This window comes from Aromatoleum anaerobium (assembly GCF_012910705.2).
Taxonomy (GTDB): Bacteria; Pseudomonadota; Gammaproteobacteria; order Burkholderiales; family Rhodocyclaceae; genus Aromatoleum; species Aromatoleum anaerobium.
This window is the reverse complement of record NZ_WTVG02000038.1, coordinates 167,570-225,240: the sequence shown is the minus strand read 5'-3', so window position 1 is coordinate 225,240 and position 57,671 is coordinate 167,570. Positions and strand designations below refer to the sequence as shown.

Genomic DNA, 57,671 nt, shown 5'->3' with positions numbered 1-57,671 from the left:
ACTTTCTCGATCGCGCGCAACAGCACGTCCACCGGTTCTTCCTTCCTGACGACTCCGCGTGCGCCGGCCAGCACCGCGCGGCGATGCACATCGAGATCGCGTGCGCCGGTGAGCACCAGGATGCGGGCGTTGATGGTCCGTTGCAGGTTGGCCAGCGAGGTGCTGGAGTCGAGGCCGCCCAGGTCGAGATCGAGCACGATCACGTCGGCCTCGCGGCTTTCGGGCGACGAGAGCAGCTCTGCCATGCTGGTGGCGCTGCCGACCAGGCGCATGCGGCCGGCAGCGCTGTCGATCAGCCGCTCGAGCCCCCACAGCGTGGCGCGGTGGTCATCCACGAGGAATACGCGGATCGGACTTTCGGTGGTTACTACCATGATTCGTCCCTGCTCATGAAGTCTTGGGGATGGAGATGATTAGATCAGTGAAACCGGGTCGCTGAAGGTCGACTTCTGCACATCCGTACAGAGATCGCGCGCGTTCCACGATCGCGCGCGGCACGAACGGTGCGGGTGGAGCCGCCGCCTCGCCGTGCGCGTTGCTGATTCGCAGAACATACGTGTCGGCCTGCACGCCGAGTTCGATATCGGCACGCACGGCGTTGGTGTGCCGGCGGATGTTGGTGAGCGCTTCGCTGACGATGGGGAAGATCGCGCTGGCGAGCTTGCGGCTGATCGGCAGATCGTCCGGACAGCTCACCGACACGGCAATGCCGAAAAGCTCGGAAAAGCGTTTGGCCTGCCGGCGCAGCGCGAGACCGATGGTGTCGTCGGCCCCGCTCGCGCTGCTGCGCATGCCGGTCACCAGTTCGCGCAGTTCATGTAGTTCGGATATCGCGACGTCCTTCAGGGCGAGGATGTCGCCGTGCAGCGGATTGTCATGGGCGGTCTTGCGTGCCAGCGCCTCGATCCCATACTTGAGCCCCAGGTAGGGCTGGATTGCGGTGTCATGGAGATCGCGGCCGATGCGGGCGCGTTCGGCCGCCATCGCGGCTTCGGTCAGTCGCTCCAGCAGGCCCGCGTTTTCGATGACCGGTGCGAGCTGCTCCATCACCCCGTACAGAAGGTCGGCGTCGCGGGCGCGGTAGCGCCGGTGCCGCGACTCGAGCAGCAGCCGGCAGGGGTGCGGCGCACGGCGGCAAATCGGCATCGCGATTATCGACTGTGCGTCAAGCAGTTCGGCGAGGTGTTCGGCGGCGGGCCGTGCTGCGCTGCTCGGCGATTTGGTTTCGAGGTGGAAGCCGCTGTGATAACGGAGCGGAAAGCGGCCGAACAGGTGCCCGAGATGATGCACGACAGCGACGTCGGACGGCAGGCGGCCCAGCGACTCGACCAGGCTGGCGTGCAGCTCGCCCGATAATTCGCTGACTTTGCCGCTGGCGTTGCAATGAAACAGCCGCGGCTCGCTGTCGGGGAGCCACAGCAGAATCAAGCCCAGATCGGCTTCGAAATGGCGCGTGAGCGCGCGCAGCATCGTCTCCGCGACCCGCTGCACGCCCAGGCGCGGGTCCACCTGCCCGAGCAGGCGATCGGCGACCGTCAGCTGCTCGTTCATCTGCACGCCGGCTCGCGCGAGGCCGGCCACCAGCGGGCCGAGCACGAGGACCGACAGCGGCTGCAGCATCGCGCCCTGCCACGGGAGGTTGCCGTACCGGTCGTGGAGGATCAGCTGGGCTGCCGCGACCGCCGCGGCGAACAGCGAAACCAGCAGGCCGGAAACGAAGCCGAAGCTCAGCGACGCGAACAGAACCGGAAAGAGCAGCAGCAGGATGAACAGGCTGCTTTGCGCCTCGGCGAGCCAGGCGAAGAGCAGGATCCAGGCCGCATCGACCCACGGCGTGAGGCGCGGCAGAATCGGGCGACTGCCGCGGGTTTCCGCCCAGCACAACCAACTGGCATACGCGGCATAGCCGAGGACCGCGAGCGCGGCCGGCGTGCGTCCCGCGCCCGAGAGCGAGATGGCTTCCGTTTCGGCAACGATCGCCACGAGAACGCGAATGTTCGCCAGAATCCGCCGAAGCTCGGGGTTCAGGTGCAGGCCGACGTTCCCAACGCCAGGCGGGAGCGTCGCCGCCGAGGTGGCGTTGCTGTTGTCCATCGTTGGAGTTCTCCCTTCGGTCGGTGGCGCTTTGCGCGCATCTGTCAGGAGCAATTGCCCCTCTGCCGAATGTCAGGATATTAAGACATCCGGTCGTTGCATATCCTTACAAATACCACAATTGGGCAGCGAGCCTGTGTTTGGGGAATCCCCGCCGGCAGCGCGCGTCAAATTGGCTGGGGCCGCGAGACGGCCGGGAGACGATGATGAATGCCACGCGTACCGAAACCGATTCGATGGGACCTGTCGAAGTGGCGGCGGACCGTTACTGGGGAGCCCAGACCGAACGCTCGGTGGCGCATTTCCCGATCGGTACCGAGCGCTTCCGCTGGGGACGGGCGATGATCCGTGCGCTGGGCATCCTGAAGAAGGCGGCGGCCCGGGCGAATGCGGAACTCGGCGAGTTGGCCCCGGAAGTCGCGGTGCTGATCGAGCGCGCCGCGGACGAGGTCATCGACGGCACGCTCGACGCACACTTCCCGCTGGTCGTGTTCCAGACCGGTTCCGGTACGCAGTCGAACATGAACGCGAACGAGGTCATCGCGAACCGCGCGATCGAGCTGGCCGGCGGCGAGCTGGGTTCAAAGCGCCCGGTGCATCCGAACGACCACGTGAACCGCGGCCAGTCGTCGAACGACACTTTTCCCACCGCGATGCATATCGCGGCGGTCGAGCAGCTGCACGATCGCCTGCTGCCGGCGGTGGCGCGGCTGCGCGGCACGCTCGCCGACAAGGCGAAGGAGTTCAGCGACGTCGTCAAGACCGGACGCACGCACCTGCAGGATGCGACGCCGATCACGCTCGGGCAGGAGATCGGGGCGTGGGTCGCACAGATCGATTTCGGCATCGCGGCAGTCGGGGGCGCGCTGCCGGGGCTGTACGACCTGGCGATCGGCGGCACCGCAGTCGGCACCGGGCTCAACGCGCATCCGCGCTTCGGCGACCGCGCGGCGGCGGAGATCGCCGCGCTCACCGGCCGCCCGTTCCGCAGTGCGCCGGACCGCTTCTTCGCGCTGGCTGCGCACGACGCGCTGGTACAGGCGTCGGCGGCGATGCGCACGCTCGCCGGCGGTCTGATGAAGATGGCGAACGACGTGCGCTGGCTCGCGAGCGGGCCGCGCTGCGGCATCGGCGAACTGACGATCCCCGAGAACGAGCCGGGGTCGTCGATCATGCCGGGCAAGGTCAACCCGACGCAGTGCGAGGCGCTGACGATGGTGTGCGTGCAGGTGTTCGGCAACGACGCGGCGGTCGCCTTCGCCGGCACGCAGGGGAACTTCCAGCTGAATGTCTACAAGCCGGTGATGGCGCACAACGTGCTGGAGAGCATCGCGCTGCTCGCCGACAGCTGTGACGCGTTCGAGGCGCACTGCGCGCGCGGCCTGCTGCCGAACCTGCCGCGCATCCGCGAGAATCTCGAAAAGAACCTGATGCTGGTGACGGCGCTGAACCGCCAGATCGGTTACGACCGTGCCGCCGAGATCGCGAAGAAGGCGCACCAGGGAGGCCTGTCGCTGCGCGAGGCGGCGCTCGCGTCGGGCTACGTCGGCGCCGAGGAGTTCGATCTGTGGGTCGACCCGGAGGCGATGACGCGGCCGGGTGCCTGATACCCCTTGTTCGGGGCTCAGGCGACCTTGTTGCGGGCTTTCGCGATCCGTGCGAGGGCCGCGCGCCCGCTGTCGATATGAGCGCGCATCAGCAGTTCCGCCCGCTGCGCATCGCGTTCAGCGAGCGCGGCGAGGATGCTGCGGTGCTCGGCAAGCGATTGTTCGAGCCGGCCTTCGCTGAACAGCGAATGGTGGCGCGACAACTTGATGACCTTGCGCAAGTCCTCGATGACCTGCAGCAGCCAGCGATTGTCGGTGATCTTCTGCAGCGCCTGGTGGAAAGCCTGGTTGGCTTCGAAATAACCGTCGATGTCACCGCTGCCGGCGGCTTTTTCCAGTTTTTCGTGGATTTTCCGCAGCCGTTCGAGGTCGGCGTCCGTCGCCTTGCGGGCGGTGATATGCGCGCACTGACCTTCGAGCAGCGCCATGACGCTGAATATCTCATCGAGATCGCGCTCCGAAATCTCGGTCACGTAGCAGCCGCGGCGCGGCTTGAGCGTGACGAGTCCCTCGGACGCGAGCACTTTCAGCGCCTCGCGCAGCGGGGTGCGCGAGATGCCGTAGTCGTCGGCCAACGCCTGCTCGTCGATCCACGTGCCGGGCGCGAGATCATGCGAGTAAATGCGCTGGCGCAGCCGCTCGGCGACCTCCTGGTAGAGGGCGAGCGGGGCGATGCGGGTGGCGGTCATTGGCGTTTCACTGCTCAGGGTTGTCGCGTTCCGGAGACGACGTTTCCGGAGTTGCATTCATAATTATGGATAAAGTATTATTCGCCGGTCGGCACAAGTCAACTTCCGGTGCGCGGCGTAGGATGGGAGTGCCACGGGTTCGGCAACGCGCCGAGCCCGGGCGAAGGAAGGGAGAGCGCTACGCCGCAAACAGGAGCGTCGACGGCCGCCTGCGGCATTGGTCCGCGGGCGGTCTCGTCGTCGCCGGCATCGTTGTTCAGCCGGTTCAGCCGGGTTTCGACCCGGTTCGTGTTTCACCGAATATCGCACGGCCGCCCTTGGTGGCCCTGAATCAGAGAGGGTTTTGTCATGTCGAACGCCAAGATGCCGGCCTACCCCGAGCCGGATTTGGATGCCTGGAAGAAGGCCGCGGCGAAGCACGCGCCCGACGGCGACATCGAAAAGCTGAACTGGATCACCCCCGAGGGGATCGCGGTGAAGCCGCTGTATACGAAGGCCGACATCGCCGACCTGCCGCACACCGACACGCTGCCGGGCTTCGAGCCTTTCCTGCGCGGGCCGCAGCCGACGATGTACGCGGTCAAGCCGTGGACGATCCGCCAGTACGCGGGCTTCTCGACCGCCGAGGAATCCAACGCGTTCTACCGCAAGGCGCTTGCCGCGGGCGGCCAAGGGGTGTCGGTCGCGTTCGATCTGGCGACGCACCGCGGCTACGACTCCGACCATCCGCGCGTGACCGGCGACGTCGGCAAGGCCGGGGTCGCGATCGACTCGGTCGAAGACATGAAGATCCTCTTCGACAGCATCCCGCTCGACAAGGTGTCGGTGTCGATGACGATGAACGGCGCGGTGCTGCCGATCCTCGCCGGCTACATCGTCGCCGCCGAAGAGCAGGGCGTCAGCCAGGACAAGCTCTCCGGGACCATCCAGAACGACATCCTCAAGGAGTTCATGGTCCGCAACACCTATATCTACCCGCCGACGCCGTCGATGAAGATCATCGCCGACATCTTCGGCTACACCGCGCAGCACATGCCGAAGTTCAACTCGATCTCGATCTCCGGCTATCACATCCAGGAAGCGGGCGCGAACCAAGCGATCGAACTGGCGTTCACGCTCGCCGACGGTCTGGAATACGTGCGCACCGGCATCAACAGCGGCATGGACGTCGATGCGTTCGCCGGCCGGCTGTCGTTCTTCTGGGCGGTCGGGATGAACTTCTATCTCGAAGTCGCGAAGATGCGCGCCGCGCGCCTGCTGTGGTGGCGGATCATGAAGGGCTTCAACCCGAAGAGCGCGAAGTCGATGATGCTGCGCACGCACTCGCAGACTTCGGGCTGGTCGCTGACCGAGCAGGACCCGTACAACAACGTCGTGCGCACGACGATCGAGGCGATGGCGGCGGTGTTCGGCGGCACGCAGTCGCTGCACACGAACGCGCTCGACGAAGCGATCGCGCTGCCGACCGAGTTCTCGGCACGCATCGCGCGCAACACGCAGATCATCATCCAGGAAGAAACGCACATCTGTAACGTCGTCGACCCGTGGGCGGGCTCCTACATGATGGAGAAGCTGACCCAGGACATGGCCGACACCGCGTGGAGCCTGATCGAGGAGATCGAGGCGATGGGCGGCATGACGAAAGCCGTCGAGTCGGGCTGGGCGAAGATGAAAGTCGAGGAATGTGCCGCCGAGAAGCAGGCGCGCATCGACTCGGGCAAGGACGTCATCGTCGGCGTGAACAAGTACAAGCTCGCGAAGGAAGACGCGATCGAGATCCTCGACATCGACAACCACGCGGTGCGCGATTCTCAGATCGCGCGGCTGAAGCAGATCCGCGCGACGCGCGACGCGGCCGCCGTGAAAGCCGCGCTCGACGCGCTGACCGCGTGCGCGGAAGCCGGGCAGAACGGCAGCCGCGAAGGCAACCTGCTCGACCTCGCGGTGAAGGCGGTGCGCGTGCGTGCGACGGTCGGCGAAGTGTCCGACGCGCTGGAGAAGGTGTTCGGCCGCTACCGCGCGAACCCGCAGGCGGTGTCCGGCGTGTATGGCGCCGTCGTCGAGAACGACGCCGACTGGAAGGCGCTGAAAGCCGACATCGAGGCCTTCGTCGCCGAGGAAGGCCGCCGCCCGCGCATCATGATCGCGAAGCTCGGCCAGGACGGCCACGACCGCGGCGCGAAAGTCGTCGCGTCGGCGTTCGCCGACCTCGGCTTCGACATCGACATCGGCCCGCTCTTCCAGACGCCGGAAGAGGCGGCGCGCCACGCGGTCGAGAACGACGTGCATGCGATCGGCTGCTCGAGCCTCGCCGCCGGCCACAAGACGCTGGTGCCGGAGATCATCGACGGGCTGAAGAAGCTCGGCGCCGACGACATCGTCGTCTTCGTCGGCGGCGTGATCCCGGCGCAGGACTACGACGGGCTGTACGCGGCCGGCGCGAAGGGGATCTTCGGGCCCGGCACGCCGATCCAGACTGCGGCGCGCGAAGTGCTGAAGCAGATCCGCGCGGCGCGCGTCAAGGCGTGATTACGGGCGTAGGGCGGAAAAGCGTAGCGCCTTCCGCCAGCGGTATGACATGCGGCGAAAGGCGCCTTCGGCTTTTCCGCCCTACGAGAGTTACGAGAGTTACGAGAGCTACGAGAGCTACGAGAGCTGTTGCCCCGGCGGAACCGTCCCGCGAAGTGATGCACCGGATGTATCGATGCCGATGAACAAATCCGAACGCCTGCCGGAATCCAGGGCCGATTTCGTGCCCGAGCTCGACGCCGCCGACCGCGCCTTGGTCGACGGCGTGCTGGCCGGCCAACTGCGCCCGCTGGCGAAGACGATCACGCTGATCGAGTCGTCGCGCGAGGACCACCAGGCGCGCGCGCACAAGGTCATGGAGGCGCTGCTGCCGGCGAGCGGCAATGCGCTGCGCGTCGGCATCTCCGGCGTGCCCGGCGTCGGCAAGTCGACGTTCATCGAGGCGCTCGGGCTGTACCTCATCGAACAGGGGCATCGCGTCGCGGTGCTCGCGGTCGATCCGTCGTCGTCGGTGACCGGCGGCTCGATCCTCGGCGACAAGACGCGCATGGAGCTGCTGTCGCAGCGCACCGAAGCGTATATCCGTCCGAGCCCGTCGGCCGGTTCGCTCGGCGGGGTCGCGGCGAAGACGCGCGAGACGATGCTCGTGTGCGAGGCGGCGGGCTTCGACGTGATCATCGTCGAGACGGTCGGCGTCGGCCAGTCGGAGACCGCGGTCGCCGGCATGACCGACATCTTCTGCCTGCTGCAGCTGCCCAACGCCGGCGACGACCTGCAGGCGATCAAGAAGGGGATCATGGAGATCGCCGACCTGATCGTCATCAACAAGGCCGACATCGATCCGCGCGCGGCGCAGCTCGCGAAGTCGCAGATGAAAAGCGCGCTGATGATGTTCCGTCACGCGTCGCCGCACTGGACGCCGCCGGTGCTGACGCTGTCGGCGCTGCAGAAGGACGGCGTCGCCGGGTTCTGGGACGAAGTGAAGCGCTACCGGGACACGCTGGTGCCGACCGGAGAGTTCGACGCGAAGCGCCGGCACCAGGCGCTGGCGTGGATGTGGGAAATGATCGACAGCGGGCTGCGCAGCCGCTTTCGCGACCACCCGCGAGTGCGCGCCGACCTCGCGCCGCTGCAGGCCGCAGTCGAGCAGGGCACGACGACGCCGGCGGCCGCGGCGGCCAGGCTGCTGGGATATCTGAGCTGAGTTGAACTGACCTGAGCTGAACTGACCTGAGCTGGACCGATTTCGACTGCCGTCATGCTTCGCGCGGCGGCAGGACTCACAAGGAGGTTTTTCAATGCACGACATCATCCGCCAGCTGGACGAAAAGCGCGCGGCAGCCCGTCTCGGCGGCGGCCAGAAGCGCATCGACGCCCAGCACGCGAAGGGCAAGCTCACCGCGCGCGAGCGCATCGAGCTGCTGCTCGACGAGGACAGCTTCGAAGAGTGGGACATGTTCAAGGAGCACCGCTGCACGGACTTCGGCATGGGCGCCGAAGCCGTGCCGGGCGACGGCGTCGTGACCGGCTACGGCACTGTCAATGGCCGGCTGGTGTTCGTCTTCTCGCAGGACTTCACGGTGTTCGGCGGCTCGCTGTCGGAGACCCATGCGCAGAAGATCTGCAAGGTCATGGACCACGCGATGAAGGTCGGCGCGCCGGTGATCGGGCTCAATGACTCGGGCGGCGCGCGCATCCAGGAAGGTGTCGATTCGCTGGGCGGCTACGCCGATGTGTTCCAGCGCAACGTCATGGCCTCCGGCGTCGTGCCGCAGATCTCGTTGATCATGGGGCCATGCGCCGGCGGCGCGGTGTATTCGCCGGCGATGACCGACTTCATTTTCATGGTCAAGGATTCGTCGTACATGTTCGTCACCGGCCCTGAAGTGGTGAAGACCGTCACGCACGAGGAAGTGACCGCCGAGGAGCTCGGCGGCGCGGTGACGCACACGACGAAGAGCGGCGTTGCCGACCTCGCCTTCGAGGACGACGTCGATGCGCTCGCCGGCTTGCGTCGCTTCATCGACTTCCTGCCGCTGTCGAACCGCGAAAAGCCGCCGGTCAGGCCGACCGCGGACCCGGCCGACCGCCTCGACGAGTCGCTCGACACGCTCGTGCCGGCGAACGCGAACCAGCCGTACGACATGAAGGAGCTGATCGCGAAGGTCGTCGACGAGGGCGACTTCTTCGAACTGCAGCCCGACTACGCGAAGAACATCCTGATCGGCTTCGGCCGCATGGAAGGCCAGACAGTCGGCATCGTCGCGAACCAGCCGCTGGTGCTCGCCGGTTGCCTCGACATCAAGAGCTCGATCAAGGCGGCGCGCTTCGTGCGCTTCTGCGACGCGTTCAACATCCCGGTGGTGACTTTCGTCGATGTCCCCGGCTTCATGCCCGGCACCAGCCAGGAGTACGGCGGCATCATCAAGCATGGCGCGAAGCTGCTGTACGCGTACGCTGAATGCACCGTGCCGAAGATCACCCTGATCACGCGCAAGGCCTACGGCGGTGCCTACGACGTCATGAGCTCGAAGCACCTGCGCGGCGACGTGAACCTCGCGTGGCCGACCGCCGAGATTGCGGTGATGGGGCCGAAGGGCGCGGTCGAGATCATTTTCCGCGAAGAAAAGAACGACCCGACGAAAATCTCCGCGCGCGAAGCCGAGTACAAGGAGAAGTTCGCCAACCCGTTCGTCGCGGCGCACCGCGGCTTCATCGATGACGTCATCATGCCGCACAACACGCGCAAGCGGATCTGCCGCTCGCTGGCGATGCTGCGCGACAAGCAGCTCGACAATCCGTGGCGCAAGCACGGCAACATCCCGCTCTGAGCGTCGGGGAGGACTTCAAAACATGTTTAAGAAAATACTCATTGCAAACCGCGGTGAAATCGCCTGCCGCATCATCAAGACCGCCCATAAGATGGGCATCAGGACGGTCGCGGTATATTCCGAGGCCGACCGCGACTCACTGTTCGTCGAGATGGCCGACGAAGGCGTTTGCATCGGGCCGGCGGCGTCGAAAGAGTCGTACCTGGTCATCGACAAGATCATCGCCGCGTGCAAGAAGACCGGCGCCGAAGCGGTGCATCCGGGTTACGGCTTCCTGTCCGAGAACGCGGAGTTTTCGCGCCGGCTGGAGGAAGAAGGCATCGTCTTCATCGGTCCGAAGCACTACTCGGTCGGCCAGATGGGCGACAAGATCGCCTCGAAGAAGCTGGCGAAGGAAGCGAAGGTCAACACGATTCCGGGCTACGCCGACGCGATCGACACCGCCGAGCAGGCGGTCGAGATCGCCAAAGCCATCGGCTATCCGGTGATGATCAAGGCCTCGGCCGGCGGCGGCGGCAAGGGTTTGCGCGTCGCGTTCAACGACCAGGAGTGCTTCGAGGGCTTCACGTCCTGCCGCAACGAAGCCAGGACGGCGTTTGGCGACGACCGCATCCTGATCGAGAAATACGTGCTCGAGCCGCGCCACATCGAGATCCAGGTGCTCGGCGACGCGCACGGCAACGTCGTGTACCTGCACGAGCGCGAGTGCTCGATCCAGCGCCGTCACCAGAAAGTCATCGAAGAGGCACCGAGCCCGTTCCTCGACCCCGCGACGCGCAAGGCCATGGGCGAGCAGGCGGTCGCGCTGGCGAAGGCGGTGAACTACCAGTCGGCGGGCACGGTGGAATTCGTCGTCGGCGCCGACAGGTCGTTCTACTTCTTGGAGATGAACACCCGCCTGCAGGTCGAGCACCCGGTCACCGAGATGATCACCGGGCTCGATCTGGTCGAGCAGATGATCCGCGTCGCCGCCGGCGAGAAACTTTCGTTCAGCCAGGAAGACATCCCGCTCAAGGGCTGGGCGATGGAGTGCCGCATCAACGCCGAAGACCCGTTCCGCGGCTTCCTGCCGTCGACCGGGCGGCTCGTGAAATTCCAGCCGCCGGCGGGCGTAGACGGCCAGGTGCGCGTCGATACCGGCGTCTACGAAGGCGGCGAGATCTCGATGTTCTACGACTCGATGATTGCGAAGCTCATCACGCACGGTGCGAACCGCGACCAGGCGATCGAGCGGATGCGCGACGCGCTGAACGCGTTCGTGATCCGTGGCATCAGTTCGAACATCCCGTTCCAGGCCGCGCTGATGCAGCATCCGCGCTTCGTCTCGGGCAACTTCAACACCGGCTTCATTGCCGAGGAGTACCCGAAGGGTTTCGACGCATCGATGGTGCCGCACGACGACCCGGCGCTGTTCATCGCGGCCGCCGCCGCGCTGCACCGTCGCTTTGAAGACCGCGATGCGCAGATCTCGGGCCAGATGCCCGGGCACGAGCGCGTCGTCGGCGACAAATACACGGTGATGCGCGGCGACGAACGCAGCCTCGTGACGGTCGTGCCGGCGCCCGGCGGTTACGACGTGAAGCTCGGCGGCGAGACGTTCGCCGTGCGCACCGACTGGAAGTTCGGCGACACGCTGATGAACGGCACGCTCAACGGCAAGCCTTTCACGATCCAGGTCGCCCGCACCGGCCTGCGCTATCGTCTGTCGCACAACGGCACGCAGGCGGTGCTGCTGGTGATGAGCGCGCGCTGGGCGGAGCTGCAGGCGCTGATGCCGACCAAGGTGCCGCCTGATCTGTCGCGCTTCCTGCTGTCGCCGATGCCGGGCCTGCTGCGCGAGATCGCGGTACGCGAAGGTCAGGAGGTCAAGGCGGGCGAGAAGCTTGCGGTCATCGAGGCAATGAAGATGGAGAACGTCCTCAAGGCCGAGCAGGACGGCAAGGTCAAGAAGATCGTTGCGACCGCCGGCGCCAGCCTCGCGGTCGACGAGGTGATCGTCGAGTTCGAGTAACACCGGTTCCGTTGCGATAGCCCGGCCGCGCAGTCATCCTGCGTGGCCGGCCTGGGAAATGGGCTCACGAAAGTGAGCCCATTTCCTTTTCCTCCTTTTCCTTTCTCCCGTTTCGGCCTCCCGGCCAAACCCCTCCCGCTGGGGTGATCAGGATCGATGCGGCCGGAGGCATGATCCCCAAGGCGATTCCTTGGCAGCACGCGGCGCACAGTCGTGGCGACCACGGTCGCATCTCAATATTTGCACAAATATAAATTGTGAGATAGTATGGCTGTGCTTCACGAACGCCTGCTGCGTGCCGGCGTTCGTTCCTGAACGGCAGCGGGTCGCTTCACTTCTTCGCGACGTCCTGTACCGCCGCCACAAGACCAACGTTCGACGGACCGTGCATCACCCTTGATCGCCTTCGCGCGGGGGCTGCGCGTGCCGATCCGGAACGAGATCAGGAGACATCCATGACTGCCCAAGTCCAGTCCCTTACCCGCCCGATCAGTTTCAACGCCGCGCGCTTCGACCCGGTGCCGTTCAAGGTCTGCACGCAACACGACCTCGACCAGATCGCGCCGCTGGCGAAGCTCTCGGAGGCGCAGCGCTTCGAGATGAAGGTCGTGTCGTCGGTGCTGCCGTTCCGCGTCAACCAGTACGTCATCGACGAACTGATCGACTGGCGCAACATCCCCGCCGACCCGATGTTCCAGCTGACGTTCCCGCAGCGCGGCATGCTCGCGCCGGAACATTTCGACCGCATCGCCACCTTGCTCAGGCACGGCGCGGACAAGAAGGATGTCGACGCCGCGATCGACGCGGTGCGCCACGAGCTGAACCCGCATCCCGCCGACCAGATGGAAATGAACATGCCGCGCGACGAGCACGGCAAGCGCCTCGACGGCATCCAGCACAAGTACCGCGAGACGGTGCTGTTCTTCCCGAGCCAGGGGCAGACCTGCCACAGCTATTGCACCTTCTGCTTCCGCTGGGCGCAGTTCGTCGGCGACAAGGAGCTGCGCATCGCGTCGTCCGAGGCCGAGACGCTGCACGGCTATCTGCGCCATCACCGCGAAGTCACCGACCTTTTGTTCACCGGCGGCGACCCGATGGTGATGAAAACGCGCCACCTGCGGGACTACCTCGAGCCGCTGCTCAAGCCGGAATTCGACCACATCCAGACGATTCGCATCGGCACCAAGGCGCTGACGTTCTGGCCGCACCGCTTCCTCGGCGCCGATGACGCCGACGAGCTGATCGCGCTGCTCGAACGCGTCACGGAGGCGGGCAAGCACGTCGCGCTGATGACGCATTTCAACCACTGGAAGGAACTCGACACCGAGGCGGTGCAGGCCGCGGTGCGACGGCTGCGCGCTGCCGGCGTCGTGATCCGCGGGCAGGGGCCGCTGGTCGCCCACATCAACGACGATCCCGGCGTGTGGGCGCGGCTGTGGAAGACGCAGGTGCGGCTCGGCATCGTGCCGTACTACATGTTCGTCGAGCGCGACACCGGCGCGCGCAACTACTTCGAAGTGCCGCTCGTGCGCGCCTGGGAGATCTACCGCGAGGCGATGCAGCAGGTATCGGGCCTCGGGCGCACCGCGCGCGGCCCGAGCATGAGCGCGAGCCCCGGCAAGGTCGAGATCCAGGGCGTGACGGAAGTCGCCGGCGAGAAGGTCTTCGTGCTGCGTTTCATCCAGGGGCGCAATCCGGACTGGGTGCAGCGGCCGTTCTTCGCGAAGTTCGACGCGCAGGCGACGTGGCTCGACCACCTGAAGCCGGCGTTCGGCGACGAAAAGTGGTTCTGGGAGGACGAGTACGCGGCGATCCGCGACGACAAGCTGTCGGCCGCCTGCTGAAGGCTGCCTGCGTCGCGGGTCGTACATTCGCCGGCGTTCGGGTCAAACCGAAGGCCGGCGCCGTCTCGTCAAAGCGACGATCCTGCCGGTCAGCCCGCAAGGCGCGCGAATGCGTCGACGACTTCCGGCGGCGCCTGCACCAGTTCGACGAGCACGCCTTCGCCGCCGATCGGGAATTCGTCATTGCCTTTCGGATGCAGGAAAGTGATGTCGAAGCCCGCCGCGCCGCGGCGGATGCCGCCGGGCGCGAACCGCACGCCCTGCGCCGTGAGCCACTCGACCGCGACCGGCAGATCATCGACCCACAGGCCGACGTGGTTGAGCGGCGTCGCGTGCACCGCGGGCTTCTTTTCGGCATCGAGCGGCTGCATCAGGTCGACTTCGACCTTGAACGGCCCCTTGCCCATTGCGCAGATGTCCTCGTCGACGTTCTCGCGCTCGCTGACGAAGTTGCCGGTGACTTCCAGCCCGAGCATGTCCACCCACAGCGTTTTGAGCCGCTCCTTGCTCGGGCCGCCGATGGCGATCTGCTGGATGCCGAGGATCTTGAACGGGCGGTGGGTCATTTGGGGAATCTCCTGAATTCTGCGGTGAAGGGAAACCAAGGGCGGAATTGTAGCGAACGGACGAGCGCGGTGCATGAGCCCCGTACCGGGCCGTCCGGTCCCGCACCGCCGTCCGGCTCCCCCATGTCACGGCCGGGACTCGCTCGCTGCGCGCCGCAGCCGCAGCGATTCCCCGCGTTCGACGAGATAGCGCGCCGGCGGCTTGCCGAGCACTTTCTTGAACATCGTGATGAAGGCGCTGACGGATTCGTAGCCCAGATCCTGCGCGACCACCTGCACCGTCATCCCCGCCGACAGGCGCTGCAGCGCGATGATGATGTGGAGCTGCTGGCGCCAGCGGCCGAAGGTCATACCGGTCTCGCCGACGATCAGGCGCGCCAGCGTGCGCTCGCCGATCGACACGCGCCGTGCCCATTCGGCCATCGTGCTGCGGTCGGACGGATCGTTCATCAGCGCGTCGGCGATGCGGCGCAGGCGCGGCTCGGCCGTGATCGGCAGATGGAGCTGTTCGGCCGGCATCTGCACGAGCTCGTCGAGCAGCACCGCGACGAGGCGGCCGGTCGGGCCGTCGGTCGAATAGCTCCGGGGCAGTTCGGCGAGGCGCTGGATCAGCTCCCGCAGCAGCGGGCTCACCGACAGCGTGCAGCAGCCTGCCGGCAACGCCGCCGCATCGGGCTCGACGAACAGCAGGCAGATGCGGCCATTCAGCGACACCCGGTTGGTGTGCGGCATGCCGCCCGGGATCCACACCGCGCCGTGCGGTGGCACGATCCACAGGCCGGAAGGCACTTCGCACGTCACCGAGCCGCGCGCCGCCAGGACGAGCTGCCCCTTGCGGTGCCGGTGCACCGGCAGCTCGCGGCTGTTGTCGCGGATGTCAACGGTCAGCGCCACGGCCGGGCTGTACAGCTCGTCCGGGTCGAAGCGTGCCAGGCTGTCAAGGAGGTCGGACATGAAGGGAAAGCTCGTGTGGAGGCAGGATCAAGATATTAACCGTCAAGATATCGAGATTCAGATAACCGGCCACCCTCTAGAATCGAATCCATCTCCCCTTCTTCCACGGTGGATTCGCATGAAGCCGCACACCTCCGTCACGCCGCCCGCCGCCCAGGGCCTCCTCATCGTCGGCATCCTGCTGATCGCCGCGAACCTGCGCGCGCCGGTCACCGGCGTCGGCACGGTGCTCGCCGATATCCAGCGCAGCTTCGGTTTCAACGCCACGCAGGCCGGCGTGCTGGCGACGCTGCCGCTGCTCGCGTTCGCGCTCGTCTCGCCGCTCGCCGCCGGCCTCGCGCGCCGGCACGGGCTCGAACGCACGCTGTTCGGGGCGCTGCTGTTGCTGACGACGGGCATCGTCGTCCGCTCGTCCGGCACCGCGTGGGGGCTGTTTGGCGGCACGGTGATACTGGGCAGCGCGATCGCGCTGTGCAATGTCCTGCTGCCGAGCCTGCTGAAGCGGGACTTCGCCGCGAAGGTCTCGACGATGACGTCGCTTTACGCGGTAACGATGAGCGTGAGCGCCGCCTTGTGTTCGGCGGTGATGATTCCGCTGGCCGGCCTGTCGTCGTACGGCTGGACTTTCGCGCTGGGAATCTGGGCCGTTCTTGCCGCGTTCGGTGCGGCGGCGTGGCTGCCGCAGCTGCGCAGCGCGACGCGCCCCGCGCTGCAGGCCGCGGCGTCGCCAGCCATCCCGATATGGCGCTCGCCGCTGGCGTGGCAGGTGACGGCCTTCATGGGGCTCAATTCGTTCGTCTACTACGTCGTCATCAGCTGGCTGCCCGCGATCCTGCAGCACAACGGCTATTCCGCGGCGTCCGCCGGCTCGCTGCACGGGCTGCTGCAGCTCGCCACGGTGGTCCCCGGCGTGCTCGCGGTGCCGCTGATCCATCGCCTGACCGATCAGCGCGCCGCCGCGTTCCTGAGTGCGAGCCTCGCCGTGGTCGGCCTCGCCGGTTTCATCGCGCTGCCGGGCTGGAGCGTCGTGTGGTGCATCGTCTATGGCTTCGGCAGCAGCGCCTGCCTGATCCTCGCGCTGACCTTCATGAGCCTGCGTGCGGGCAGCGTGCACCAGGCAGCGGCGCTGTCGGGCATGGCGCAGGCGGTGGGCTACCTGCTCGCCGCGGTCGGCCCGACCCTCGTCGGCGCGCTCTACGACACCTTCGGCGGCTGGTCCGCCGCGCTGCTGCTGTGCGCGACGATATCCGCAATCCAGGCCGTGTTCGGACTGTACGCCGGCCGCCCGACGCAGATCGGCGCGCTGTCGCCGGGGGCGGTGGAGCCGGCGCCGGAACTGGCGGTGAGGCGGCGCTGATGAGGACTGCTGGTTACAGAGAATGGCTTCGCTGAGAAGAAGCCTTGATCCTTGATTTCAGGGCATCAGTTACTGACCTTATCGTAAGTATTGTCATACAAGGAGACAATACGTGCATGAAATGCAAACGGAACTCGGACGGTCGCGCGATCGACCACCACTCGCTTCAGGTGATGCGCCAACAGGCTGCCCAGTCGATGGCGCCGGGATGGCGGGAGATGAATGTAGTGGTTAAGGTCTAGCTCCGGAGCTGGGAGGTGGTCATGCGCCGTTCCCGGCGAGCATGTTCATGATCAGGCGGATCAGCACGTCCCGGTCGTCGGGGCGGGACTGGGCGACGAGGAGCGACAGGGCGGCGAGGCCGACGTCATTGATCACCGGGCTGCCGTCGGCGTCGAACAGGCGGCCGTTGCGATGCAGGAAGCCGGCGAAGAGAAAGGCGCCGATGCGCTTGTTGCCGTCGGTAAAGGGGTGATTCTTGACAATGAAATACAGCAGGTGGGCGGCGCGCGACTCCAGCGTGGGGTAGGCCGGTTCGCCGAAGGCGGTCTGGTCCAGGTTGCCGAGGAGGGCGGCGAGGCCGTCTTCGCGTTCGATGCCGAACAGCGCGCTGGCCTGCCCCTTGGCCATCAGGTCGGTCTTGAGGCTGGCGATCCCGGCACGTGCCTCGGCCACCGAAGGCAGCTCGCCGCCGGGATGGCCGCGCGGCTCGGTGAGCAGGCCCTCGTCGTAACGCTGCAGCCACAGGAAGGTCTGGGTGTAGCGCACGACGATTTCCGCCAGGCCGCGCCCGGCTTCCTGCCCCAGTTCGGGGTGGGCGAGGGTCCGGCGCACGAGCTGCAGCGCGGCTTCGAGTTCGCGGGCGTTGTGTTCCAGGCGCTGGCGATCGAGGGCGTAGCCGCGGGTGAGGTAGTCCTTGAGGACGCGGCTGGCCCATTGGCGGAACTGGGTGCCGCGCCTGGAGTTGACGCGGTAGCCCACGGACAGGATGGCATCGAGGTTGAAGAAGCGTGTCTGGTAGGTTTTCCCGTCGGAAGCAGTACGTGCAAAATTTGCACATACTGCCGCCTCGTCCAGTTCGCCTTCCCTGAACACGTTGCGCAGGTGCTTGGTGATCACCGAGCGCTCGCGTTCGAACAGTCGTGCGATCTGCTCCTGCGACAGCCAGACCGTTTCCTGCTCGATACGCACCTGGATGGATTCACCTTCGGCTTCGAAAAAGACCAACTCGTTCATCTGTGGCATTTCGTCGTGGCAGGCAGGTAGTTGAAGTTTATTTTCATGGCATTGAGAGGGTGTGCCTGCGTGACGAGGCAGTTCTTTCATGCAAGAAAACGCGTGACCTGTTGGGTTTTCTGGGACGGCTCGTCCTTGCCTGCACCCGTCGCCGTGCCGTCATTCCCATCGCACCTGCGCCGAAAAAAGATACCCGGCGCCGTACACCGTCTTGATCAGCTTCGGCTGCTGCGGATCGTCGTCGAGTTTGCGGCGCAGGCGCGAGATGCGCACGTCGATGCTGCGGTCGAACGGGTCGACGTCGCGCTCGCCGAGCAGCTGTTCGCGGCTCAGGATCTTGTTCGGCCGGCGCAGCAGCGCGAGCAGCAGCGCCGCTTCGGCAGCCGAAAGGCTGACGTCGGGTTCGCCCGGACGGGACAGCGCGAGCCGTCCGGTATCGAAGCGCCAGTTTGCGAAGACCGCGACATTGCGTTCGTCGGCACCTGGGTCGGGCGACGCGGCGCGCTGGTAGCGGCGCAGGATCGAGCGCACACGGGCGACGAGTTCGCGCGGTTCGAACGGCTTGACGAGGTAGTCGTCGGCGCCGAGTTCGAGGCCGAGGACGCGGTCGGTGACGTCGTTGCGGCCGGTGAGGATCAGCACCGCGCACGGGCTGCCGTCCTGCAGTTCGCGCACGACCTGCATGCCGTCCATGTCGGGCAGGCCGAGGTCGACGATCACCAGGTCGGGGGATACTTGTCGCGCGCGGGCGAGCAGTTCGCGACCGGTCGCGACGTGCTCGCTGCGAAAGCCGTAGCCGGCGAGTGCACCGCAGATCAGGCGGGCAATGTCCGCTTCGTCCTCGAGGACCAGGATAAGCGGCGGCACAGGCGCGTGGTCGGTCATAGGGAGGTCGGATCCTCGGTGGTGGCCGGAACATCCAGGATCGCGGCGAGGCTTGCCGCGAGCGTGTCCTGGTCGAAAGGCTTGCGCAGCACCGGTACGTCCAGTTGCGCTGTACCTGTGAGAGCGTTGTCGCTGGCGTAACCGGTGATCATCAGGATCGGCAGCCGAGGGCGCAGCGCGCGGGTACGGGTGACCAGTTCCCGGCCGCCGATCGCGCCGGGCATCACGGTGTCGGTGACGAGGACCGCGATCTCCGCGATCGACTCGATCAGGCTCCACGCTTCGACGCCGTCGGCGGCTTCGATGACGGGGTGGCCGAGTGCGGTCAGTTGCAGCCGGATGATGCGGCGTACTTCGGGTTCGTCCTCGACGAGCAGCACCGGCCCGGCGTTCTGGCGCCCGCGCAGCGCCGGCGAGGCACCTTTGGCCGGCGCCACCGTCGTCGGGGCGACGGTGCGCGGCAGCACGAACGTCACCGTCGTCCCCGAGCCGGGCGTGCTGCGGATGCGGATGTTGCCGCCCGACTGGCGCACGAAGCCATACACCATCGCCAGCCCGAGACCGCTGCCCTGGCCGAACGGTTTCGTCGTGAAGAACGGTTCGAACAGCCGCGGCAGCAGCTTCGCGTCGATGCCGCAGCCGGTGTCGGTGACGTCGATCTGCACGTAGTCCCCGGCGGGCAGCTCGATGAGCATTGCGAGGCTCTCCGGGATGTGGCGCTCGCCGATCGCGATCGTCAGCGAGCCGCCGTCCGGCATCGCGTCGCGCGCGTTGAGCGCGAGGTTCAGCAGCGCGTTCTCGAGCTGGTGGGGGTCGACAAAAGCGTGCAGCGGCATTGGCGGCAGGCGCGTCTGCAGGCGGATGTTCTCGGTCAGCGAGCGTGACAGCAGTTGCGCCATGTTGAGCACCAGCGCGCCGACCTCGACCGCGATCGGTTCAAGTCCCTGCCCGCGCGAGAAGGTCAGCAAGCGCTTGATCAGTTCCGCGCCGCGCCGCGCCGCGTGCAGCGCCGGGTCGAGGTGCTCGACCGCAGCACCGCCCGGCGGCAGCTTCGATTTCAGCTCCGACAGGTTGCCGATGATGATCGTCAGCAGGTTGTTGAAGTCGTGCGCGAGACCGCCGGTGAGCTGACCGACGGCTTCCATCTTCTGCGCCTGCACGAGCGCCGCCTGGCTCGCCTTCTGTTCGGTGATGTCGCTCGACAGCACGAAATAGCCGACCACTTCGCCCTGCGCGGATACTTCCGGCACGATGACGCTGCGGGCGTGCACGGTGCGGCCGTTGTCGAGCTTGCGCGAGTATTCGTAGCTGACGCGCTCGCCGGTCGCCGCGACCTTCAGCTGCTTGGCGACCAGCGGGTACAGCGCGGCGCCGAACACGCTCTCGATGCTGCGTCCGACGATCGCGTCCTTGGTCAGGCCGAACCATTCGGCGTAGCCGCGGTTCGCGAAATGGTAGATTTCGTCGCGATCGACGTACGCGATCAGCGCCGGGATCGAATCGATGATCAGCTTCAGCCGCTCCTCGGAGCGCCGCAGCGCGCCGGCGATCTCGTCGACTTCGGCGTGCGCCTGCGCGAGCCGCGCGTTTGCATTCTCGAGTTCGGCGGTGCGCGCCTTGACGCGCGCCTCGAGTTCGGCGTTCTGCCGCTGGATCACGTCCTCGTAGCGGCGCTGTTCGGTGATGTCGGTCCACAGCGAGACGAAGCCGAGATTCGGGATCGGCACGCCGCGGATCGCGAGGATCTTGCCGTTCGGCCGCGCCCGCTCGGCGTAGTGCGGCAGGAACGCCCGCGCGGCCGCCATGCGTTCGGCGACGAGCTGGTCGACGTCGCCTTCGCCGTATTCGCCGCGTTCGGCATTGAACCGCGCGAACTCCTCGAACGGCGTGCCAACGTGGACCATCTTCTCGGGGAAGTCGAGCAGCCGCAGCATCGCCTTGTTCCACGTCACGAGCTTCGGCGTCGCATCGAAGACGGCGATCGCCTGGTCGAGCAGGTCGAGGCCGGCGAGCAGCAGGTCGTAGCGGCGCAGCTCCTGCGACGACAGCTTCGGCGGACCGCCTTTGGCAGGCGGAGTCGGCGTGTTGCGCAACATCAGGCGTGCATCCCTCGGGGGTCGGTTGGGTTGTAGGGCTTGCCCATTCTAGTCATCTCGGTGGCCGAGCACGCGCCGACTACCTCACGGAACGCGCCGCAGCGCGTGGCGGCGCCGGAGCCTGGAGGTCCGCCCCCGCAGGCTGATTCAGCAACTGCTTCCGAAACCGCTCCGGGGAGATTCCGGTCCAGGCGACGACGGCACGATAGAACGCCGAGGGATCGGCGTAACCGAGGTCGGCGCCGATCTGCGCCACCGGCTGCGCCGTTTTCGTCAGCCGTGCGAGCGCGATGTCGCGACGCAGCGCATCCTTGATCGTGCGAAAGCTCGAGCCTTCCTCCTCGAGCCGGCGGTGCAGCGTGCGCGGTGACAGGTGCAGCCGGTCGGTGACGGCCTCGAGCGACAGGTTGTCGGGCAGGGCGTCGCGCAGCAGGTCGCGCACGCGATACACCATGTCGCGGTCGCGCCGGTAAAGCATCGTGATCTTGCCCGGCGCGCCGTCGAGGAAGGTGGCGAGCGCGGCGTCGTCGCGGCGGACTGGCAGGTCGAGCAGGTTGTCGCGCAGCCGCGCGACGAGCGTGCCGGCGTCGAAGAACGAATGTTCCGTATAGACCAGTGTGTAGTCGTCGGCGTGCGGCGGGCGGGGGTAGGGGAAATGCACCGAGTCGAGCGCGAGCTCGCGGCTGACGAGCCAGCACGAAACCGCGTGGATCAGCCGCAGCAGCCACTCGAACGCGAACACGCGGGCCGGATCGCCGCGCCGATCCGCGAGCCGGCGCGTCTCCGAAATGCGCAGTTCGGCGCGCTCGTCGCCGTCGCCGCGCCGCACGCTCACCGCAAGATCGGGCAGCACGATGCGCAGGAAGCGCGCGGCGCGATCGAGCGCGTCGCCGAGCGTCGCCGCACCGAGCATGCTGCGGCACAGGAACTCGAAGCTGCCCGAGCGCATCGGCTGCGCGAACAGGCCAAAGCCCTCGTCGTCCATCTCGCGCCCGATCAGGTTGTACAGCGCCGCGTAGCGGTCGATCGGGATGCGTCTGGCAGCGTCTGCAAGGTCCACCCCCGTCTCGGCGAGCAACGGCGCGGGATCCCGCCCCTGCCGGACCATTCCCGACAGCATTCCCGTGACGAAGCCTCGCGCAACCGTCGCGCGGCGGCTGCGAGCGGGGCGCGGCGAGGCGGCGGCAAATGCGTCACCAGCGGAACGGGCGGGCATGTTCGGACTCGTGCAGCGCAAGGCGCGAGGTTGATCGGAAGGTTGGCGGATTTTGCACGATGGACGTCCGGCCGGGCAATGGCAATCGGTCGGTCGGCCCCCTAAGATGCAGGGCATCAGCGAACATCACGTGGAAAACGACATGACCAACCTCAGCGAAGCCAGGAAGCTCGTCAACTACAAGCCGAAGAACAAAGTCCGCTTCGTGACCGCGGCGGCACTGTTCGACGGTCACGACGCGTCGATCAACATCATGCGGCGGATCCTGCAATCGACCGGCGCCGAAGTGATCCATCTCGGGCACAACCGCTCGGTCGGCGAAATTGTCAACGCGGCGCTGCAGGAAGACGTGCAGGGTATCGCGATCACGAGCTACCAGGGCGGACACGTCGAGTTCTTCAAGTACATGATCGACCTTTTGCGCGCGAACGGCGGCGAGAACATCAAGGTGTTCGGTGGCGGCGGCGGCGTGATCGTGCCGTCCGAGATCCGCGAGCTGCACGACTACGGCGTCACGCGCGTGTATTCGCCCGAAGACGGCGCGATGATGGGGCTGCAGGGCATGATCAACGACCTTGTCGAGAATTCCGATTTCGACCTCACCGCGGTTGCGCCGCAGACTGCCGACGATATCGTCAGGCAGCTCACGACGGGCGAGCGCGCGGACCGCCAGCGCGTGCTGTCGCGTGTCATCACCGCGCTCGAGAACGGCGCCTATGGCGATGACGTCAGGAAGGCGATCATCGACGCGGCGGCGAAAGTCAGGACGCCGGCGCTCGGCATCACCGGCACCGGCGGCGCGGGCAAGAGCTCGCTGACCGATGAACTCGTGCGTCGTTTCCGCCTCGACCAGGCTGACCGCCTCAAGCTCGCGATCGTGTCGATCGACCCGTCGCGCAAGCGCACCGGCGGTGCGCTGCTCGGCGACCGCATTCGCATGAACGCGATCGAGCACGTCAACATCTACATGCGCTCGCTGGCGACGCGCGACACCGGCTCGGAGATCTCCGCGGCGCTGCCCGAAGTCATCGCCGCGACGAAGCTCGTCGGCTTCGACCTCGTCATCGTCGAGACTTCCGGCATCGGCCAGGGCAACGCCGCGATCGTGCCGTACGTCGACCTGTCGCTGTACGTGATGACGCCGGAATTCGGCGCGGCGAGCCAGCTGGAGAAGATCGACATGCTCGACTTCGCCGATTTCGTCGCGATCAACAAGTTCGACCGCAAGGGCGCCGACGACGCGCTGCGCGACGTGAGGAAGCAGTACCAGAGGAACCGCGAGCTCTTCAGCCAGCCGACCGACGCGATGCCGGTGTTCGGCACGATGGCGGCGCGCTTCAACGACGACGGCGTGACCGCCTTGTACCAGGCGATGTTCCCGAAGCTCGTCGAGAAGGGCTTGAAAGCCAAGCCTGGTGTGCTGCCGGTCGTGGCGACGAAGGCGTCCTCCCACGGCCGCGCGATCGTGCCGGCCGAGCGCACGCGCTACCTCGCCGAGATCGCCGACACGGTGCGCGACTACCACAAGCACGTGCAGCAGCAGGCGCGCGTCGCGCGCGAGCGTCAGTCGCTGAAGATCGCGAAGGCGCTATTCGAGCAGTGCGGCAAGGACGCGGGTTCGCAGGTGACATTCGACGAGCTGATTAGCTGGAAGGACGGCGAGCTGACGCCCACGGCGAAGAAGCTCCTCGAGATGTGGCCGAAGACGAAGGAGCTCTACGCCGCCGACGAATACGTCGTGAAGATCCGCGACAAGGAGATCCGCACCAAGCTGACGAGCGAATCGCTGTCGGGCAGCAAGATCCGCAAGGTCGCGCTGCCCGCGTTCGACGACGACGGCGAATCGCTGAAATTCCTCATGAAGGAGAACGTGCCCGGCTCGTTCCCCTACACCGCCGGCGTGTTCGCGTTCAAGCGCGAAGGCGAGGATCCGACGCGGATGTTCGCCGGCGAGGGCGACGCGTTCCGCACCAACCGCCGCTTCAAGAAAGTCTCCGAGGGCATGCCCGCGCACCGTCTGTCGACCGCGTTCGACTCGGTGACGCTGTACGGCTGCGACCCGGACCTGCGCCCGGACATCTACGGCAAGATCGGCAACTCCGGCGTGTCGATCGCGACGCTCGACGACATGAAGGTGCTGTACGACGGCTTCGACCTCGTGGCACCTTCGACCTCGGTGTCGATGACGATCAACGGGCCGGCGCCGATCATCCTTGCGTTCTTCTTCAACACCGCGTTGGATCAGCAGGTCGCGAAGTTCCGCGCCGACAACGGCCGCGAGCCGACCGAGACCGAATTCCAGAAGATCAAGGAATGGACGCTGTCGTCGGTGCGCGGCACGGTGCAGGCGGACATCCTGAAGGAAGACCAGGGCCAGAACACCTGCATCTTCTCGACCGAGTTCGCGCTGAAGATGATGGGCGACATCCAGGAATACTTCGTCCATCACCAGGTGCAGAACTTCTACTCGGTGTCGATCTCCGGCTACCACATCGCCGAAGCCGGCGCGAACCCGATCTCGCAGCTCGCCTTCACGCTGTCGAACGGCTTCACCTACGTCGAGTCCTACCTCGCCCGCGGCATGCACATCGACGACTTCGCGCCCAACCTGTCGTTCTTCTTCTCCAACGGCATGGACCCCGAGTATTCCGTGATCGGCCGTGTCGCGCGCCGCATCTGGGCGGTGGCGATGAAGAACAAGTACGGCGCGAACGAGCGCAGCCAGAAGCTGAAGTACCACGTGCAGACTTCCGGGCGCTCGCTGCACGCGCAGGAGATGGACTTCAACGACATCCGCACGACGCTGCAGGCCTTGATCGCGATCTACGACAACTGCAACTCGCTGCACACCAACGCGTACGATGAGGCGATCACGACGCCGACCGAGGAATCGGTGCGCCGCGCGATGGCGATCCAACTCATCATCAACCGCGAGTGGGGCCTGGCGAAGAATGAGAACCCGAACCAGGGCGCCTTCATCATCGAGGAACTCACCGACCTGGTCGAAGAGGCGGTGCTGCAGGAGTTCGAGGCGATCGCGTCGCGCGGCGGCGTGCTCGGCGCGATGGAGACCGGCTACCAGCGCGGCAAGATCCAGGAGGAGTCGCTGTACTACGAGCACAAGAAGCACGACGGCTCGTACCCGATCATCGGCGTCAATACTTTCCTGAACCCGAAGGGCAGCGCGCAGCCGGAAATCGAACTGGCACGCTCGACGGAGGAAGAGAAGCAGGGGCAGTTGAAGCGCCTCGCGGACTTCCAGGCGCGCAACGCCGCCGAAGCGCCGAAGTGGCTCGCGAAGCTGCGCCAGGCCGTCATCGAGGACGGCAACGTCTTCGAGGTGCTCGTCGACGCGGTGCGCTACTGCTCGCTCGGGCAGATCACGTCGGCGCTGTACGAGGTCGGCGGTCAGTACCGGCGCAGCATGTAAGGGGGAGTTGCTTGGAGGGGGAGTTGCTCGGGCATCACGGAAACGGCGCCGCACGGAGCCGTTTTGCTGTCCGGTTGCGGCGGAGCCCTTTGCCTGACTACACTGAACGCGGGAACCGCAGGAGAAATGGCCATGGGGCACATGGAACTGATCCACAAGCTCGAATCCTTGCCGAGTGCGCAACGTACGGCGGTGATGCAATTGGTCGATGCCCTGTTCGCCGAGCGACGCCATGACGTCGGGCAGCTTGACGCTGCGATCACGGCGGCGCGGGGGTCATGGCCACGAAAAATGAGCGCTCAAGAAATCGACTCCGAAGTGAAGGCGATGCGCGACGAGTGGGACGAGCGCTGCTGATGTCCTGCGTCGTCGATACGAATCTGCTGATATATTTTCTTGCTGACGCCGTGGATGAGTCCGTTCTTCAGCGCATCGAGCAGGCATTGCGGGATCAGGCGCGCATCTCGGTGATCACCCGCATGGAGGTGCTGGGCTGGCGCGGCCACACCGACGACAGTCGCGCCCGCGCCCGGTTTCTGCTGGATCAACTCGACGAAATTGCCCTGACCTCGCCGGTCGTCGAGCGTGTCATCGAAATCCGCTCCAGTCTGGCCATCAAACTGCCCGACGCCATCATCGCTGCCAGCGCCCTGATCGAAAACCTTCCCTTGATGACCCGGAACATTGCCGACTTCAAACGGGTGCCCGGCCTTGTGCTGATGGATCCGTTCGCTGCCTGAGCTTTACGTCCGCGTCTTTTCCCCGTAGGCCAATACGAACGCCCGCATTACCTCGCACAGCAGCTTGCGCCTGTCCATCGGCCCAGGGACAGGTGAGCACGCTGAACTACAGCGCAAGCTGAAGGCGGCGACGGCCTGGTGCGAGCGCATCAACGGTCTGCCGCCGGCGAACCGGGACGGGCGAAAGTGGCATTACGCGTTGCTCGCGGAGCACGTGCTGCGTGACTGGCGCACGCAGCAGGGTGCGTTGGCGGAGCTGCTGAACTTCGCTCGTGTCAGGGGCAGCTTGTTGCCGGAGGAGCAGGGCAAGCTGACATTGTAGGTGAATGATGCCAAGGTAAAGAATCGTCCCGTCCACCGTATCTGGGCAGGCGCGATGAAGAACAAGTACGGCGCGAGCGAGCGCAGCCAGAAGATCGGCGGGCAGTACCGGCGCAGCATGTGACCCACCGTAACACCGACTCCGGCTCCCCGCATTTCAGGGCGGGGAGCCGGGGCACCGGTCTGAAGGCCGGCTCCGGGAAGTTGTTGCGAAATGGTCGATGCCGTCGCGACGCCCAGAGGTTGACCGCCGAGAGGCGCGGCACCAGACTTCGAGGCTTTATCGGCCCTCCGGATTCCAGACCATGCTTTTCGACCCGTCCAGGCCTTCGATCGTCATCGCTGGCGACAAGGGCGCATCAGGCACCTTGACTCGCAACCAGAAAACTTTCAACCGCCTGATCAAGCAGATCGAACAGAAGCGTCAACGCCTGGCGGCATGGGAAATACTCCTGCCGCGTTACCAGAAGAAGTACGCTGAAGAGCTTTTGCCCATTGAAGCCGAACTCGAAGGCCTGCAGTTGCAGATGGTGCGAAAGCTGGACCAGGCATATGGGCAGAAAGGCCTGACGCGCACCGAGCGCAAGGGCCTGGCCGAATTTATCGTCAATCTGGTGGCTCCGCTTCTCGAGAAGTCGGACGACCCGGAACTCAAGGAAATCTACAACCGGCACAGCGGGTCGGATTACGACGAGGATCTTGCGGCGGAAAAGCAGCAGCTCAAGGAAATGTTCGAGGGCATGATGGGCGTCGGGCTGGACGACGACATCGATTTCAACGACCCCGAATCCTTCCTGCGTCAGGCACATGAAAAAATGACTGAGCAGGCGCAAAAGGCGAGTGCCGAGCAGGCCTCACGCGCGGCGCGGCGCAAGAAAACGGCGAAGCAACTGGCACGCGAACAGGCGCAGGAGACCGAGGAAAAGGAGATCAGCGCCTCGATTCGCGACGTTTACCGCAAGCTCGCCAGCGCGCTGCACCCCGATCGTGAGCCGGACCTGGCCGAGCGCGAGCGCAAGAACCTGCTCATGCAGCGCGTCAATCGCGCTTATGAAAGCCGGAATCTGCTGCAGCTTCTCGAACTGCAGCTGGAGCTGGAGCACATTGACCCGGCCGAGCTGGCCCGGATGAGCGAAGATCGTCTGAAGCGCTTCAATGTGATCCTGAAGGACCAGTCGAAGGAACTCGACATGGAGATCATGGGTGTCGAACATGCGTTCGCCCTGCGCTTCCAGGTCGATCCGCGGCAACGCCTGTCTCCCGAGAGCATGTTGTCCTTGCTCGACGTTCAGATCGTGCGGAAGAAGCAGACGTTCAGGTCCATGGAAGAGGACCTTGCGAAGTTCGACGACATCAAGGAAATCAAGGCGCTGCTCAAGGATTTGAAGTCCATGCGGTTTGACGAAGGGATGATGTTCTGAGCAGGGGGGGGGGCGGCGAAGCTGCGAACTTTTCCGCCCGGCCCTGACCGACGAACCGTCAGCGAGCAATTGCCGGCGTTGTGTCGCCGGCCGCGGGGCGGAGCCGCCAGGGCGAATGCGCTTCCCATTCGATGAACTGGTCGGCCGGAATCGGCATGCCGACGAAATGGCCTTGCGCGGTGTCGCAACCGAGCGCCCGCAAACCCTCCCACAGACCTTCGCTTTCGACTCCTTCGGCCACCACGCCGAGCCCCAGGTTGTGACCCAGATCGACCGTGGAGCGGACGATGATCGCCGAGCCGGGATTCGTCAGCATGCTCATGACGAAGGACTGGTCGATCTTGAGCGCGTCGACCGGCAATTTCTGCAGGTAGCTCAGGCTGGAATAGCCGGTGCCGAAATCGTCGACAAACAGTTCGACCCCGAGCGCTTTCAGGCGCGCCATCGTGTCGAGCGCCCCCGCAGGGTCCTCCATCAGGGCGCTTTCGGTGAGTTCGAACTGGACTAGCTCGGGCGGCATCGCCCAGGTCGCGAACAGACCGACGATGCGGTCGATCAGGCGCGGGTCGCGCAAGTCCTGGGCCGAGAGATTGACCGACAGAGGACAGCGCACGCCCTGCTCGTACCAGGTGTGGCTCTGCCTGAAAGCTGTTTCGAGCACCCAGCGCGTGAGCGGCATGATCAGACCGGCCCGTTCGGCGAGCGCGATGAATTCGCCGGTCGCAACCATGCCGTGCTGCGGGTGCCGCCAGCGTACCAGGGCCTCGGCACCGCAGACCTCCCGGGATGCGATGCTCACCTTCGGCTGGCAGTACAGCAGCAACTCGTCCTGTTCGATCGCGCGGCGCAGATCGCTCATCAGCGTCAGCCGGCGCGTGCTCTCGACATCCGCCGTGCCCTGGTACAGGCCATACTTGGCAACTGTCCGCCTGGACTGCACCGCGGCAATCTTCGCGCGCCGCATCAATGCCTCGGGCGTCGTGCCGTGCCCCGGAAAGAGCACGACGCCGATATACACATGCGGGTCGATCATCAGCCCGTTGACCGCCACCGAATCGCACGCTTCACGCACGATGCGCTGGGCGAGCCGGCAGGCGGTCTCGGCGCCCGCATTGCGCAGCAGCAGCGAAAATTCATCTTCCCCGACCCGCGCAATCGACGGGAGTTCGCCGGCGAGGGTCGCAAGGCGGCGGGACATCTCGCGGAGCAACTGGTCGGCTTCCCGGTAGCCCAGCGTGTCGCTGATTTCCTGGAACAGTCCCACCTTGACCAGCAGGATCGCCAGCGACTGGTGCTGGCTGCGCGCGAACTCGATCGCGGTGCTCAGCGTCTCTTCAGCCGAGGTCCGGTTCGGCAGTGCGGTGAGCGTATCGAAGTAGGCCATGCGGCGGATCGTTTCCTCGGCCTCACGGTGGCGGGCCCGCATCCGCAGGGTCCCGATGCCGAAGGCGAGGTCGTCAGCCATCTCGCCGAGCAGCCCGACTTCCTGCTCGTCGAACGCGTCGGTCTCGGCCGCGAAGATCGTCAGGTTGCCGCCGACCTGCCCGTCGATGATCAGCGGAAAGGCGACGACCGATGCGTAGCCGCGCTCGATGGCTTCGGTGATCGCGACCGGCAGGTGGGGCGCGACCACCGTCTTGATGTCCTGCACCACAACCGGTTTGCCGGTTCGCACCGCCTGCGCGGTCGGGCCGCCTTCCCCTTCGGCCCAGGTGAAATGCGCGATGTCGAAAAAGCCGTCTTCGAATCCCCGATGAGCAACCGGGCGCAATGTCTTCCCTTCATCCTGCTCGGCAAAGCCGACCCACGCCATGCGGTAGCCGCCGAGTTCGACGATGACCTGGCACATCTCCTGCAGCAGGCTCGCTTCGTCCTCGGCCCGCAGCAGTGTCCGGTTTCCGGCGCTCAACGTGCGCAATGCACGTTCGGCATAGTTCATGATCTTCCTTTTGTACCCCGCGCCCGGAGGGACGCGCGGTCTCGCTGGATTTGATCGTGGCTGTCCTGCACGACGTGGCGATGGTTTGCCGGCGCGTTGCCCGATCGACAATAAGACCGGAGCTTTCGCAGATCGTGCCACCCTCCTGCTTTCAGGGTAGTGGCCGGAATGTTCTGGCGCAACGACGGTAGGTTGACGGGCGGACGGCGGCGCGAGACCGCTGCGGGAGGGCGCTGCGGGAGGGCGATCGGCCGGATCGCCGGCACCTGCCTTACGCCGCCGAGCGTGATTTCCACGCGCCGACCGCGACCGGCACGAGCGACAGGACGATGATCGCGACGATGACGAGCGTGAGGTTCTGCTTGATCCATGGCATGTTGCCGAACCAGTAGCCGGCGAACGTCAGCGATACGACCCATGCCAGCGCGCCGATGACGTTGAACAGCGTGAAGCGTGCATACGTCATGCTGCCGATGCCGGCGACGAACGGGGCAAAGGTGCGGAATAGCGGCAAAAAACGCGAGATGACGAGCGTCTTGCCGCCGTGCTTCTCGTAGAAAAGGTGCGTCTTCATCAGCGCCGCCTTGTTGAAGAGGCGCGAGTTCTCCCACTGGAACACCTTCGGCCCGAAGTAGCGGCCAATGGCGTAGTTGACGGTGTTGCCGAGCACCGCGGCGACGGTCAGCACGGCGATCAGCACGCCGATGTCCATGCCGCCCACCGCCGCGAGCGCGCCGGCGACGAACAGCAGCGAGTCGCCCGGCAGGAACGGCGTGACGACGAAACCCGTTTCGCTGAAGATCACCGCGAACAGGATCGCGTAGATCCATATCCCGTAAGACTGGACGAGCGCCTCGAGGTGCTTGTCGAGGTGCATGACGATGTCGATGAGGAGATTGATGATTTCCATGGGCGGGAGCGCGTGCGCCGGTCGGCGAAGCTGGGGATTTTACCCGATGGCGTGTGCCCCGCCCTACGGCGTTTCATCGCAGTTGCCCGGCGTGCCGGCACTCGAAAAACTCCCGCTCCGACAGCTTTTTCGCGGTCTCCCCTTCGTGCCGGGCATTGTCGGGGTGCCGCCGCGTCTTTGCCAGGCGCTGCGCCCTGGCCCTGTCTTCGCGAATCTGCGTGCAGCGATCCGATTCGGCTTTTCGCCGTAAATCATTTTCGACGGCCGCCTCGTGGCGCCGGGCCGCCCGCTCGTCGTCAATGCGCCTCAGTTCGACGCGACCGGTCTCGGTTCGCGAGCGCGCCCGCAGGTCGTCGAGCCGATCGTAGTCGCCCGCCGCCGGCTTCACTTCCAGCGGCGTTGACTCGGCATCGCAGGGGGTGCCGGAAAACACCGTCCCGCCGCCTTCCCGGCATTTGTAGACCTGCCCGTGCGCGGGGGGAGGGGGCGCCAGCACGGCGGCGCCGATGCAAAGCGCAAGGAGGCGGAAGGTGAATGGACGTTCCTGCACGGTCGCTCCGTTTGAGCGGCGCGTTCCGCCGGCTTCGTCCGCCAGCAGGCGCGATCGCCCTTCTGTGAAGCCCGATTCTAACGAATGGCGAAAACCATTCAGGTTATTCCATGCAGCTTTTTTTCGGACGGCGTGACGTTGTGTGCTGCCTCGCGGCGCCATTGCAATAATTGACTACATTTCCCAAACAGTTGCGCAAACATCGCTTGCGACACTACCCATCAACACGTTCCGTCCCGGTCCTCCGACCGGACCGGGACCCCGGCGCCAGCGCTGCGCCATCCCGCAAGCCTGCAGCGAACAGCAGGGTTCGGGCACATAAGCGAAAGGTATCGATCCGAAGGAGGAAGTGGGTATGTCCGAATCGACCGGGCAAGCCGTGCACTTGGCCGCGCTGGATACGTTCCCGCGGCTGCTGATGCACCACGCCAGCGTGCGGCCGAACCGGCCGGCGATGCGCGAGAAGGAATACGGCATCTGGCAAACCCATAGCTGGGCAGCCGTGGCGCAGAACGTCCGCGCGATCGCGTGCGGGCTCGCCGAACTGGGCTTCAAGCGCGGCGACCGGCTCGCGATCATCGGCGACAACCGGCCGCGGCTGTACTGGTCGGTCGCCGCGTGCCAGTGCCTCGGCGGCATCCCGGTGATGCTGTACCAGGACGCGGTCGCGCAGGAGATGATCTACGTGCTGCAGGATGCCGAGATCCAGTTCGCCGTCGTCGAGGACCAGGAGCAGGTCGACAAGATGCTCGAGATCGAGGCGGAAGTGCCGCTGCTGCGGCATGTCATCTACGATGACCCGCGCGGCATGCGGCATTACACCCAGACGCTGTTGATGGGGCTCGACGCGCTGCAGGAGATGGGGCGCATCCACGACCGCAATCACCCCGATTTCCTCGACGCCGAGATCGACAAGGGCGCTTCCGACGACATCTCGGTGATGCTGTACACGTCCGGCACGACCGGCAAGCCGAAAGGCGTGTGCCAGACGCATGGCGCGTTCATCGCCGCCGCGACCGGCGGCATGGAGTTCGACCGGCTGACCGACCGGGAGGACATCCTGTCGTACCTGCCGATGGCGTGGGTCGGCGATCACCTGTTCTCGTTCGCGCAGGCGATGGTCGCCGGTTTCACGATCAACTGCCCCGAGTCGGGCGACACGGTCATGACCGACCTGCGCGAAATCGGTCCGACCTACTATTTCGCGCCGCCGCGCGTGTTCGAGAACCTGCTCACCCAGGTGATGATCCGCATGGAGGACGCGGGCGCGGTGAAGCGCAAGCTCTTCCACCACTTCATGGACGTCGCGCGCCGCTGCGGTGCCGACATCCTCGACGGCAAGCCGGTGTCGGTGGGCGACCGCGTGCAGTACGCGCTCGGCAACTTCCTCGTGTACGGGCCGCTGAAGAACGTGCTCGGCATGAGCCGCATCCGCGTCGCCTACACCGCGGGCGCGGCGATCGGCCCGGATCTGTTCCGCTTCTACCGCTCGATCGGCGTGAACCTGAAGCAGCTCTACGGCCAGACCGAGACCTGCGCCTACGTGTGCCTGCAGCCGGATGGCCAGATCAAGCTCGATTCGGTCGGCAAGCCGGCGCCGTTCGTCGAGGTCAAGCTCGACGACAAGGGCGAGATCCTGGTCAAGGGACCGATGCTGCTGAAGGCCTACTACAAGCGCCCGGATGCGACCGCGGAATCGATCAACGCCGACGGCTATTTCATGACCGGCGACGCCGGCTTCTTCGACGAGGACGGCCACCTGAAGATCATCGACCGCGCCAAGGACGTCGGCAAGCTCAACGACGGGTCGATGTTCGCACCGAACTACATCGAGAACAAGGTGAAGTTCTTCCCGTACGTGAAGGAGGCGGTCACGTTCGGCAACGGCCGCGACTGCGTCACCGCGTTCATCAACATCGACCTCGAGGCGGTCGGCAACTGGGCCGAGAGGAAGGGCATGGCGTATTCGGGCTACACCGACCTCGCGTCGCAGCCGGCGGTGTATGAGCTGATCCGCGACTGCGTCGAGAAAGTCAATGCCGACCTCGCCGTCGATCCGAAGATGAGCGGCTCGCAGATCCGCCGCTTCCTGATCCTGCACAAGGAGCTCGACGCCGACGACGGCGAGCTGACGCGCACGCGCAAGGTGCGGCGCAATTTCATCGCGGAACGCTACGGGGTGCTGATCGAGGCGCTGTTCGACGGGCGGAAGAGCCAGCGCATCGAGACAGTCGTCAAATACGAGGATGGGCGGGAAGGCCGCATCAGCGCCGAGCTGCGCATCGAAGACGCGAAGACCTTCGCGCCGCAAGCCGCGAAGCAGGCCGCCTGAGGAGGAGCGATGATGATGAACGACCTGATTCAAGTGGCTCCCGTTGCGCAGCCGCCCGTGGCCGAGCGGCGCATCGGCGACGTGATCCTCGACCTGCAGGGCATCTCGCTGTCGTTCGGCGGCGTCAAGGCGCTGACGAACATCAGCTTCGACGTGCGCGAGCACGAGATCCGCTCGATCATCGGCCCGAACGGCGCGGGCAAGAGCTCGATGCTGAACGTCATCAACGGCGTCTATCACCCGCAGGAAGGCCGCATCATGTTCCGCGGCGAGCTGCGCCAGAAGATGGAGCCGCATGTCGCCGCCGCGCAGGGCATCGCGCGCACTTTCCAGAACATCGCGCTGTTCAAGGGCATGAGCGTGCTCGACAACATCATGACCGGGCGCAACCTGAAGATGAAATGCAACCTCTTCCAGCACGCGCTGTACTGGGGCCGCGCGCGGCAGGAGGAGATCGAGCACCGCCTGAAAGTCGAGGAAGTCATCGATTTCCTCGAGATCCAGGGCATCCGCAAGACGCCCGTCGGGCGGCTGCCGTACGGCCTGCAGAAACGCGTCGAGCTCGGCCGCGCGCTCGCCGCCGAGCCGTCGCTGCTGCTGCTCGACGAGCCGATGGCCGGCATGAACGTCGAGGAGAAACAGGACATGTGCCGCTTCATCCTCGATGTGAACGACCAGTTCGGCACGACGATCGTGCTGATCGAGCACGACATGGGGGTCGTCATGGACATCTCGGATCGCGTCGTCGTGCTCGACTACGGCAAGAAGATCGGCGACGGCGCGCCGGACGAGGTCAAGAACAATCCGGAAGTGATCGCCGCCTACCTCGGCACCTCGCATTGAGCGCGGACAAAAAAGAGATCGGGAGACAAGGATGGGATTCTTTTTCGAAGTGCTGATCGGCGGCCTGCTGTCGGGCGTGCTGTACGCGCTGGTCGCGCTCGGCTTCGTGCTGATCTACAAGGCGTCGGGGGTGTTCAACTTCGCCCAGGGCGCGATGGTGTTCTTCGCCGCGCTGACCTTCGTCGGCTTCCAGGAGGTGCTGCCGGGCTGGACCGGGCTCGACGCGGACAGCAACGTCGTGTTCTGGCTCGCGTTCGTGCTCGCGCTCGCGGCGATGATCGTGCTCGGCATCCTGACCGAGAAGGTCGTGCTGCGCCCGCTCGTGAACCAGCCGCACATCACGCTGTTCATGGCGACGATCGGCCTGACCTTCCTCATCGAGGGGATCGCGCAGGCTCTGTGGGGTGCGAACGTGCGGGGCTTGAGCCTGGGCATCGCCGACGAGCCGGTCGAATGGATCATGGAGAGCGCCGATATCCTGGTGTCGAAGTTCGATCTCTTCGCTGCCACGCTCGCCGGTGCGCTCGTCGCGTCGCTCGCGCTGTTCTTCCAATACACGAAGGTCGGCCGCGCCCTGCGGGCGGTCGCCGACGACCACCAGGCGGCGCTGTCGATCGGCATCCCGCTGCAGCACATCTGGGCGATCGTGTGGGCGGTGGCCGGTTTCGTCGCGCTCGTCGCCGGGCTGATCTGGGGCGCGCGCAGCGGCGTGCAGTTCGCGCTGACCTTCACCGCGCTGAAGGCGCTGCCGGTGCTGATCCTCGGCGGCTTCACGTCGGTGCCCGGAGCGATCGTCGGCGGGCTGATCATCGGCGCGTCGGAGAAGCTCGCCGAGGTGTACATCGGTCCGTTCGTCGGCGGCGGCATCGAAGGCTGGTTCCCGTACGTGCTCGCGCTCGGCTTCCTGCTGATCCGCCCCGAAGGGCTGTTCGGCGAGCGCCACATCGACAGAGTGTGAGCCCCCACGCTTGGGGCTAAGCCCCGGCGCCGCCCGCCTTGGGGCGGCCCGGCGGCGGGCGGGTTGCGACTAATGAAATTTGGAGACAATGCATGCTTTATCGTGAAGCGGGCCAGTTCAAGGTCAGTTACCAGGAAGATCAGCAGATCTTCCCGATCCGCCAGGACAGGGTCGGGTTCATCGCGATCCTCGGCTTCTTCTTCCTCGTCCTGCCGTTTCTCGCCAGCGAGTACTGGCTTCAGGCGATCCTCATCCCGGTGCTGATCTTCTCGCTCGCCGCGATCGGCCTGAACATCCTCACCGGCTATGCCGGCCAGCTGTCGCTCGGTTCGGCGGCGTTCATGGCGGTCGGCGCGTTCGGCGCGTACAACTTCATGCTGCGCGTCGACGGCATGCCATTCCTCGTCGCGCTGGCGATCGGCGGGCTGTGCGCGGCGCTGGTCGGCGTCGCGTTCGGCCTGCCGAGCCTGCGCATCAAGGGCTTCTACCTCGCGGTGGCGACGCTCGCGGCGCAGTTCTTCATCGTCTGGGCGCTGGTGAAGTTCCCGTGGTTCTCGAACAACTCGTCCTCGGGCGTGATTTCCGCGCAGCAGATCGAGATCCTCGGCTTCGCGTTCGATACGCCGGTGTCGAAATACCTGCTGACGCTCGGCATCGTCGCGGTGCTCGCGCTCGCCGCGAAGAACCTCGTGCGCAGCACGACCGGCCGCTCGTGGATGGCGGTGCGCGACATGGACGTGGCGGCCGAAGTCATCGGCATCCGGCCGATGTTCGCGAAGCTGTCGGCGTTCGCGGTGTCGTCGTTCTATTGCGGCGTCGCCGGCGCGCTGTACGCATACGCCTACCTCGGCACGGTCGAGCCGGAAGGCTTCAACCTCGACCTGTCGTTCAAGATCCTGTTCATGATCATCATCGGCGGTGTCGGTTCGATCATGGGCTCCTTCCTCGGCGCGGCGTTCATCGTGCTGCTGCCGATCTTCCTGAACGTCGCGATGCACTCGCTGTTCGCCGGCTCGATGCCGGCGGGGCTCGGCTCGAACCTCGAACTGATCATCTTCGGCGGCCTGATCATCTTCTTCCTGATCGTCGAGCCGCACGGACTGGCGCGGCTGTGGCAGATCGGCAAGGAAAAGCTGCGGCTGTGGCCATTCCCGCACTGAGCATCGAACCCTCGAATACCGGCCCGCAATGGGGCTTCGCCGGCCGGCGGTCAAGGTAGAACGCAGCACCATTACACACAAGAAGAGGAGGCAACATGAAACTGAAGCACACCGCACTGATCGGCGCCGCCGTCGCCGGACTGCTCGCCACCGGCTATGCCGCGGCCCAGGAACAGTTCATCGGCCTGCCGAGCTACCGCGTCGGGCCGTTCGGCTCGAACGGCGCGTCGCTGTATGGCGGCTGGATCGACTACATGGCGATGATCAACGCACGCGACGGCGGCATCAACGGCGTCAAGCTGACGTGGGAAGAGTGTGAAACCGAATACAACAACGCGCGCGGCGTCGAATGCTACGAGCGGCTGAAGACGAAGGGCGCGACCGGCAACACGGTGTTCCAGCCGCTGTCGACGGGCATCACCTACTCGGTGCTCGAGAAGGTCGCGCAGGACAAGATCCCGATGGTGACGATCGGCTACGGCCGTACCGACGCCGCCGACGGCCGCGTCTTCCCGTGGGTCTTCCCGATGATCTCGACGTACTGGACCCAGGCCTCCGCGATCATCAACTACCTCGGCACGAAGGAAGGCGGCATCGACAAGCTGAAGGGCAAGAAGATCGGCCTGCTGTACCACGACTCGGCGTACGGCAAGGAGTCGCATGCAATCCTCGACAAGCTCGCGGCGAAGCACGGCTTCACGGTCGAGAAGATCGCAGTGGCGAACCCCGGCAACGAGCAGCAGGCGCAGTGGCTGCAGATCCGCCAGATGAAGCCGGACTACGTGATCCTGTGGGGCTGGGGCGTGATGAACCCGACCGCGCTGCGCACCGCGGCCAAGACCGGTTATTCGCGCGACAAGATCGTCGGCGTGTGGTGGTCCGGCTCCGAAGAGGACACGATTCCCGCCGGCGACGCGGCAAAAGGCTACACCGCAGCGGGCTTCAACGTCGCCGGAACGAACTATCCGGTCGTGCAGGAAATCCAGAAGCACGTTTATGCGAAGAACGCCGGCAACATGGCCGACAAGGACCGCGTCGGCTCGGTGCTCTACAACCGCGGCGTGGTGCACGGCATCATCACCGTCGAGGCGATCCGCAAGGCGCAGGAAAAATACGGCAAGGGCAAGCCGGTGACGGGCGAGCAGGCGCGCTGGGGTTTCGAGAACCTGGACATCGACAACGCGCGGCTGACCCAGCTCGGCGCCGCCGGGTTCATGCCGGACCTGAAGATCACCTGCGCCGATCATGAAGGTGCGGGAAAAGTGAAGTTCCAGCAGTGGGACGGCACGAAATGGAAAGTCGTCACCGACTGGATCCAGGGCGACCAGTCCGTCGTGCGCCCGATGATCGAGGAATCGGCCGCGGCCTACGCGAAGGAAAAGGGCATCACGCCGCGCGACTGCTCGAAGGAGAGCTGAACGCAGCGGACGGCGGGCGGAGTTTATCCGCCCGTCGCCGGTTCGGGCGCCCCGGGGCGCAGACTACAACAGGCGAAGACACAGCATGCAGACGAATACAGCCGCGGCCCCTGCCGCGCCGGCAGCAGCGCAGTACCTCAGCATCAACAACGTCGAGGTCATCTACGACCACGTGATCCTCGTGCTCAAGGGCGTGTCGCTCGACGTGCCGAAAGGCCGCATCGTCGCGCTGCTCGGCGCGAACGGCGCGGGCAAATCGACGACGCTGAAGTCGATCTCGAACCTGCTCGGCGCCGAGCGCGGCGACGTGACGAAAGGCAGCATCGAATTCAAGGGCGCGCGCATCGACCGGATGACGCCGAACGACCTCGTGCGGCGCGGCGTGATCCAGGTCATGGAAGGCCGCCACTGTTTCGGCCACCTGACGATCGAAGAGAACCTGCTGACCGGCGCCTATACGCGCTCGATCTCGCGCACCGAGCTGAAGGACAGCCTCGAGAAGGTCTACCACTACTTTCCGCGGCTCAAGCAGCGGCGCACGTCGCAGGCCGGCTACACCTCCGGCGGCGAGCAGCAAATGTGCGCGATCGGCCGCGCGCTGATGGCCAAGCCCGAGATGATCCTGCTCGACGAGCCGTCGATGGGTCTCGCGCCGCAGATCGTCGAGGAGATCTTCGAGATCGTGAAGGACCTGAACGCGAAGGAGCAGGTCAGCTTCCTGCTCGCCGAGCAGAACACGATGGTCGCGCTGCGTTACGCCGACTACGGCTACATCATGGAAAACGGCCGCATCGTGATGGAAGGCGAAGCCAAGGGCCTCGCGGACAACGAGGACGTCAAGGAGTTTTACCTCGGCCTGTCGGGCGAGGGGAGGAAGAGCTTCCGCGACGTCAAGCATTACCGCCGGCGCAAGCGCTGGCTTTCCTGAGCGCGGACGGCCGAGGAGCCAGCGTGACGGCCGCGCGCCTGATCCGGCCGTCTTTCCGTACCAAGGACTTAATGATGAACTTCTACGACGCCCGAGAAACCCGTGACCCCGCCGCGCGCGAACGCGAGCTGTTCGCTCGCCTGCCGGCGCAGCTCGCCCATGCGAAGGCGAATGCCCCGGCTTTCGCGAAGCTGCTCGACGGCGTCGACGCGGACGCGGTGACGAGCCGTGAAGCGCTCGCGAAGCTGCCGGTTACCCGCAAGTCCGAACTGCTCGAACGCCAGAAGGCGGCGCGCCCGTTCGGCGGCTTCGCGACGACGCGCTGGGGCGCCGGCTGCCGCCGCGTGTTCGCGTCGCCGGGTCCGCTGTACGAGCCGGAAGGGGCGCGGCCGGACTATTACCGCATCGCGCGGGCGTTGTTCGCGGCCGGTTTCCGCGAAGGCGACCTGGTGCACAACACCTTCTCGTACCATTTCACGCCGGCCGGCTCGATGATGGAAACGGCCGCGCACGCGCTTGGCTGTACGGTGTTCCCGGCCGGCACCGGTCAGACCGAGCAGCAGCTCGCGGCGCTCGCGGACCTGCGGCCGAACGCGTATGTCGGCACGCCGTCGTTCCTGCGCATCATCCTCGATCGCGCCGATGAACTGGGCGTCGCCCACAGCTTCACGAAAGCTTTCGTCTCCGGCGAGGCCTTTCCGCCGAGCCTGCGCGAGGCGTTCGCGGCGCGCGGCATCCCGGCATTCCAGGCCTACGCGACGGCCGACGTCGGGCTGATCGCGTACGAGACGTCGGCGCGCGAAGGCCTGGTCGTCGACGAAGACGTCGTGCTCGAGATCGTCCGCCCCGGCACCGGCGACCCGATCGCGCCCGGCGAAGTCGGCGAAGTCGTCGTCACAACCTTCAACCCGGACTATCCGCTGATCCGTTTCGGCACCGGCGACCTCTCCGCGCTGTTGCCGGGGATGTCGCCGTGCGGACGCACGAACGCTCGCATCCGGGGCTGGATGGGGCGCGCCGACCAGACGACCAAAGTGAAGGGCATGTTCGTGCATCCGGGCCAGATCGCCGACGTCGTGCGGCGCCATCCCGAAGTCAGGCGCGCGCGCCTCGTCGTCGACAACCCGGATCTGACCGACCGCATGACCCTGCATTGCGAGGTCGAGCGCGCCGAAGCGGGCCTCGACGCGGCGCTCGCGGCGACGATCCGCGAACTGACAAAGCTGCGCGGCGAAGTGAGCTTCTGCGCGCCCGGCAGCCTGGCCAACGACGGCAAGGTCATCGACGACGTGCGCACGTATGAGTGAGCGTCATGGTGCGGGACGCGTGCCGCGGCCGGCTAGAATGGCGCCTCCGATCCCTTTCCGGTAATCCGCAAAGCATGCGACCGAAACCCCTGCACGGCCTGCGCGTCCTCGACCTCACGCGCCTTCTGCCCGGCCCGCTCGCGACCCAGCACCTGGCCGATTACGGCGCCGAAGTCATCAAGATCGAGGACACCGGCGCCGGCGACTACGCGCGCACGATGGGCGCGATGAACGGCGCGACGAGTTATTTCTACCAGGTCGTCAATCGTGGCAAGAAGAGCCTGCGCCTCGACCTCAAGAACGAGGCGGGGCGCGCGCTGTTCCTGCGCCTCGTCGCGACCGCCGACGTCATCGTCGAAGGCTTCCGCCCCGGCGTCATGGACAGGCTCGGCCTCGGCTACGCCACGCTCGCCGAGGCAAAACCGGCGATCGTCTGCTGCAGCATCTCCGGCTACGGCCAGAGCGGCCCGTATGCGCAGCGCGCCGGCCACGACATCAATTATCTCGCCTATTCCGGCGTGCTCGACCAGATCGGCGTGGCCGGAGGACCGCCGGCGATCCCCAACCTGCAGATCGGCGACCTGCTCGGCGGCAGCCTGTCCGCGCTGCTCGGCCTGCTCGTCGCGGTCATCGACGCGAAGGCGACCGGACGTGGCCGCCATGTGGACGTCGCGATGACCGATGCAGCGCTCGCGCATGCGATCTTTCCGCTCGTCGAAGTGCTCGCGCACGGCGGCGTGCGCCCGCGCGGCGAAGACCTGCTGACGGGCGGCGTGCCGTGCTACGGCGTGTACGAGACTGCCGACGGGCGCCACATGGCGGTCGGCGCGCTCGAGGAGAAGTTCTGGCTGCTGGTGTGCGACACGCTCGGCCGGCCGGACCTGAAGGCCGCCCACCTCGCGACCGGCGCGGACGGAACGTATGCGCGCAACGAGGTCGCGGCGATCTTTCGCGGCCGCACGCAGGCCGAATGGGTGGCGATCTTCGACGCCGTCGATTGCTGCGTCACGCCGGTGCTGCGGCTCGAGGAGAGCCTCGCGAACGCACACATCGCCGCGCGCGGCATGGTCGTCGAAGTCGCCGGCGTGCGCCAGTTCGCGCCACCGGTCCGGCTGTCGGAGTTCGAGCCGGGGGCGGCGACGCCAGCGCCGGAGGCGGGCGGGAATGGCGACGAAATCCTTGCGGGACTCGGGCTCGATGCAGCGCAGATTGCGCGATTGCGGGCCGACGCGGTGATCTGAAGCCACCCCCGCTGGGGGCGGCAGGGAAGCCAGGGCGGAAAGCCGGCTCCTGCCCGCGAGACCGCCGGCTGCTTACTTCGGCTGCGTCGTCGACTTGGTCGCGGCGGCGCCGGAAGGCTTCGGTTCGGCCTTCTTCTGGTCGGGCGCCGGGGGCGGCTCGCCGGCCGCAGGCGGCATCCCTCCCATCAGGTTCCATGGCCACATCGCCGCAGCGGCAAACGGGTTGTCCCCCTGCGGGGCGGGATTTTCCGTGGCCTCGCGCGCATGCTGGGTCATGGCCTGCACGGTGGCGATCGCGACGCGCTGCATCTCCAGCCCCTGGATCGTCATCTGCAGCATGTTCAGGTTCATCTTGAGCCAGTTTTCGACCGCCTTCATGTCGGCGATCCGCTTATCGAGTTCATCGACGTCGAGCGTTGGCGTGACCATCCCGGGCAGCGAAAACCCCATGCTGCTCCACATGCCGCGCACGAACTCGAGCGGATCCTTGGCTGACGTTTCTTTCGACACGGGAGTCTCCTGCGACGGATCGACAAGCACCGATCTTACCCTACTCTGTGCGGGCCGCGCGGCGTCAGAAGTCCCGCTCCGGGTCGGACAGGCGGTTGAGCAGCGCCCGCAGGCGCGCCGGACGGACCGGCTTGTGGAGCAGCGCCAGGCCTTCGCTCTGCGCCTGGCGCAGGGTCTCGGGGCCGGTGTCGCCGCTGATCAACGTCGCCGGGAGGCTTTCGCCGTATCGTGTGCGCGCCATGCGGATCGCATCGATGCCGTTCGAGGTGCCGTGCAGGCGGTAATCACTGATGACCAGCTGCGGTTCGTGGCCGGATCGCGCGAGTGCCGCCAGCACGCTTTCGATGTCGCTGCCCGCGCTGACTTCGCACCCCCAGGACGTCAGCAGGCTGCGCATGCCCGCTTGCGCGAGCGGATCGTCATCGACGAGCGCCACGCGTACGCCGAGCAGGTCTCCGGGCTGCCTGCGGGTCTCGCCGGGCTCGGCGTATTCGACCGGCTGCGCGGCCGGCACTTCGATCGCGAACACCGATCCCCTGCCCGGACGGGAGCGGACCGCGAGGCGATGACCGAGCAGGTCGGTGAGGCGCCGCACGATCGCGAGCCCGAGCCCAAGCCCCTTGTCGCGCGAGCGCGCCGGATTGTCGAGCTGGATGAACTCCTGGAAGATGATTTCCTGCGCCTCGGCGGCGATGCCGACGCCGTTGTCGCGCACTTCGATCCGCACCCGCTCGCCGCGCCGCCGGCACGCGATCAGGATGCGGCCCTTGCGCGTATAGCGCACCGCGTTGCTGACGAGGTTGCCGATGATGCGCTCGAATAGCACCGGGTCGCTCTCGACCCACAGCGGCGTCGGCCGGGTCCTGAGCAGCAGATCCTGCGTGTCCGCGCGCGGACGCTGCTCGGCGGCGATGCGGTCGAGGATCGGCTGCAGCGGAAAGATGCTGATGTGCGGCTCCAGCACGCCGGCATCGAGTTTCGAGATGTCGAGCAGGCTGTCGAGCAGGTTCTCCATCGCTTCGGCAGAGGCCGCGATACGCTCGACGAGGCGGCGTGACGCCGGCGCGTGCGTGTGTTGCGACAGCTCGGCGATGAACAGGCCCAGCGCATGCATCGGTTGGCGCAGATCGTGACTGGCGGCGGCGAGGAAGCGTGACTTCGACAGGGTCGCGCGCTCGGCTTCGTCCTTGCGTGCCCGCAGCTCCGCCGTGGCGTCCGCGATCTGGCGGCTCATGTCGTCGTGCGCACTCGCGAGCTTCGCCGCCATCTGGTTGACTCCTTCGGCGAGCGTGCGCAGGGTGCCGCCGCCGATGCCGGACAGCCGCGCGGAAAACTGGCCCCGCCCGATGCGCTCGACCGCCGATGCGACGCGCCGGATCGGCCCGGTGACGCCGCGGCTCATGTAGTGCGCGAGCACGAGGCTGCCGATCAGCACCATGAGGATCGCCGCGCTCCCGGTGATCAACAATTCATTCTGCCGCGCGTTGAGCTGCGCGCGCGAGATGTCGACGACGACCGTGCCCAGCACCGGCGGAGTCCCGGCGCCGGACAGCGTGTCGAGGGCCGCTTCGTCGAAACCGTCGTCGAGATCGAGCGACGTCGGCAGTACCGGCTCGATGACCCGCAGCGTCTCGCTCGCGGTGACGAGGCCCGGCGTCCACACCGCGCGCGGCGGCAACGGCAGCGTCGCATCGAGCCGTCCGCTTTGCGCGAGCGCGTCGCCGTTGCGGTCGCTGATCATCACGCCGAGGACGTCGGTCTCCGCGAGCATCGCCCCGGCAAGGCGCCGCAGCGATTCCCGGTTGCCGGAGAACACGGCATATTCGCTCGCTGCCGCGAGCTGCCGCGCAAACGCCTGGCCCCGGGCGAGGTGGGCTTCGCGGTGATCGGTGACCCGCGAGCCGGTGTAGAACGCGGTGAGCACGATCGCCAGCACGAGAGTCGGCAGCACTGCGACCAGCATCACGCGCGACCGGATGCCCCAGTTCCTGATCATGGCTTGGCGTCCCTGCGGATCATCCGCGCGGCGATGTCCTCCGCCGGTTCGAGCGTGATGCCCAGCGAGCGCGCGACGTTCTGGTTGATGCCGACCTCGAACTGCCGCGGCGCCTGTGGCGGCGGCAGCGCTCCGCCGGCGAGCACTGCACGGATCGCCTCCGCGGCCTGTTCGCTGATTTGCGCCGGTGTCGAAAACAGGCCGAGCAGCGCGCCCGCGCGAACGTAGGCGGGCGAAAAGCCGATCAGCGGCGAGCGGTGGCGGTAGCTCGTGAGCAAAATGTTCTGGATCGTGTAGCTGTTGAACACGACGCGATCGGGCAGCGCAAGCAGGATCGCACGCTCGGCCAGCAGACGCTCCAGCGCCGGATAGATTTCGCGGTCGGTGGCAATGTTCTCGATCGTCACCACCATCTGCCGCTCGCGCGCAGCAGCCGCTAACCGGGCGGCGAGAGGCTGGCTGCGGGGACCGACGAGCAGCGCGAGCTGGCGCCACTCGGGAAGGGCCTCGACAAGCAGCGCGATCTGCCGCTGCACCGGCTGGTCGAGGAACACCGCGGAGCGTCGGCCGGCTCCCGGTGGGGCAGGCAGGTTCTCGAAGCTCTCGCGAGGCAACAGCGTGTGCAGCACCGGCTGGCGCGGCGCCTGTTCGGCCACCGCCTGCGCCGCTTCGGCCCCGACTGTGACAATGATCCGGCTGCCGGCGAGCGCGCCCGGGGTTACCTGTTGCGTCTCCACGACCGCGATGTCGGCAGCGGCGACGCCCGGAGCAAGCGCTGTGCTGATCGCCGCGATCGTCTCTTCGTATGCTCCGCTGCGTTCGCTGCTTACGAACAGCACGCCCGCAGCCGCGACGGCTTCTCCCCGGCCGAGGGTGGCGGCGAGGAAAAGCAGGGTGGCAAGGAAAACGCGGGGGCCGCGGGGCATGATCGGTATCGGGTCGAAACTCAGGCACGCCCCCTGGGCACGGCCGAGTGGTTAAAGTAACGGGCTGCCGGGCCGCCCTGACGGCGGCGCTGTCGCAACGCGCCCCCGGACGGGCGCGCGGGCCGGTCCCGGGTTCCGGATGCAGACGCCGGCCTCGACGCTTGCGTCCGGACGGAGAGCGGAAGCGGGGCGAGATGGTGCCCGAAAAATCCTCTCGTGCCTTCCTCATGGGGCATGCGTGCCGGTTTTTTGTTGCGGACGGGGGGGCGAGCACATTTCGTCGTCGAAGGGTGCATCTTATGCATGAGGAATCGCTCGCGATGGATGTCTGCGGATTCGTCATAGCATGCCTCGGCGCACGGCGCCATGCATCGACCCTGGAGGGATGGGGCCCGCCGTCGCGGTTTCCACCGCTGGCGCTGTAACGTCATCACGGGCGGTCGTGCCGTAATCCGGTGTTTCCGCCTCCCGGAGCGCTGCTGCCCATGGCCGTCCCGGGTCGGGGGGTGCAAAACGTTTCGTTACATTTGCGCGTGCTATGCTTTCCGCCTATCGCCGCCTCCTCCGGAGCACGCAGTGACCCGAATACTCATCGTCGAAGACCATGCGCTCGTGCGCGAGGCGCTGGCGCAGACTCTCGCCCGACTCGGGGAAGACGTGGAATGCGTCGAGGCGAAAGGCTCGGAAGAGGCGCTTGCCAGACTCGAGGAGACCGCGGACTGGGATCTCGCGGTGATCGACCTGATGCTGCCCGACCTCAACGGTTTTGGTTTGCTTGCGGTGCTCGCGCGGCGTTTTCCCGACGTGCCGGCGATCGTCGTGTCGGCGCTTGACGATTCGGTGACGATCCGTCGCGCGATGAAAGGCGGAGCTTCGGGCTTCGTGTCGAAGGCGAGTTCGGGCGAAGTGCTGAGAAGTGCAGTCAGATGCGTGCTCGAAGGCGGCATCTATGCGCCCAGTGAGCCCGAGGGCGCCGGAAAGCGCTCCGGCGCGTCGGCCAGCGAGCGTTTCGGGCTCACTGCCGGGCAGACGCGGGTCATGGAATTGCTGGCGCAAGGAAAATCCAATCGCGAGATCGCCGATCTGCTCGGATTGTCGGAAGGGACCGTCAAGGTGCATATGTCGGCGATCTTCCGCGCATTGAACGTCAGCAGCCGGGCGCAGGCGCTGATCGTGATCGCCCGCTACGGGCCGCGGCTGTAGCCTGCGCCATCGATCCTTCAGTACGAGCGGCGGCTCGCCTGGCTCAGGCGCATCGGCATCTCGGCGGGCGAGAGCCGGCCGCCAAGCTGGTCCGTGTCGCCGCACACGGCTTCGGCCGGTTCTGCGCAGTCGATCTCCATGATCTCGAGCACCTGGCGAGCGAGTGAGCGGCAGGCATTGGCCAGCGGGGTCGGCAATTGTTCCGGCACTTTCTTGTGCACCAGCAGCTTCGACGCGGAAAGGGCGCAGACGGGATTCAGGATCCGCTCGCGATACGCTCCCATCAGCTGCGACACGCTGCGGTCTGCGGCATCGCGCTGCCAGGCGTTTGTCGGCCACTGGGCCGGCACCGCGTAGGCGCGCGGGAACATTTCGAGATCGCGCAGCACGGTGCGAATGTCTTCATGGGACTCGCGGAACGGCAGCAGCACGATGTCCGATAGCGCGTACAACTGGCGATCCATCTCGGTGCGGTTGCCGCCGCCGTCGATGATGCCGATCCATTCGTCGAGGGTGCGCAGCTTGTCCACGACTTTGGTCAGCGCGTCACGCGTGCGGGCGTCGGCGGTGATGTAGCGCCGCCCTTCCGGGCTCAGGGGCTCGCGCGTGGTGTCGGTCAGCACGCACGCCGAACGATGCCCGAGCAAGCCCAGTCCTTGCGAAAGCATGTGGGAAAGCGTCGTCTTGCCGGTTCCGCCCTTGTTGCCGATGACGCAGATGATTTCAGCCATTGCGGTGTTCCTCGTTCGCGGCCCCTTTTGGCACCCTGCCATTATCGGGGCTCGTTTCGGCTGCCGAGCGGGGAAAAAGGACGGGGAATCGGCCGCTATTCCGTCTGGAGCGCGGTCGATCCGAAGCGGTAGATGTAGAGGACGGTCGCGCGTGCGTCCGGTACCTGGACAATCCGCTCCGGGGCCTCTCCGGGCACCGGGAAACTATTGCTGATCAGCAGGCCGGTGCGCAGTTCCTCGCGCGCCTTGGCCCACACCTTGGCCATCGGCACCGGCGACAAAAAGGCGTAGACCACATCAAAATCAGACCATGAGCGGGCAAAGAAATCCCCGCGCTCGAAGCGCAGATTGAGTTGGTCCCGCGCCCGCAGGCGGCTCAGCAACCAGGGGCCGGGTGCAGCCTCGATGCCCCTGAAGCGGCAGTCCGGGCGCAACCGCGCGAGGGGGCAAAGCAGCGACCCGGTGCCGCTGCCGAGGTCGAGCAGCCGTGAGCGCCGGCCGGGCGGCAGCAGGTCGGCGACCGCGGCGACCGTTGCCCGGTTCGTCGGATACAGCGGGACTTGGGTGCGGAAGCTCGTCCAATACACCGCGAGCAGCAACCCGAATGCCGCGAGATACCAGCCCGGATCGGCGTCGAGCCGCCCGGCGAGCACCAGCAGCGGGACGAAGCCGAGATGGATCGGCAGCCACCACCGGGCGCTGCGAAGAACCGTCCCGGTTGCCGCGGCGCTGATCGCCTGGACGGCCACGAGCGGCCAGATGCCCGCGCCCAGCGGGGCGCTGCGGACAAGGGTGGCGGCGACGATGCAGCCGGCGAGCTGGGCAAACAGGGCCTTGAGGGCAGGAGGCATGAATCGTCGGCTCGGGCGGGAGCCGCCGATGATAACCGGGTGGCCGCACACCATCACACTGCAGGCCCCGAGGGCAGGGCAATCGCATCAAATCCCCTGTAGTCCCAAGATAGTTTCGCGGTAGGAGTCGGAAGAGGCGGCGATGATGCGTCGAGTGTGGATGCCGGTTTTTCGAGAAGAGTCGAGGCGAAAGAGATTGAGGACAAGACGACGAATGATGGCGAGGTTGGCGCCGGCGTTCTTTACGCGGGCACGCATCTGGTCGTCGTTCAAGGCGACATCGAGGCACCAATGAACACGATTTTCTATGCCCCAATGACTGCGAACCGCATTCGCCAGCGTTGCGGCATCGGCGGCAATGCTGCCGATATAGAGGCGACGCTCGCAGCTGGTCTTGCCGTTGATCGTCCGTTCTGCCTCAATCACCCCGAACATCATGAGGTCCGGCCATTGCTGCGGATTGGCCAAACACGCCAGTTGATCGAAGGCCCAGCAGCGGCGCACTTCCAGACGGCCGTGATCCTTCTCGACCGACTCGACGTAGGTGTGCCTGGTCGCTTTCCAGCCCTCGGACTGGCCGATCTCGAAGAAGGTCGTGATCGATTCAGCCAGGGTCGGCTGGTTGTCCTTCACGGACAGGACGTAATCGGCTTCCTTGTCCCGAATCGATTGGGCGATGTTGGCGTGGGTACCCATGGCATCGATGGTGACGATGACACCCTTGAGCATCAGGGCTTCCAGCAGGACGGGAATCGCGGTCAGTTCGTTGGACTTCTCGGCACAGGCTTCCTGCCCCAACACCAATCCGGCCTCGGCGGCGAACGCACTGACCATGTGCAATGCCTGCTTGCCCGCCTGACGACTGCGCCGACTCGCTTTGCCGTCGATCGCCACGACCGTGCCTTCGGCCAGCGCCGGCAGCACGCCGCCGACCCAGCGGCGGAACCCTGCCTCCAGCGCTTTCTTGTCCAGCAGCCCGAACAGACGGCCAATAGTGTCGTGCGACGGAATCCCGTTCTCCAGCTTCAAGAAGCGCCGCAACCAGTCAAGGCGCTCCTTGGACCAGTCTTCAACGCCGACAAAGTCGTCGATCCCGCACACCAGGGCGCAGACCGTGATCACCAGTATCTCCACCAAGTCGTGTTTCGACCGTCCCGCCACACGCGGATCAGGAAGGCCAGAAAACGCCTCCACCAGCGACAACTTCTCGCTTCCAGTTCCCCGATTTCCCGTCTCCATGAGTCACCCCAAAAAGACAGAAAACTACACAAATCAAGATCCTGTGAACAGCCCCGGCGTAATCCATTGACTGTTAACGGTTTTTTCAGTGGGTCAACGACAATGGCATCCGCATTTTGATGCGATTGCCCTGGCCCCGAGGGCTTTATCCCGCAGGCACGATTTTTCCCGGATTCAGCAGGCCGTCCGGGTCGAGTGCCCGCTTGAGCGCGCGCATCGCATCGACCGCCTCGCGGCCATGCTCGGCGACGAGGAAATCCTGTTTGCCGAAGCCGATGCCGTGCTCGCCGGTGCAGGTGCCGCCCATCGCCAGCGCGCGTTCGACGATCCTGCGGTTGAGCGCCTCGGCGCGCTGGATCTCAGCGGCGTCGTTCGGGTCGACGAGGACGACGGTATGAAAGTTGCCATCCCCGACGTGGCCGACGATCGGCGCGATCAGCCCGCTCGCGGCGATATCCTCGCGCGCGCCGGCAATGCAGTCGGCAAGCCGCGAGATCGGCACGCACACGTCGGTCGTCAGCCCGCGGCAGCCCGGGCGCAGCGCGATGCACGAGAAATAGACGTCGTGACGGGCCGCCCACAGCCGCGTGCGGTCCTCCGGATGCGTCGCCCATTCGAAGTCCTGGCCGCCGTTGTCGCGGGCGATTTCCTGGACCGTCTGCGCCTGCTCCTCGACGCTCGCCGGTGAGCCGTGGAACTCGAAGAACAGCATCGGCGACTCGCGCAGCGTCGTCTTGCTGTAGCGGTTGATCGCCTGCACCGTCAGTTCGTCGAGCAGCTCGATGCGGGCGACCGGCACGCCGAGCTGGATCGTCTGGATCACGGTGCGCACCGCGCTGGCGACGTCCGGAAACGCGCAGACCGCCGCCGACACCGCTTCGGGCAGCGGATGCAGCCGCACGATCAGTTCGGTGATCAGCCCGAGCGTGCCTTCGGAGCCGATCATCAGGCGCGTCAGGTCGTAGCCGGACGAGGATTTTCGCGCGCGTCCCCCGGTGCGTATGACGCGGCCGTCGGCAAGCACCACCACCATGCCGAGCACGTTGTCGCGCATCGTCCCGTAGCGCACCGCGTTGGTTCCGGACGCGCGCGTCGCGGCCATCCCGCCGAGGCTCGCGTCCGCCCCCGGATCGACCGGAAAGAAGAGTCCGCTGCCGTGCAGCGCGGCGTTGAGCTGCTTGCGCGTAATCCCCGGCTGCACGACCGCGTCCATGTCTTCGCCATGGACTGCGAGCACCTTGTTCATTTCGGAGAAGTCGACGCTGATGCCGCCATGGAGCGGCAGGATGTGTCCTTCGAGCGAGCTGCCGGCGCCGAACGGTACGATCGGCACGCGATACCTGCCGCAGGCTTCGACGATCGCGACGACCTCGGCGGTGTCGTGGGGCCAGACGACGGCGTCGGGCAGCATGTCCGGGAAATGCGACTCGTCGTGGCCGTGATGCGCGCGCACCGCCTGGGCGGTCGAAAACCGCGCACCGAAGCGGGCGCCGAGCTCGTCGGCGAATGCGGTGGGCAAGGGCTGGCGTGCCGGGGCGTGGGGCAGATTCATGCAGGTCTCCTTGTGATCGGGCGGCTCGTGCCGTACGCGATTATTGCTCTCGTGACGGATCCGTCCAATCTGCGCGATCATCCGCCCATTTCAGCCAGCCACGAGGCGGAGCAGTTCATGAACGAATCGATCGACCGGACCGACCTGCGCATTCTCGAGCTGCTGCAGCGCGACGGCCGCCTTTCCAACGCCGACCTCGCGCAACAGGTTGCCCTGTCGCCGTCGCCGTGCCTGCGGCGCGTGCGCCAGCTCGAGCAGTCGGGCGTGATCCGCGGCTATGCCGCGCTGCTCGACCCGCGGCGCCTCGGGCTGGGCCTGCAGGCCTTCGTCACGGTGACCCTCGAGAAGCGGCGCGACACGCCGATGCACGCGTTTCACGCCGCGGTGCAATCGGCGCCCGAAGTGCTGTCGTGCTTCGCGCTGACCGGCGAGATGGACTACCTGCTGCACGTCGTCGCCGAGGATCTGGAGCATTTTTCGCGCTTCCTCATGGATCGCCTGCTCAAGCTCGACGGTATCGCGAACGTGAAATCCTCGTTCGTGCTCCAGTCGATCAAGGACACGACCGAGATGCCGCTCGCGCAGATCGCACGCTGAACGAATTTTCGGAAAAGGACTCTCGAAAAAATTTGACAAGGCTCTTTTGGGCCTCTATAGTCCAGCGCTTCGCTTGGAGGGGTTCCCGAGCGGTCAAAGGGATCAGACTGTAAATCTGACGGCACTGCCTTCGAAGGTTCGAATCCTTCCCCCTCCACCAGCAAGTTTTTGTTGCCGGCTTCAGTTCGGTCTGATGACTGGCATCGGGTGTAATGCGGTTCGTCTGCGTTGTATGCGGGTGTAGCTCAATGGTAGAGCAGAAGCCTTCCAAGCTTATGACGAGGGTTCGATTCCCTTCACCCGCTCCAGGTTCGGCGGTTGGTTGTTTCGGAGCCCATGTAGCTCAGTGGTAGAGCACTCCCTTGGTAAGGGAGAGGCCACGTGTTCAATCCACGTCATGGGCACCACAGCTTTTCTGCCGGTCTGGCGTAGCAGTCGATCGGTCCGGTTTTTCTGATTCTGAATATGAGGTGGCGGCATGGCGAAAAGCAAGTTTGAGCGGACGAAACCGCACGTAAACGTCGGGACGATCGGTCACGTCGACCACGGCAAGACCACCCTGACGGCGGCGATCACGACGATCCTGTCGAAGAAGTTCGGCGGCGAGGCGAAAGCCTACGACCAGATCGACGCGGCGCCCGAAGAGAAGGCGCGCGGCATCACGATCAACACCGCTCACGTCGAGTACGAGACCGCCAACCGTCACTACGCGCACGTCGACTGCCCCGGTCACGCCGACTACGTCAAGAACATGATCACCGGCGCGGCGCAGATGGACGGCGCGATCCTGGTGTGCTCGGCCGCCGACGGCCCGATGCCGCAGACGCGCGAGCACATCCTGCTCGCCCGCCAGGTCGGCGTGCCGTACATCATCGTGTTCCTCAACAAGTGCGACATGGTCGACGACGAGGAGCTGCTCGAACTCGTCGAGATGGAAGTGCGCGAGCTGCTGTCGAAGTACGACTTCCCGGGCGACGACGTGCCGATCGTCAAGGGCAGCGCGCTCAAGGCGCTCGAAGGCGACCAGAGCGACATCGGCGAGCCGGCGATCATGCGTCTCGCGGACGCGCTCGACAGCTACATCCCGACCCCGGAGCGCGCGATCGACCGGCCGTTCCTGCTGCCGATCGAAGACGTGTTCTCGATCTCGGGCCGCGGCACGGTCGTCACCGGGCGCGTCGAGCGCGGCATCGTCAAGGTTGGCGAGGAAGTCGAGATCGTCGGCATCAAGCCGACCGTCAAGACCACCTGCACCGGCGTCGAGATGTTCCGCAAGCTGCTCGACCAGGGCCAGGCGGGCGACAACGTCGGCGTGCTGCTGCGCGGCACCAAGCGCGAAGACGTCGAGCGCGGCCAGGTGCTGTGCAAGCCCGGTTCGATCAAGCCGCACACCCACTTCACCGGCGAAGTGTACGTGCTGTCGAAGGAAGAAGGCGGCCGCCACACGCCGTTCTTCAACAACTATCGTCCGCAGTTCTACTTCCGCACGACCGACGTGACCGGTTCGATCGAGCTGCCCGAAGGCACCGAGATGGTGATGCCGGGCGACAACGTCTCGATCACCGTCAAGCTGATGGCGCCGATCGCGATGGAAGAAGGCCTGCGTTTCGCGATCCGCGAAGGCGGTCGCACCGTCGGCGCCGGGGTCGTCGCCAAGATCATCGAGTAATTGCGTAGTGTCTTTATAGCGATTGCTTGATCGGCAGGCGTCTCGGAAGAGAGGCGCCTCGTAGTCTCTGCTGCAGGGGCATAGCTCAATTGGCAGAGCGTCGGTCTCCAAAACCGAAGGTTGGGGGTTCGATTCCCTCTGCCCCTGCCACTCCTTTCCGGGTATTCATATTTCGATGGCCGATAAGTTCAAGGTTGCGCTGGCTCTCGCGCTGATTGCGGCCGGTGTGGTCGGCTTTTACCTGCTTTCCGAGCAGGCGCTGGTTCTCCGTGTGCTGTCGGTTCTCGCTGGTGTCGCCGCCGGCGTCGCGGTCGCTTGGCAGTCGGAACCGGGACGGCGTTTTGTTGCGTTCGCGCGCGAGTCGATCACCGAAACGAAGAAAGTCGTCTGGCCGTCACGCAAAGAGACGGTGCAGACCACGGGTCTGGTGTTCGCCTTCGTTGTTCTGATGGCGGCTTTTTTGTGGGTCACGGATAAGAGTCTGGAATGGGTGCTGTACGACCTGATCCTGGGGTGGAAGTAATCATGACGAAGCGCTGGTACGTGGTACATGCCTATTCGGGCTTCGAGAAGTCTGTCCAACGCGCCTTGGTGGATCGGATCAATCGCTCCGGGATGCAGGATTTTTTCGGCCAGATCCTGGTGCCGGTTGAAGAAGTCGTCGAAATGAAGAGCGGCCAGAAGAGCATTTCCGAGCGGAAATTCTTCCCCGGCTACGTCCTCGTCGAGATGGAAATGAACGACGAGAGCTGGCACCTCGTGAAGTCGACGCCGAAGGTCACCGGTTTCGTCGGCGGTACGGCAAACAAGCCCTCCCCGATTTCCGAGAAGGAAGTCGAGAAAATCATGCAGCAGATGCAGGAAGGCGTCGAGAAGCCGCGCCCGAAAGTGCTGTGGGAGCTGGGCGAAGTCGTGCGCGTCAAGGAAGGCCCGTTCACCGATTTCCACGGCGCGGTGGAAGACGTCAATTACGACAAGAGCAAGCTGCGGGTGTCCGTGACGATTTTCGGTCGTGCGACGCCGGTGGAGCTGGATTTCAGTCAGGTCGAAAAAACCTGACGCAGGCGGGCCTCCGGGCCCGGATGTGCCCGATGAACCGGGCGTAGCGAGGAGCACCGGCCGCCGCCGGTGCGTTTGTACTCAAGACAGGAGCTAGCCGCAATGGCGAAGAAAATCACCGGCTATATCAAGCTGCAGGTGCCAGCTGGTAAGGCCAACCCCAGCCCCCCGATCGGTCCCGCACTCGGTCAGCGCGGCCTGAACATCATGGAATTCTGCAAGACGTTCAACGCCCGGACCCAGGGTCTCGAGCCCGGTCTGCCGATTCCGGTGGTGATCACGGCGTTCGCGGACAAGAGCTTCACCTTCATCATGAAGACGCCGCCGGCGACGATCCTGATCAAGAAGGCTGCGAAGATCACGAAGGGTTCGCCGAAGCCGCACACCGACAAGGTCGGTTCGATCACGCGCGCCCAGGTCGAGGAAATTGCCAAGACCAAGATGGCCGATCTGACTGCTGCCGACATGGAAGCCGCGGTGCGTACCATCGCCGGTTCCGCCCGCAGCATGGGCATCACCGTGGAGGGGCTGTAATCATGGCGAAGCTTTCCAAGCGCGTTCAGGCGCTGCGTACCAAAGTTGACCGCAACCGCAGCTATCCCGTGACCGAAGCGCTGGCGCTGGTCAAGGAATGCGCGACGGCCAAGTTCGACGAGTCGATCGACATCGCCGTGAATCTCGGCATCGATGCGCGCAAGTCGGACCAGCTGGTGCGCGGTTCCGTCGTGCTGCCCGCGGGTACCGGCAAGAGCGTCCGCGTCGCGGTCTTCGCGCAGGGCGACAAGGCCGAAGCCGCGCGTGCCGCGGGTGCCGACGTGGTCGGTTTCGAAGATCTCGCCGAGCAGGTCAAGGCCGGCAACATTGATTTCGATCTGTGCATCGCCACCCCGGATGCGATGCGCGTCGTCGGCCAGCTGGGCCAGATTCTCGGCCCGCGCGGGCTGATGCCGAACCCGAAAGTGGGTACCGTGACGATGGACGTGACGACCGCGGTGAAGAATGCGAAGGCCGGTCAGGTGCAGTACCGCACCGACAAGGGCGGCATCATCCACGCGACGATCGGCCGTGCCTCGTTCAGCACCGAAGCCCTGCAGCAGAACCTCGGCGCGCTGATCGATGCGCTCGTGAAGGCCAAACCGGCCGCGTCGAAAGGTATCTATCTGCGCCGGGTCGCGCTGTCGAGCACGATGGGTTCGGGCGTTCGCGTCGAGCCGTCGAGTATCAACGCCGCCTGACAAGGCTGAAACTAGAACTTTGGGTCGTCCCGGCGCCGCGGTGCCGGGACGAATCGTCAAAGACCGCAGGTGTGGTCACTTCGGTGACCGCTTAAGCATTCAACAATGGCCTGCGCAGACGGTGTACCCAGAACAGGATTCTGGCTGATTCTTCAGCCGCGCTCCTGATCCAGGTCGCCGTGGGTGCGAATCGCAGTTTTGCGGTTCGCGTGTGGACTTGAAAGGAGGAAAGGCCTGTGGGTCTCAATCTCGATGACAAGAAAGCCGTAGTGGCAGAGGTGTCGGCACAAGTGGCCAACGCACAGACCATCGCGGTGGCCGAGTATCGCGGCATAGCGGTGGGCGATCTCACCGGGCTGCGTGCCAAGGCCCGCGAATCTGGCGTTTACCTGCGTGTGTTGAAAAACACCCTGGTGCGCCGCGCGATCGCCGAAACGCCGTTTGCCGGGCTGTCGGACCAGCTGGTCGGTCCGCTGATCTACGGTATCTCGGAAGATCCGGTCGCCGCAGCCAAGGTGCTCAACGATTTTGCGAAGGGTAACGACAAGCTGGTGCTCAAAGCCGGTTCCTATGCGGGCAATACGCTCGACAAGGCCGGCGTGCAGGCGCTCGCGTCGATCCCGGGTCGCGAAGAGTTGCTCGCCAGGCTGTTGGGCGTGATGCAGGCGCCGGTGACCGGTTTCGCTTGCACGCTGGCTGCCCTCGCGAAGAAACGCGAGGAAGAAGTGGCCGCCTGAGCGTTTTCCGAATAGTTTTCGATTTAGGAGTGTTTTGAAATGGCAATCAGCAAAGAAGACATCCTCGAAGCCGTTGGCTCGATGACGGTGATGGAACTGAACGACCTGGTCAAGGCGTTCGAAGAGAAGTTCGGCGTTTCCGCCGCCTCGATGGCCGTGGCCGCTCCGGGTGCCGGCGCTGCCGCTGCCGTGGTCGAGGAAAAGACCGAGTTCGACGTGATCCTGCTTGCCGCCGGCGAGAAGAAGGTCGAGGCGATCAAGGTCGTCCGTGCCGCCACCGGCCTGGGCCTGAAGGAAGCGAAGGACCTGGTCGACGGCGCGCCGAAGGCCGTCAAGGAAGGCATCTCGAAGGCCGACGCCGAAGCGATCAAGAAGCAGCTGGAAGACGCCGGCGCCAAGGTCGAGATCAAGTAATACCTGTTTGTTTTTCGGGGCTGGCGCTCTCCGGAGCGCTGGCCCTTTCGTGCTTTGTAACGCCAAGAAGCCAGAACCCAGTGCGAGCGCAGGTGTCTACTCGCCTCCTGCCCGGCCCGCACCCCACGGGGCGCTGCGTTCTGTCTCTTTGACGTCCGACCTCTACCCGGAGCATCCATGGCGTATTCCTACACCGAAAAGAAACGTATCCGCAAGAGCTTCGCCAAACGCGCGGCAGTGTTGAACGTACCTTTCCTGCTCGCAACCCAGATCGAATCGTTCGCCTCTTTCCTGCAGGCCGATACGCCTCCGCCCTCACGCCTGAACCATGGCCTGCAGGCCGCGTTCACGTCGATCTTTCCGATTTCCAGTCACAGCGGCAACGCGCGACTGGAATTCGTGCAGTACATGCTCGGCGAACCTGCTTTCGACGTCAAGGAGTGCCAGCAGCGCGGACTGACTTTTGCGTCGCCGTTGCGCGCGCGCGTGCGGCTGGTGATTCTCGATCGCGATGCGCCGAAGGAGACGGTCAAGGAAGTCAAGGAGCAGGAAGTGTACATGGGCGAGATCCCGCTCATGACCACCACCGGGTCGTTCGTCATCAACGGCACGGAGCGCGTCATCGTCTCGCAGCTGCACCGCTCGCCCGGCGTGTTCTTCGAGCACGACCGCGGCAAGACGCACTCGTCGGGCAAGCTGCTGTTCTCGGCGCGCATCATCCCGTATCGCGGTTCGTGGCTGGATTTCGAGTTCGATCCGAAGGATGCGCTGTACTTCCGCGTCGACCGCCGCCGCAAGATGCCGGCGACGATCCTGCTGCGCGCGATCGGCATGGGACCGGAGGAAATCCTCGCGACTTTCCATGACTTCGACGCGTTCCACCTCAGGGGCAACGAGGCGGCGTTCGAACTCGTGCCCGATCGCCTGCGCGGCGATGTGGCGAAGTTCGACATCACCGACGGCGCCGGCAACGTGATCGTCGCGCGCGACAAGCGCATCACCGCCAAGCACATCCGCGAGCTCGACCAGGCGGGCGTCAAGATGATTTCCGTTCCCGACGAGTTCCTGCTCGGTCGCATCATCGCGCGCAATATCGTCGACGCGGAAACCGGCGAGCTCGTCGCGCGGGCGAACGACGAGATCACCGAAGACTTGCTCGACAAGCTGCGCGACGCGGGCGTCAAGGACATCGAGACGCTCTACGTCAACGATCTCGACCGCGGCGCGTACATCTCCCAGACGCTGCGCATCGACGAGACCGCCGACCAGTGGGCGGCGCGCGTCGCGATCTACCGCATGATGCGTCCGGGCGAACCGCCGACGGAAGACGCCGTCGAAGCCCTGTTCCAAGGCCTGTTCTATTCCGAGGAACGCTACGACCTGTCGTCCGTGGGCCGCATGAAGTTCAATCGCCGCGCCTATCCCGAGAAGATCGAGGACAAGGCGCCGGGCTGGCTGAAGCGCTTCTACGAGACCGTCGGCCCGCGTGGCGAGGAAGGGCCGGCGACGCTGTCGAACGAAGACATTCTCGCCGTCATC

Annotated in this window: 50 protein-coding genes and 4 tRNA genes (2 of these 54 running past the window's edge); 35 read left to right on the top strand and 19 right to left on the bottom strand. The window is 65.6% G+C overall.

Annotated features, from left to right (window positions below):
- Together GO606_RS10000 and GO606_RS09995 are read right to left on the bottom strand one after the other, a co-directional pair.
- On the bottom strand, window positions 1-374 hold the 5' portion of the coding sequence (locus GO606_RS10000; RefSeq protein WP_169117390.1) for a response regulator. Its footprint begins 310 nt before the window's first position; 374 of the gene's 684 nt are visible here — the first part of the coding sequence; the start codon lies at window positions 372-374; its stop codon lies off the left edge, out of view.
- Window positions 375-387: 13 nt separating this feature from the next.
- Window positions 388-2,094 (bottom strand): sensor histidine kinase, encoded by a 1,707-nt coding sequence (locus GO606_RS09995; protein ID WP_169117391.1) that lies wholly within the window; start codon window positions 2,092-2,094, stop codon window positions 388-390.
- A gap of 206 nt (window positions 2,095-2,300) precedes the next feature.
- Between GO606_RS09995 and fumC the strand changes: the two genes are divergently transcribed.
- Window positions 2,301-3,701 (top strand): class II fumarate hydratase, encoded by a 1,401-nt coding sequence (gene fumC, locus GO606_RS09990; RefSeq protein ID WP_169117425.1) that lies wholly within the window; start codon window positions 2,301-2,303, stop codon window positions 3,699-3,701.
- A gap of 17 nt (window positions 3,702-3,718) precedes the next feature.
- Here the strand turns inward: fumC and GO606_RS09985 are convergent, their stop codons facing one another.
- Window positions 3,719-4,390, bottom strand: coding sequence for a GntR family transcriptional regulator (locus GO606_RS09985; protein WP_169117392.1), 672 nt, complete (start codon window positions 4,388-4,390; stop codon window positions 3,719-3,721).
- Window positions 4,391-4,738: 348 nt separating this feature from the next.
- On the opposite strand from GO606_RS09985, the gene scpA reads away from it, so the two are divergent.
- From scpA to GO606_RS09960, 5 genes are all read left to right on the top strand, one after another.
- Window positions 4,739-6,919, top strand: a complete 2,181-nt coding sequence (gene scpA, locus GO606_RS09980; RefSeq protein WP_169117393.1) for a methylmalonyl-CoA mutase — start codon at window positions 4,739-4,741, stop codon at window positions 6,917-6,919.
- A gap of 175 nt (window positions 6,920-7,094) precedes the next feature.
- Window positions 7,095-8,123, top strand: coding sequence for a methylmalonyl Co-A mutase-associated GTPase MeaB (gene meaB / locus GO606_RS09975; RefSeq protein WP_169117394.1), 1,029 nt, complete (start codon window positions 7,095-7,097; stop codon window positions 8,121-8,123).
- 94 nt (window positions 8,124-8,217) lie between these two features.
- Window positions 8,218-9,750: an acyl-CoA carboxylase subunit beta gene (locus GO606_RS09970; RefSeq protein ID WP_169117395.1), complete on the top strand. Its 1,533-nt coding sequence runs from the start codon at window positions 8,218-8,220 to the stop codon at window positions 9,748-9,750.
- Window positions 9,751-9,772: 22 nt separating this feature from the next.
- The gene (gene accC / locus GO606_RS09965; protein ID WP_169117396.1) at window positions 9,773-11,761 is read left to right on the top strand and encodes an acetyl-CoA carboxylase biotin carboxylase subunit; all 1,989 of its coding nucleotides are present in this window, start codon (window positions 9,773-9,775) and stop codon (window positions 11,759-11,761) included.
- Window positions 11,762-12,216: 455 nt separating this feature from the next.
- Window positions 12,217-13,605, top strand: coding sequence for a KamA family radical SAM protein (locus GO606_RS09960; protein WP_169117397.1), 1,389 nt, complete (start codon window positions 12,217-12,219; stop codon window positions 13,603-13,605).
- 89 nt (window positions 13,606-13,694) lie between these two features.
- Here GO606_RS09960 and GO606_RS09955 read toward each other — a convergent pair whose 3' ends face one another.
- Together GO606_RS09955 and GO606_RS09950 are read right to left on the bottom strand one after the other, a co-directional pair.
- A complete protein-coding gene (locus GO606_RS09955; RefSeq protein WP_169117398.1) occupies window positions 13,695-14,171 on the bottom strand; it encodes a VOC family protein in 477 nt (158 codons plus the stop codon).
- A 126-nt stretch (window positions 14,172-14,297) separates the two neighbouring features.
- Window positions 14,298-15,125: an AraC family transcriptional regulator gene (locus GO606_RS09950; protein ID WP_169117399.1), complete on the bottom strand. Its 828-nt coding sequence runs from the start codon at window positions 15,123-15,125 to the stop codon at window positions 14,298-14,300.
- Between the two features lie 118 nt (window positions 15,126-15,243).
- On the opposite strand from GO606_RS09950, the gene GO606_RS09945 reads away from it, so the two are divergent.
- Complete coding sequence (locus GO606_RS09945) at window positions 15,244-16,482, top strand: CynX/NimT family MFS transporter (protein ID WP_169117400.1); 1,239 nt, start codon at window positions 15,244-15,246, stop codon at window positions 16,480-16,482.
- 261 nt (window positions 16,483-16,743) lie between these two features.
- On the opposite strand, the gene GO606_RS09940 is transcribed toward GO606_RS09945, so the two are convergent.
- The 4 genes from GO606_RS09940 to GO606_RS09925 form a co-directional block, all read right to left on the bottom strand.
- Window positions 16,744-17,718, bottom strand: a complete 975-nt coding sequence (locus tag GO606_RS09940; protein ID WP_169117401.1) for a virulence RhuM family protein/type II toxin-antitoxin system death-on-curing family toxin — start codon at window positions 17,716-17,718, stop codon at window positions 16,744-16,746.
- Window positions 17,719-17,877: 159 nt separating this feature from the next.
- Window positions 17,878-18,603, bottom strand: coding sequence for a response regulator transcription factor (locus GO606_RS09935; RefSeq protein WP_169117402.1), 726 nt, complete (start codon window positions 18,601-18,603; stop codon window positions 17,878-17,880).
- Window positions 18,600-20,699: a PAS-domain containing protein gene (locus tag GO606_RS09930; RefSeq protein WP_169117403.1), complete on the bottom strand. Its 2,100-nt coding sequence runs from the start codon at window positions 20,697-20,699 to the stop codon at window positions 18,600-18,602. Before GO606_RS09930 ends, GO606_RS09935 begins: the two co-directional genes overlap by 4 nt.
- 79 nt (window positions 20,700-20,778) lie before the next feature.
- On the bottom strand, window positions 20,779-21,915 hold the full coding sequence (locus GO606_RS09925; RefSeq protein ID WP_169117404.1) for an AraC family transcriptional regulator: 1,137 nt from the start codon (window positions 21,913-21,915) through the stop codon (window positions 20,779-20,781).
- 142 nt (window positions 21,916-22,057) lie between these two features.
- Between GO606_RS09925 and icmF the strand changes: the two genes are divergently transcribed.
- The 6 genes from icmF (at window position 22,058) to GO606_RS09900 (ending at window position 27,827) form a co-directional block, all read left to right on the top strand.
- On the top strand, window positions 22,058-25,345 hold the full coding sequence (gene icmF, locus GO606_RS09920; RefSeq protein WP_169117405.1) for a fused isobutyryl-CoA mutase/GTPase IcmF: 3,288 nt from the start codon (window positions 22,058-22,060) through the stop codon (window positions 25,343-25,345).
- Between the two features lie 141 nt (window positions 25,346-25,486).
- A complete protein-coding gene (locus GO606_RS09915; RefSeq protein ID WP_169117406.1) occupies window positions 25,487-25,702 on the top strand; it encodes a hypothetical protein in 216 nt (71 codons plus the stop codon).
- Window positions 25,702-26,085 carry a type II toxin-antitoxin system VapC family toxin gene (locus tag GO606_RS09910; RefSeq protein ID WP_169117407.1) on the top strand — a complete coding sequence of 128 codons (384 nt, stop codon included), beginning with the start codon at window positions 25,702-25,704 and terminating at the stop codon, window positions 26,083-26,085. The genes GO606_RS09915 and GO606_RS09910 overlap by 1 nt, the downstream gene beginning before the upstream one ends.
- 64 nt (window positions 26,086-26,149) lie before the next feature.
- Entirely contained in the window at window positions 26,150-26,407 is a 258-nt protein-coding gene (locus GO606_RS09905; RefSeq protein ID WP_169117408.1) for a hypothetical protein, read from the top strand.
- Window positions 26,408-26,530 (top strand): hypothetical protein, encoded by a 123-nt coding sequence (locus GO606_RS21930; RefSeq protein ID WP_281503918.1) that lies wholly within the window; start codon window positions 26,408-26,410, stop codon window positions 26,528-26,530.
- Window positions 26,531-26,711: 181 nt separating this feature from the next.
- A complete protein-coding gene (locus GO606_RS09900) occupies window positions 26,712-27,827 on the top strand; it encodes a J domain-containing protein (protein WP_169117426.1) in 1,116 nt (371 codons plus the stop codon).
- A 58-nt stretch (window positions 27,828-27,885) separates the two neighbouring features.
- Here GO606_RS09900 and GO606_RS09895 read toward each other — a convergent pair whose 3' ends face one another.
- From GO606_RS09895 to GO606_RS09885, 3 genes are all read right to left on the bottom strand, one after another.
- Entirely contained in the window at window positions 27,886-29,766 is a 1,881-nt protein-coding gene (locus GO606_RS09895) for a putative bifunctional diguanylate cyclase/phosphodiesterase (RefSeq protein ID WP_169117409.1), read from the bottom strand.
- 271 nt (window positions 29,767-30,037) lie between these two features.
- Complete coding sequence (locus GO606_RS09890; RefSeq protein ID WP_169117410.1) at window positions 30,038-30,676, bottom strand: DedA family protein; 639 nt, start codon at window positions 30,674-30,676, stop codon at window positions 30,038-30,040.
- 73 nt (window positions 30,677-30,749) lie between these two features.
- Entirely contained in the window at window positions 30,750-31,226 is a 477-nt protein-coding gene (locus GO606_RS09885) for a DUF4124 domain-containing protein (protein ID WP_169117411.1), read from the bottom strand.
- 355 nt (window positions 31,227-31,581) lie between these two features.
- Here GO606_RS09885 and GO606_RS09880 point away from each other — a divergent pair, with 355 nt between their 5' ends.
- From GO606_RS09880 to GO606_RS09845, 8 genes are all read left to right on the top strand, one after another.
- A complete protein-coding gene (locus GO606_RS09880; RefSeq protein WP_169117412.1) occupies window positions 31,582-33,558 on the top strand; it encodes an AMP-dependent synthetase/ligase in 1,977 nt (658 codons plus the stop codon).
- A 9-nt stretch (window positions 33,559-33,567) separates the two neighbouring features.
- Entirely contained in the window at window positions 33,568-34,401 is an 834-nt protein-coding gene (locus tag GO606_RS09875; protein ID WP_169117413.1) for an ABC transporter ATP-binding protein, read from the top strand.
- Window positions 34,402-34,432: 31 nt separating this feature from the next.
- On the top strand, window positions 34,433-35,359 hold the full coding sequence (locus GO606_RS09870; protein WP_053420907.1) for a branched-chain amino acid ABC transporter permease: 927 nt from the start codon (window positions 34,433-34,435) through the stop codon (window positions 35,357-35,359).
- 92 nt (window positions 35,360-35,451) lie between these two features.
- Window positions 35,452-36,519, top strand: coding sequence for a branched-chain amino acid ABC transporter permease (locus tag GO606_RS09865; RefSeq protein WP_169117414.1), 1,068 nt, complete (start codon window positions 35,452-35,454; stop codon window positions 36,517-36,519).
- A gap of 95 nt (window positions 36,520-36,614) precedes the next feature.
- Complete coding sequence (locus tag GO606_RS09860; RefSeq protein WP_169117415.1) at window positions 36,615-37,937, top strand: ABC transporter substrate-binding protein; 1,323 nt, start codon at window positions 36,615-36,617, stop codon at window positions 37,935-37,937.
- 85 nt (window positions 37,938-38,022) lie between these two features.
- Window positions 38,023-38,865 (top strand): ABC transporter ATP-binding protein, encoded by an 843-nt coding sequence (locus GO606_RS09855; RefSeq protein WP_169117416.1) that lies wholly within the window; start codon window positions 38,023-38,025, stop codon window positions 38,863-38,865.
- 74 nt (window positions 38,866-38,939) lie between these two features.
- Window positions 38,940-40,172 carry a phenylacetate--CoA ligase family protein gene (locus GO606_RS09850; protein ID WP_169117427.1) on the top strand — a complete coding sequence of 411 codons (1,233 nt, stop codon included), beginning with the start codon at window positions 38,940-38,942 and terminating at the stop codon, window positions 40,170-40,172.
- Window positions 40,173-40,246: 74 nt separating this feature from the next.
- A complete protein-coding gene (locus tag GO606_RS09845; RefSeq protein ID WP_169117417.1) occupies window positions 40,247-41,413 on the top strand; it encodes a CaiB/BaiF CoA transferase family protein in 1,167 nt (388 codons plus the stop codon).
- A gap of 72 nt (window positions 41,414-41,485) precedes the next feature.
- Here GO606_RS09845 and GO606_RS09840 read toward each other — a convergent pair whose 3' ends face one another.
- The 3 genes from GO606_RS09840 to GO606_RS09830 form a co-directional block, all read right to left on the bottom strand.
- Entirely contained in the window at window positions 41,486-41,923 is a 438-nt protein-coding gene (locus GO606_RS09840) for a PhaM family polyhydroxyalkanoate granule multifunctional regulatory protein (protein WP_169117418.1), read from the bottom strand.
- Window positions 41,924-41,987: 64 nt separating this feature from the next.
- Window positions 41,988-43,919 carry a hybrid sensor histidine kinase/response regulator gene (locus GO606_RS09835; RefSeq protein WP_246979472.1) on the bottom strand — a complete coding sequence of 644 codons (1,932 nt, stop codon included), beginning with the start codon at window positions 43,917-43,919 and terminating at the stop codon, window positions 41,988-41,990.
- Window positions 43,916-44,845: an ABC transporter substrate-binding protein gene (locus GO606_RS09830; protein WP_169117419.1), complete on the bottom strand. Its 930-nt coding sequence runs from the start codon at window positions 44,843-44,845 to the stop codon at window positions 43,916-43,918. The genes GO606_RS09835 and GO606_RS09830 overlap by 4 nt, the downstream gene beginning before the upstream one ends.
- A 576-nt stretch (window positions 44,846-45,421) precedes the next feature.
- Between GO606_RS09830 and GO606_RS09825 the strand changes: the two genes are divergently transcribed.
- Entirely contained in the window at window positions 45,422-46,048 is a 627-nt protein-coding gene (locus GO606_RS09825; protein WP_169117420.1) for a response regulator transcription factor, read from the top strand.
- Between the two features lie 17 nt (window positions 46,049-46,065).
- On the opposite strand, the gene GO606_RS09820 is transcribed toward GO606_RS09825, so the two are convergent.
- The 4 genes from GO606_RS09820 to GO606_RS09805 form a co-directional block, all read right to left on the bottom strand.
- Window positions 46,066-46,779, bottom strand: a complete 714-nt coding sequence (locus tag GO606_RS09820; RefSeq protein WP_169117421.1) for a P-loop NTPase family protein — start codon at window positions 46,777-46,779, stop codon at window positions 46,066-46,068.
- Between the two features lie 95 nt (window positions 46,780-46,874).
- Window positions 46,875-47,630 (bottom strand): class I SAM-dependent methyltransferase, encoded by a 756-nt coding sequence (locus GO606_RS09815; RefSeq protein ID WP_169117422.1) that lies wholly within the window; start codon window positions 47,628-47,630, stop codon window positions 46,875-46,877.
- Between the two features lie 87 nt (window positions 47,631-47,717).
- A complete protein-coding gene (locus tag GO606_RS09810; RefSeq protein ID WP_246979353.1) occupies window positions 47,718-48,869 on the bottom strand; it encodes an ISAs1 family transposase in 1,152 nt (383 codons plus the stop codon).
- A gap of 145 nt (window positions 48,870-49,014) precedes the next feature.
- Entirely contained in the window at window positions 49,015-50,421 is a 1,407-nt protein-coding gene (locus GO606_RS09805; RefSeq protein ID WP_169118089.1) for an FAD-binding oxidoreductase, read from the bottom strand.
- Window positions 50,422-50,538: 117 nt separating this feature from the next.
- Between GO606_RS09805 and GO606_RS09800 the strand changes: the two genes are divergently transcribed.
- The 13 genes from GO606_RS09800 to rpoB all read left to right on the top strand — a co-directional run.
- Window positions 50,539-51,018 carry an Lrp/AsnC family transcriptional regulator gene (locus GO606_RS09800; protein ID WP_169118088.1) on the top strand — a complete coding sequence of 160 codons (480 nt, stop codon included), beginning with the start codon at window positions 50,539-50,541 and terminating at the stop codon, window positions 51,016-51,018.
- 75 nt (window positions 51,019-51,093) lie between these two features.
- Window positions 51,094-51,178, top strand: a tRNA-Tyr gene (locus GO606_RS09795).
- Between the two features lie 74 nt (window positions 51,179-51,252).
- Window positions 51,253-51,326, top strand: a tRNA-Gly gene (locus tag GO606_RS09790).
- A gap of 24 nt (window positions 51,327-51,350) precedes the next feature.
- Window positions 51,351-51,425, top strand: a tRNA-Thr gene (locus GO606_RS09785).
- A gap of 71 nt (window positions 51,426-51,496) precedes the next feature.
- Window positions 51,497-52,687 (top strand): elongation factor Tu, encoded by a 1,191-nt coding sequence (tuf, locus tag GO606_RS09780; RefSeq protein ID WP_169118087.1) that lies wholly within the window; start codon window positions 51,497-51,499, stop codon window positions 52,685-52,687.
- A 74-nt stretch (window positions 52,688-52,761) separates the two neighbouring features.
- Window positions 52,762-52,837 (top strand) — tRNA-Trp (locus GO606_RS09775).
- Between the two features lie 25 nt (window positions 52,838-52,862).
- Window positions 52,863-53,210, top strand: a complete 348-nt coding sequence (gene secE, locus GO606_RS09770; protein ID WP_169118086.1) for a preprotein translocase subunit SecE — start codon at window positions 52,863-52,865, stop codon at window positions 53,208-53,210.
- A gap of 2 nt (window positions 53,211-53,212) precedes the next feature.
- Complete coding sequence (gene nusG / locus GO606_RS09765) at window positions 53,213-53,746, top strand: transcription termination/antitermination protein NusG (RefSeq protein WP_011237961.1); 534 nt, start codon at window positions 53,213-53,215, stop codon at window positions 53,744-53,746.
- 102 nt (window positions 53,747-53,848) lie between these two features.
- A complete protein-coding gene (gene rplK, locus GO606_RS09760) occupies window positions 53,849-54,280 on the top strand; it encodes a 50S ribosomal protein L11 (RefSeq protein ID WP_169118085.1) in 432 nt (143 codons plus the stop codon).
- A gap of 2 nt (window positions 54,281-54,282) precedes the next feature.
- A complete protein-coding gene (gene rplA, locus GO606_RS09755) occupies window positions 54,283-54,981 on the top strand; it encodes a 50S ribosomal protein L1 (protein WP_169118084.1) in 699 nt (232 codons plus the stop codon).
- Window positions 54,982-55,217: 236 nt separating this feature from the next.
- A complete protein-coding gene (gene rplJ, locus GO606_RS09750) occupies window positions 55,218-55,718 on the top strand; it encodes a 50S ribosomal protein L10 (RefSeq protein ID WP_169118083.1) in 501 nt (166 codons plus the stop codon).
- Between the two features lie 39 nt (window positions 55,719-55,757).
- The gene (rplL, locus tag GO606_RS09745) at window positions 55,758-56,132 is read left to right on the top strand and encodes a 50S ribosomal protein L7/L12 (RefSeq protein WP_169118082.1); all 375 of its coding nucleotides are present in this window, start codon (window positions 55,758-55,760) and stop codon (window positions 56,130-56,132) included.
- A 177-nt stretch (window positions 56,133-56,309) separates the two neighbouring features.
- Window positions 56,310-57,671: the 5' portion of a DNA-directed RNA polymerase subunit beta gene (rpoB, locus tag GO606_RS09740; RefSeq protein ID WP_169118081.1), read on the top strand. 2,772 nt of this gene lie beyond the right edge of the window; the window shows 1,362 of its 4,134 coding nt (coding positions 1-1,362); the start codon lies at window positions 56,310-56,312; its stop codon lies off the right edge, out of view.

Coding starts and splice junctions, on each gene's coding strand:
- GO606_RS09995 (WP_169117391.1), bottom strand. CDS start 2,094: ATGGACAACAGCAACGCCACCTCGGCGGCGACGCTCCCGCCTGGCGTT.
- fumC (WP_169117425.1), top strand. CDS start 2,301: ATGAATGCCACGCGTACCGAAACCGATTCGATGGGACCTGTCGAAGTG.
- GO606_RS09985 (WP_169117392.1), bottom strand. CDS start 4,390: ATGACCGCCACCCGCATCGCCCCGCTCGCCCTCTACCAGGAGGTCGCC.
- scpA (WP_169117393.1), top strand. CDS start 4,739: ATGTCGAACGCCAAGATGCCGGCCTACCCCGAGCCGGATTTGGATGCC.
- meaB (WP_169117394.1), top strand. CDS start 7,095: ATGCCGATGAACAAATCCGAACGCCTGCCGGAATCCAGGGCCGATTTC.
- GO606_RS09970 (WP_169117395.1), top strand. CDS start 8,218: ATGCACGACATCATCCGCCAGCTGGACGAAAAGCGCGCGGCAGCCCGT.
- accC (WP_169117396.1), top strand. CDS start 9,773: ATGTTTAAGAAAATACTCATTGCAAACCGCGGTGAAATCGCCTGCCGC.
- GO606_RS09960 (WP_169117397.1), top strand. CDS start 12,217: ATGACTGCCCAAGTCCAGTCCCTTACCCGCCCGATCAGTTTCAACGCC.
- GO606_RS09955 (WP_169117398.1), bottom strand. CDS start 14,171: ATGACCCACCGCCCGTTCAAGATCCTCGGCATCCAGCAGATCGCCATC.
- GO606_RS09950 (WP_169117399.1), bottom strand. CDS start 15,125: ATGTCCGACCTCCTTGACAGCCTGGCACGCTTCGACCCGGACGAGCTG.
- GO606_RS09945 (WP_169117400.1), top strand. CDS start 15,244: ATGAAGCCGCACACCTCCGTCACGCCGCCCGCCGCCCAGGGCCTCCTC.
- GO606_RS09940 (WP_169117401.1), bottom strand. CDS start 17,718: ATGAACGAGTTGGTCTTTTTCGAAGCCGAAGGTGAATCCATCCAGGTG.
- GO606_RS09935 (WP_169117402.1), bottom strand. CDS start 18,603: ATGACCGACCACGCGCCTGTGCCGCCGCTTATCCTGGTCCTCGAGGAC.
- GO606_RS09930 (WP_169117403.1), bottom strand. CDS start 20,699: ATGTTGCGCAACACGCCGACTCCGCCTGCCAAAGGCGGTCCGCCGAAG.
- GO606_RS09925 (WP_169117404.1), bottom strand. CDS start 21,915: ATGCCCGCCCGTTCCGCTGGTGACGCATTTGCCGCCGCCTCGCCGCGC.
- icmF (WP_169117405.1), top strand. CDS start 22,058: ATGACCAACCTCAGCGAAGCCAGGAAGCTCGTCAACTACAAGCCGAAG.
- GO606_RS09915 (WP_169117406.1), top strand. CDS start 25,487: ATGGAACTGATCCACAAGCTCGAATCCTTGCCGAGTGCGCAACGTACG.
- GO606_RS09910 (WP_169117407.1), top strand. CDS start 25,702: ATGTCCTGCGTCGTCGATACGAATCTGCTGATATATTTTCTTGCTGAC.
- GO606_RS09900 (WP_169117426.1), top strand. CDS start 26,712: ATGCTTTTCGACCCGTCCAGGCCTTCGATCGTCATCGCTGGCGACAAG.
- GO606_RS09895 (WP_169117409.1), bottom strand. CDS start 29,766: ATGAACTATGCCGAACGTGCATTGCGCACGTTGAGCGCCGGAAACCGG.
- GO606_RS09890 (WP_169117410.1), bottom strand. CDS start 30,676: ATGGAAATCATCAATCTCCTCATCGACATCGTCATGCACCTCGACAAG.
- GO606_RS09880 (WP_169117412.1), top strand. CDS start 31,582: ATGTCCGAATCGACCGGGCAAGCCGTGCACTTGGCCGCGCTGGATACG.
- GO606_RS09875 (WP_169117413.1), top strand. CDS start 33,568: ATGATGATGAACGACCTGATTCAAGTGGCTCCCGTTGCGCAGCCGCCC.
- GO606_RS09870 (WP_053420907.1), top strand. CDS start 34,433: ATGGGATTCTTTTTCGAAGTGCTGATCGGCGGCCTGCTGTCGGGCGTG.
- GO606_RS09865 (WP_169117414.1), top strand. CDS start 35,452: ATGCTTTATCGTGAAGCGGGCCAGTTCAAGGTCAGTTACCAGGAAGAT.
- GO606_RS09860 (WP_169117415.1), top strand. CDS start 36,615: ATGAAACTGAAGCACACCGCACTGATCGGCGCCGCCGTCGCCGGACTG.
- GO606_RS09855 (WP_169117416.1), top strand. CDS start 38,023: ATGCAGACGAATACAGCCGCGGCCCCTGCCGCGCCGGCAGCAGCGCAG.
- GO606_RS09850 (WP_169117427.1), top strand. CDS start 38,940: ATGAACTTCTACGACGCCCGAGAAACCCGTGACCCCGCCGCGCGCGAA.
- GO606_RS09845 (WP_169117417.1), top strand. CDS start 40,247: ATGCGACCGAAACCCCTGCACGGCCTGCGCGTCCTCGACCTCACGCGC.
- GO606_RS09835 (WP_246979472.1), bottom strand. CDS start 43,919: ATGATCAGGAACTGGGGCATCCGGTCGCGCGTGATGCTGGTCGCAGTG.
- GO606_RS09830 (WP_169117419.1), bottom strand. CDS start 44,845: ATGCCCCGCGGCCCCCGCGTTTTCCTTGCCACCCTGCTTTTCCTCGCC.
- GO606_RS09820 (WP_169117421.1), bottom strand. CDS start 46,779: ATGGCTGAAATCATCTGCGTCATCGGCAACAAGGGCGGAACCGGCAAG.
- GO606_RS09815 (WP_169117422.1), bottom strand. CDS start 47,630: ATGCCTCCTGCCCTCAAGGCCCTGTTTGCCCAGCTCGCCGGCTGCATC.
- GO606_RS09810 (WP_246979353.1), bottom strand. CDS start 48,869: ATGGAGACGGGAAATCGGGGAACTGGAAGCGAGAAGTTGTCGCTGGTG.
- GO606_RS09805 (WP_169118089.1), bottom strand. CDS start 50,421: ATGAATCTGCCCCACGCCCCGGCACGCCAGCCCTTGCCCACCGCATTC.
- GO606_RS09800 (WP_169118088.1), top strand. CDS start 50,539: ATGAACGAATCGATCGACCGGACCGACCTGCGCATTCTCGAGCTGCTG.
- tuf (WP_169118087.1), top strand. CDS start 51,497: ATGGCGAAAAGCAAGTTTGAGCGGACGAAACCGCACGTAAACGTCGGG.
- secE (WP_169118086.1), top strand. CDS start 52,863: ATGGCCGATAAGTTCAAGGTTGCGCTGGCTCTCGCGCTGATTGCGGCC.
- nusG (WP_011237961.1), top strand. CDS start 53,213: ATGACGAAGCGCTGGTACGTGGTACATGCCTATTCGGGCTTCGAGAAG.
- rplK (WP_169118085.1), top strand. CDS start 53,849: ATGGCGAAGAAAATCACCGGCTATATCAAGCTGCAGGTGCCAGCTGGT.
- rplA (WP_169118084.1), top strand. CDS start 54,283: ATGGCGAAGCTTTCCAAGCGCGTTCAGGCGCTGCGTACCAAAGTTGAC.
- rplL (WP_169118082.1), top strand. CDS start 55,758: ATGGCAATCAGCAAAGAAGACATCCTCGAAGCCGTTGGCTCGATGACG.